The organism is Chromobacterium sp. S0633 (genome assembly GCF_024158805.1).
Taxonomy (GTDB): domain Bacteria; phylum Pseudomonadota; class Gammaproteobacteria; order Burkholderiales; family Chromobacteriaceae; genus Chromobacterium.
The window spans coordinates 110,828-166,287 of record NZ_JAMZGH010000001.1 but is presented as its reverse complement, the minus strand read 5'-3'; the positions used below and the strand labels follow the sequence as shown (position 1 = coordinate 166,287).

Below are 55,460 nucleotides of genomic sequence, written 5' to 3'. Positions count from 1 at the left end.
CTTGGCGCAGGCGCCCACCAGGATGTTGCCGAGAATGGAGGTGTTGGCGCCGATCAGCACGCCGTCGGCGATCTTGGGATGGCGGTCGCCGTGTTCCTTGCCGGTGCCGCCCAGGGTCACGCCCTGCAGCAGCGAGACGTTGTCGCCGATGACGGCGGTTTCGCCCACCACCACGCCGGTGCCGTGGTCAAGCATCACGCCCTGGCCGATGCGCGCGGCCGGGTGGATGTCGGCGCCGGTGACTTCGGAGATGCGGTTCTGCAGAAAGAGCGCCAGGGTTTTGCGCTCCTCCCGCCACAGCCAGTGGGTGATGCGCTGGCACTGGATGGCGTGGAAGCCCTTGAAGTAAAGCAGCGGGGTGGAGTAGTTGTCGCAGGCCGGGTCGCGGTCGAAACAGGCGCTGATGTCGGCGCGGGCGGCGGCGCTGATGGCCGGATCGGCGTCCAGCGCCTCGCGGAACAATTCCATCAGCGCGCGGGCGTCCATCACCGGGCTGGCGAGCTTGCTGGACAGGTGGAAGGCCAGCACGTCTTCCAGGGTGGTGTGGCGCAGCACGGTCATGTGCAGGAAACTGGCCAGCATGGGCTCGTCTTGCGCGGCTTGTTCGGCTTCCCGCCGGATGGCGGACCAGAGCGGGTCGCCGTTTGCTTCGTTCATTTTGCGAAACTCCCTTGCGCTGGGGCGGCGCGCCTCAGCGGTCTTTCAATTGCCAGAATAGTGCGCGGTCGAACGGGGACCACCAGGCGGTGCGCGCGCCGCTGGCGGCCAGCGCGTCGCGCACCCACTGGTTGCAGGTGGTCAACGGGCTGTAACGGCCGTTGGCCAGGTAAAACGCGTCCTGATCATGATAATGATAGCCCGGCATCCACAGGGCCTGGCCGGCCGCGTCGCGGGCGACGGCGGCCTGGATGAAGTCGGTCAGCCGCCGGTATTGTTCCGGCGCGAGCAGCAGGCGCCGGGTGGCGGCGCCTTCGCGCGGCGTCGGCAGGTATTCCACGTGCAACACGGCGCCGTCCAGCCCGGACAGCGCGTAGAGCGCCTTGCCTGGGGTGAGGTCGGACCAGTTCCGCGTTTCCAGGTAAAAGCTGCGGCTGCCCCAGCCTATGCCCACATAGGGCAGTTTGTCCAGATTGGCCCCGGTCCGCGGATGGCGCGGGGAAAAGGTCTCGTCCCAGTCCATGCCTGGGGCGCGGCGGGGCAGCAGCAGGCCGGCGTGCACGCCGTTGCTGTCCAGGTAGACCGGTATGCCGGACTCGGCCGGCCGCCAGTCCCGGTTGACCGGCAACAGGCCCAGGGTCAGCGCGGCGAGCAGATAGAGGGCGATCAGAGCCAGCAGGCCCAGCGCCGCGCGGGACAACAGGCGCGGCAGCCGGGCCGCCGGACGGAGCGGGCGGGATGGCATGCGCGGCTTACAACAGGACGACGTCGAATTGTTCCTGGGTGTAAGTGGCTTCCACCGACAGCGAGATCGGCTTGCCGATGAAGTCGATCAGCATCGCCAGGCTTTGCGATTCCTCGTCTATGAACATGTCGATCACCGATTGCGCGGCCAGGATGCGGTAGCCCTTGGCGTCGAACTGGCGCGCCTCGCGCACGATTTCGCGCTGGATCTCGTAGCACACGGTTTGCGCGGTCTTGATCTCGCCGCGGCCCTGGCAGGTGGGGCAGGGCTCGCACAACACGTGAGCCAGGCTTTCGCGGGTGCGCTTGCGGGTGATTTCCACCAGGCCCAGGCTGGTGAAGCCGTTGAGGGTGACGCGGGTGCGGTCGCGCGCCATCGCCTTGGCCAGCTCCGCCAGCACCGCGGACTGGTGCTCGTCGTTGTCCATGTCGATGAAGTCGACGATGATGATGCCGCCCAGATTGCGCAGCCGCAGTTGCCGGGCGATGGTCTGGGTGGCCTCCAGATTGGTCTTGAAGATGGTTTCGTCGAAATTGCGGTTGCCGACGAAGCCGCCGGTGTTGACGTCTATCGTGGTCATCGCTTCGGTCTGGTCGATGATCAGATAGCCGCCGAACTTGAGGTTGACGCGGCGCGCCAGCGCCTTGTCGATCTCGGCTTCGATGCCGTGCAGCTCGAACAGCGGGCGTTCGCCGCTGTAGCGCTCGATCTTGTCCACGGCGATCTGCACGTATTGCTCGGCGAACTCCACCATGCGGCTGTAGTTCTCGGTGGAATCCACCACCACCTTGTCGGTGAAGTCGCTGACCATGTCGCGCAGCACGCGCACCGCCAGCGGCAGGTCCTCGTAGAGCAGGCTTTGCGCCGGCAGGTGCTGGGACTTGTGGCGGATGTCGGACCACAGCTTGGACAGGTAGTCGATGTCGGCGGCCAGCTCGTCGTCGCGCGCGGTCTCGGCGCTGGTGCGGATGATGTAGCCGCGCGGGCTATTGGCCGGCAACAGCTTTTCCAGCCGGGACTTCAGATTGTGGCGCTCGCTTTCGCTGTCTATTTTCTGCGAGACGCCGATGTGCTCTTCCTGCGGCAGGTGAACCAGGAAGCGGCCGGCCAGAGAGATCTGAGTGGACAGGCGCGCGCCCTTGGTGCCGATCGGATCCTTGATCACCTGCACCAGCACGGTCTGGCCTTCGAACAGCATTTTTTCGATGCGTTGCGGCTCGGTCGGGTGCTGGCGTTGTTCCAGCACGTCGGCGATGTGCAGGAAGGCCGCGCGCTCCAGGCCGATTTCAATGAAGGCGCTCTGCATGCCGGGCAGCACGCGCTTGACCTGGCCCAGGTAGATGTTGCCGACGATGCCGCGGCTGGCGGCGCGCTCCACGTGCAGTTCCTGGACGACGGCGTCTTCCAACACCGCGACCCGGGTTTCCTGCGGGGTGATGTTGACCAGGATTTGTTCTTTGGGGCGCGGCAGATCGCGCGGCAGGGGTATCGATTGATGCAGCATGGTGGTTCCCCGCGCGCTCATGGAAACTGAAAGCCGAATTCGCTCAGCAGCGCCGCGGTTTCGAAGATAGGCAGGCCCATCACGCCGCTGTGGCTGCCGTGGATGCGCTCGACGAAGACGCCGGCCTTGCCCTGGATGCCGTAAGCGCCGGCCTTGTCGAAAGGCTCGCCGCTGTCCAGATAGCGCTCGATGTCCTGCTCGCTGAGCGGACGGAAGAAGACCTCGGTCACCGAGGTCTTGAGTCTGACTTGTTCGCCTTCGCGCACCGCCACGCTGGTGATGGCCTGATGGCCGCGGCCGGAGAAGGCGCGCAGCATGCGGCGGGCGTCGTCGGCGTTTTCCGGCTTGCCGAAGATTTCGCCGTCCATCGCCACCGTGGTGTCGGCGGCCAGCAAGGGCCGGGACGGCAGTCCGCAAGACTCCACCACCTGCCAGCCGGCCTCGGCCTTGGACAGCGCCAGCCGTTCGGTATAGGCGACGGCGGACTCGCCGGGCCGCACCGATTCGTCGATGTCGGCGTGGATGCGCTCCAGGTGCATGCCCAACTGTTCCAGAATTTCGCGGCGGCGCGGGCTGCCGGAAGACAGGTAAATCCGGGTGTCATTTGCGGTCATGATAGTCTGCTCATTTGTTCTTTCGGTCGTCGTCTAGGTTACCAGACGCGTGATGCCGCAACCATCGAATCCATCAGACGCCGGGCGTTTTCAGGCCGGCAAGCTCCCATTCAAATGGCGTCAATTTCCTGTTTTTAAAGGCGTGGAAGCGGCGCGCGGACGGGTTTTTTTCCGGCGGCCTGCTGCGGCGGAGCGCGCTGCCCGGTATCATGGCGGCTTGCTTCCCCATCTCCTGTCGTCATACCCCGATGCCCAAGTCCAGCGTTTCCCCGTTTGCCCGCGCCGCCACTTTGGCGGCTATTCTGTTGATCCTGTTCAATCCCTTGGGCATCGATCTTTACCTGTCGGCGATGCCGGCGATGCAGCGGCATTTCCAGGCCGACGTCGCGATCAGCCTCAGCGTGTTCATCTTCAGCCTGGGGCTGGGGCAGTTGCTGTTCGGCCCGCTGGCGGACCGGATCGGCCGCAAGCCGGTGGCCCTGGGCGGCCTGCTGCTGTATGCGGCGGCGGCCTATCTGGCCAGCCGCAGCGACAGCCTGGGCGGTTTCCTGGGCCTGCGCGCGCTGCAAGGCCTGGGCGCCAGCGCCAGCTCGGTGTGCGCGTTCACCCTGGTGCGCGATTGCTTCTCCGGCAACGCGGCGGCCCAGCGCTACAGCCTGCTCAACGCCGCGCTGAACGTGGTGCCGGCGATGGCGCCCTTGCTGGGCGGCTGGCTGACCGCGCGCTGGGGCTGGCAGTCCTGCTTTCTGGCGCTGGCCGGCAGCGCGGTGCTGGCGGCGGCGTGGCTGGCCTGGAAAATGCCGGAAACCCGGCCCGCGGCTTCCAGCGCCGCCGGCCCGGCGATGGGCATGCGCCAGGTGCTGGCGACGCCGGCGCTGCGCCGTTACGGCGCTTGCTGCTGCGCGGCGCTGGCCTTGATCGTCAGCTATGTGACGCTGGCGCCGGCGGTGCTGATCGAGCGCGGCGGGGTGGACAGCACCACCTTCGGCCTGCTGTTCGGCGGCAACGCTCTCTTGGTGATGGCGGCCAGCTTCCTGGGTCTGAAGCTGATCGGTCGCTTCGGCCAGAAGGCGATGTTGCGTTACGGCCTCAACATCATGTTGCTGGCCGGCGTATTGCTGCTGGCGCTGTCCGGCCAGCCGGGCGCTTGGCATTATATGTTGCCGATCGGCGTGCTGAGCGTGGGCTTCGCCTGGACGCTGGGGCCGGCCAGCGGCATGGCCATGGCGCCGTTTTCCCAGGGCGCCGGCCGCGCCGCCGCCTTGCTGGGCTGCGGTCAGATGCTGTTCGCCGCCGGCGTGTCGGCGGGGCTCGCGGCGCTGCCCTTGCCGGGCGAATGGGCGCTGGGCGCGACGGTCCTGCTGCTGGCCGGCCTGTGCCGCTGGCTGACCCGGCCCGCGGCGGCGATTCGGGAAAATCCTCACTGATTTTCAAGCGTTTGGCATGTATTGTGAGATTTGTGGCGCGGGTCCGGCTTTAGCTCTTGTCGGGCAGCCTACAATCGGCAGACAATTGGCCCAAATTTGAGAGTTGACTTCGACAATGAGGCGCGGCGGCAAATCACCCGGCGCTTCTCCGTTCTTTGCACTGATTAGCAGATTTCATGAACAAACATATTCCGCGCAAGCGTTTCGGCCAGAATTTCCTGCAAGACGCCAGCGTCATCGCCAACATCGTGCATGCGGTGAACCCGCAGCCGGACGACGTCGTCATTGAAATCGGTCCCGGCCTGGGCGCGATCACCAAGCCGCTGCTGGCGGCGCTCAAGCACTTGCACGTGGTGGAGATCGACCGCGACATCATCAGCCGCCTGCAAAAGGAGTTTCCGGCCGAGCGCCTGAGCATCCACGCCGGCGACGCGCTGGCCTTCGACTTCGCCTCCGTGGCGGAGGGCAAGCTGAAGATCGTCGGCAATCTGCCCTACAATATTTCCACGCCCTTGCTGTTCCATCTGGCCACTTACGGACAGAAAGTCACCGACATGCATTTCATGTTGCAAAAAGAGGTGATTGAACGCATGGTGGCGGAGCCGTCCACCGCCGATTACGGCCGGCTGACGGTGATGTTGCAGTACCGTTTTGAAATGGAGAATATCCTGCACGTGCCGCCGGAAGCGTTCTGGCCGCCGCCGAAGGTGGATTCCGCCGTGGTGCGGATGATTCCGGCGCCGGGCCGCTGCGGCGTGGCCAGCGACGAGCTTCTGCTGGAGCAGGTGGTGACCACGGCGTTCTCGCAGCGGCGCAAGACGCTGAAGAACAATCTGAAGGGCCTGCTGGACGCGGACGGCTTCGCCGCGCTGGAAATGGACCCCGGATTGCGGCCGGAGAATCTGCCGGTGGAGGATTACGTCCGACTGGCCAATTATCTGAGCGCGAAAGGCCACAAGGCCAAACGTCAGTAACGGGGCTTTGGCAACGTAAAAAAATACGAGCGGGCGTTCAGCGCCCGCCGCACTACAAAGAGTCGTCCGTCCCCGTCCTTGTCGGCGGGGGCTGTCTATCACAGGAAGTGAAAAAGGAGAAACTTCATGCGTATTCGCTCCACCCTGATCTGTGCCGCCACTCTGGGCGCCTTCTGCGCCGCTCCGGCCATGGCAGCCGAACTGACCGGCACCCTGAAGAAGATCAAGGATTCCGGCGTGATCGTCCTGGGCAACCGCGACGCGTCCATTCCGTTTTCCTACTACGACAACAACCAGAAGCCGGTGGGCTACTCGGTGGACTTGGCCAACAAAGTGGTCGAGCAGGTGAAAAAAGAGCTGAAAATGCCCAACCTGCAGGTCAAGTACAATCTGGTGACCTCGCAGACCCGCATCCCGCTGGTGCAGAACGGCACCGTGGACCTGGAGTGCGGCTCCACCACCAATAACGTGGAGCGTCAGAAGCAAGTGGCGTTCTCGGTGGGCATCTTCGAGATCGGCACCCGTTTGCTGACCGCCAAGACCTCGGGCATCAAGGACTTTCCGGATCTGAAGGGCAAGAACGTGGTGACCACCGCCGGCACCACCTCCGAGCGCCTGATCAAGGCGATGAACGCCGACAAGAAGCTGGGCATGAACATCATCTCGGCCAAGGATCACGGCGAATCCTTCCTGATGCTGGAGTCCGGCCGCGCCGCGGCGTTCATGATGGACGACGCGCTGCTCTACGGCGAGATGGCCAAGGCCAAGAGCCCGGCCAACTGGGTGGTGACCGGCAAGGCCCAGTCCTACGAGATCTACGGCTGCATGATGCGCAAGGAAGACCCCGCCTTCAAGAAGGTGGTGGACGCCGCGCTGAGCAACACCTTCAAGTCCGGCGAGGTCAACAAGATCTACGCCAAGTGGTTCACCAGCCCGGTGCCGCCCAAGGGCCTGAACCTGAACTTCCCGATGTCCGATGAATTCAAGGAGCTGATCGCCAAGCCGACCGACAAGTCTGCCGAGCAGATGTAAGTCGCGGTTGGCGCGCCGCCGCCCCGTCCTCCCCGCTGTCTGGCGCGGAGCCCGGGGCGCGCGGCCGTACCCGCTTTCTTTGTGTGTGGCCGGGCGTTTGCGCCGGCCGCGGCCCGCCTGCGCATGAGCGCGCCCGGCGGGCTGGCGTTGTGGGAGTGAAGCATGAATTACCACTGGGACTGGATGGTGTTTTTCAAGTCCACCGGGGTGGGTAGCGAGATCTATCTGAACTGGTTCGTCACCGGCCTGGGCTGGACCATCGCCGTGGCGCTGGCCGGCTGGGCGATCGCCCTGGCCTTGGGCTCGGTGCTGGGCGTGATGCGCACGGTGCCGAATCGCTGGGTGGCCGGCATCGCCGCCGCCTATGTCGAGTTGTTCCGCAATGTGCCCTTGCTGGTGCAATTATTCGTCTGGTACTTCCTGATCCCGGACCTGCTGCCCGAGGGCGCGCAGACCTGGTTCAAGCAGGACCTGGCGCCGGCCACATCCGCCTTCTTGTCGGTGGTGGTGTGTCTGGGGCTGTTCACCGCGGCGCGGGTGTGCGAACAGGTGCGCACCGGCATCGAAGCCTTGCCGCTGGGGCAGCGCAACGCTTCGCTGGCCATGGGTTTCTCCCTGGCGCAAACCTATCGCCACGTGTTGCTGCCGCAGGCTTTCCGCATCATCATTCCGCCGCTGACCAGCGAGTTTCTGAATATTTTCAAGAACTCCTCGGTGGCCTCGCTGATCGGCCTGATGGAACTGCTGGCGCAGACCAAGCAGACCGCGGAGTTCTCCGCCAACATCTTCGAGGCCTTTACCTTGGCCACCATCATCTATTTTGTGCTCAATATGAGCCTGATGACGCTGATGGCCTGGATTGAACAGCGGGTGCGCATTCCCGGCATGATGGGGGGCAAATGATGGATTTCGATTTCAGCCAGATCGGCCCGGCCTTGCCGGGACTGTGGCAGGGCATGCAGCTGACGCTGAAGCTGCTGGTGATGGCGGTGGTGGGCGGCGTGGTGCTGGGCACTCTGCTGGCGCTGGCCAGGCTGTCCGACAACCGGGTGCTGGCGCCGTTGGCCAAGTTCTACGTCAATTACTTCCGTTCGATTCCGCTATTGCTGGTGATCTCCTGGTTCTACCTGGTGGTGCCGCTGTTGCTGAACTGGATCACCGGCAATTTCGAGCCGGTGGGGGCGTTCACTTCCTGCCTGGTGGCCTTCGTGATGTTCGAGGCGGCGTATTTCTCCGAGATCGTCCGCGCCGGCATCCAGGCCATTCCCAAGGGACAGGCCGGTGCCGCCTACGCGCTGGGCATGAATTACGGCCAGGTGATGCGTCTGGTGATCCTGCCGCAGGCCTTTCGCAAGATGACGCCGCTCTTGCTGCAACAGTCCATCATCCTGTTCCAGGACACTTCGCTGGTGTACGCTGTCGGCTTGATGGATTTTCTCAACACCGCCCGCTCCAAGGGCGACGTCGTCGGCTTGCCGCATGAGTTCCTGCTGTTTGCCGGCGCAGTCTATTTCGTGATCAGTTTCGGCGCTTCGCGGCTGGTGAAGCGTATGCAAAAGAGGTTGGCTGTATGAGCGCAATGATTTCCCTGAAGCAAGTCAGCAAATGGTATGGCCAGTTCCAGGTCCTGACCGATTGCTCCACCCAGGTCGCCAAGGGTGAGGTGGTGGTGGTGTGCGGGCCGTCCGGCTCCGGCAAATCCACCCTGATCAAGTGCGTGAACGCGCTGGAGCCGTTCCAGAAGGGCGAGATCATCGTCGACGGCATTTCGGTGGGGGCGCCCAAGACCGATCTGCCCAAGCTGCGCAGCCGCGTGGGCATGGTGTTCCAGCACTTCGAACTGTTCCCGCATCTGTCCATTACCGAGAATCTGGCCATCGCCCAGGTCAAGGTGCTGGGCCGCAGCCAGGACGAGGCGCGCGACAAGGGCTTGAAATTGCTGGACCGGGTGGGACTGAAGGCGCATGCCGACAAGTTTCCCAGCCAGCTGTCCGGCGGCCAGCAGCAGCGGGTGGCGATTGCGCGCGCGCTGGCGATGGATCCGATCGCGATGCTGTTCGACGAGCCGACCAGTGCGCTGGACCCGGAGATGATCAACGAGGTGCTGGACGTGATGACCGAGCTGGCGCACGAGGGCATGACCATGATGTGCGTGACTCACGAGATGGGCTTTGCCCGCCGCGTGGCCAATCGCGTGATCTTCATGGACCAGGGCCATATCGTGGAGGATTGCGACAAGGACGAGTTCTTCGGCAATCTGGACGGCCGTTCCGAGCGCGCCCGTCACTTCCTGTCCAAGATCTTGCAGCACTAAGAACCTATTCACGATCCCGCGAGCTAAGGCGAGACAAGGCGAAAACGAGAGAAAAAGCGGAATGTACACGGGTACATGAGCATTTTGAGCTCGGTTTCAACGCCGTATCGCCGATGCGAAGCAGATCGTAAACAGGTTCTAAGTCAGGTTCTGGTCAAAGTAAAAGCCCGCCGTTTGGCGGGCTTTTCGTTTGGACGGCGCGATCAGTTGCCGTTCTTGATCTGTTGGCTGACCTGGTTCTCCTCCTGATTCAGCGTTTTTTGCTCCTGCTTGGTGATGTGGCCGTGATCGAGTTTGGCCATGTCCTGCTCCTGCTGGCGGATGTCGCGGTCTTCGCCGTGCAGCTTGCGCGCTTCGTCGCGGCTGATCTTGCCTTCCTTCAGTTCGCGGTGAATGCGGCGGTCCTGATGATGCAGGCGCTGATTGACTTCCTCGCGGCGCGGATGCTCCTTCTGCCATTCGGATTCGGCCCGGGCCTGGGCGGCGAGCAATAGGCTGGCGGCGAGCAGGCCGGTCAGCAGCAGGGGGCGAGCGTTCGTTTTCATCTTGATCTCCTGGGATGGCAATGATTGCCAGATGTCATCCTAGAAGGGGGCAGGGCAAGTGTTTGTTAAGGCTGTTTAATCTGTGTTGCCCGCGGCGGGCTTAGACATGAAAACTAAGAAATCTCCGTCCGCGGGCGCATGGCGGTTCAGAAAATCCAGTTTGGCGGCGCGGTCCAGCCGCTTGAACGCGTATTCGGCCTTCAGCGCCTCGGAGCGGCCTGCGCAGACCAGCACCAGGGCCAGCGCCTGCGGCGGGTTGAGCCGGGTGTAGCGCGCGCCCTTGCCGGCGGCGTGCTGGGCGTAGCGGCGCGCCACGTCGGTGGTGACGCCGGTGTAGAGCGCGCCGTCGCGGCAGCGCAGCACATATAAAAACCAGGGCCGGGGGGAAGCCCGGCCCTGCGTGTCCCGCGCGTCGGCGGATTTAGATGCTGGCATCCAGATTGGCCAGCGGGCTGATCAGCACCCGTTCGGTGCGGTTGCCCTTTTGCACGGTGACGCGCAGCTTCCATTCGCCGACGGTGATTTCATCGCCTTCGCGCGGAATGCGCTCCAGGCAGTCCATCAGCAGGCCGGCCACGGTGTGGAAGTCTTCGTCTTCGAAGTCGCCCAGCACGATGTGCTGCTCCAGCGTCACCAGTTCCAGGCTGCCTTCCACGTCGAAGCTGCCGTCGGCCTGCGGCACGATGGCCGGCAGTTCGTGACGCTCGTGTTCCTCCGGAAACTCGCCGGCGATCGCCTCCATCAAGTCCTTCTGGGTGACGATGCCTTCCAGGCTGCCGAACTCGTTGACCACGAAGGCCATGTCCGCCGAGTGCTGGCGGAAGCTCTCCAGCGCCTTGAGCACGGTGACGGTTTCCGGCAGCACCAGCGGCTGGCGCAGCGCGGCGTCGATATTCATGTCGCCGCCGTCCAGCAACTGGGTCAGCAAGTCCTTGCGCGCGACGATGCCTTGAGGCTCGTCGATGCTGCCGTCCTTGATCACCACCAGTCGAGAGTAAGGACTGTCGCGCAGCACTTTGCGCTGCGCGTCCTGGCTCTGGCTCAGGTCCAGGCGGTGCACGTCGGCGCGCGGCGTGGCGATCACGCGGATCGGCCGCTCGGCCAGGGTCAGCACGCTGTGTATCATCGCGCGTTCGTTCTGGGCGAAAGCTTCCTGCGGCTCGGCGTCCTTGCTGTCCTCCACCTTGCCTTCGTCGGCGCTGGGGCTGGTCAGCTTGCTGCCCATCAGGCTGAGCACCGCGTTGGCGGTGCGTTCACGCAAGGACTGGTTGCGGTTCAGGTAGCGGATGCGATTGGCCTGCGACACCTGGTTGAAGGCTTCAATCAGCACCGAGAAGCCGATGGCCGCGTACAGATAGCCCTTGGGAATATGGAAGCCGAAGCCTTCCGCCACCAGGCTGAAGCCGATCATCAGCAGGAAGCCCAGACACAGCATCACCACGGTGGGGTGGGCGTTGACGAAGGCGGTCAGCGGTTTGCTGGCGGCGATCATCATCAGCATGGCGACGATGACGGCCAGCATCATCACCGGCAGGTGTTCGGCCATGCCGATGGCGGTGACTACCGAGTCGATGGAGAATACCGCGTCCAGCACCAGAATCTGGGCGACGACGGTGCCGAAGGCGGCGTAAGCCTTCTGGCCGTTGCTCTTCACTTCATCCACGCCTTCCAGGCGTTCGTGCAGTTCCGTGGTGGCTTTGAACAACAGGAATACACCGCCGCCCAGCATGATGAGATCGCGCCCGGAGAAGGGCTGGCTGAGCACATGGAACAGCGGCGAGGTCAGCGTCACCAGCCAGGAGATGCTGGCCAGCAGCACGAGACGCATAATCAGGGCGAGCGACAGGCCGGTGATGCGGGCGCGGTCGCGTTGGTGCGGGGGGAGCTTTTCCGCCAGGATGGCGACGAAGATCAGGTTGTCAACGCCCAGCACCACCTCCAGGATGATCAGCGTGAGGAGGCCAAGCCAGGCGGAAGGGTCAGACAGCCACGAAACGTCCATGATGAAAACGAAGATTCCTTATAGATAAAAACGGGGTAAAAATAGCACAGTCGGGGCGCGATTAACAAAAATCCATTGCGCCCGGCCGCGGCGGCAAGAAAAAACCCCGCCGAGGCGGGGTGGCTCGGGAGGCGGTTTACAAGCCGCCGTAGGAATGCAGGCCGGCCAGGAACATATTGACGCCGAGGAAGGCGAAGCTGGTGACGAACAAGCCCACCACCGCCCACCATGCCAGCGGCGCGCCGCGCCAGCCCTTGACCAGGCGGATATGCAGCCAGGCGGCGTAGTTCAGCCACACGATCAAGGCCCAGGTTTCCTTCGGGTCCCAGCTCCAGTAACCGCCCCAGGCGTCGGCGGCCCACATCGCGCCCAGAATGGTGGCGATGGTGAAGAACAGGAAGCCGACGGCGATGGCCTTGTACATCACCTCGTCCAGCACTTCGGCCGGCGGCAGCTTGTCCTTGAGCCAGCCCTTCAGCGCCAGCAGTTCGGCGATGCCGAGCATGGCTGCGATGGCGAAGGCGCCGTAGCCGACGAAGTTGGCCGGCACGTGTATCTTCATCCACCAGGATTGCAGCGCCGGGATCAGCGGCTGGATCTCATGGGCCTGGCGGTCGAAGGTGTACCACAGGATGAAGCCGACCGAGGCGCAGATCACCAGCAGCACGAAGGCGCCCATCTGGCGCGCCGCGTACTTGGCCTCGTAGTACAGATACATCAGCGCGGTGATCAGCGTGAACAGCACGAAGACTTCGTAGAGGTTGGAGACCGGGATGTGGCCGATGTCCGGGCTGATCAGATAGCTTTCGTACCAGCGGGTGAACAGGCCGGCGAGACCCATGACCGACGCGGCCCAGGTCAGGCCGCTGCCCATGCGGTTCAGCGTGTCGGAGCGGGTCAGCAAGCCGGCCCAATACGAGAAGGCGGCCAGGAAGAACAGCGTGCACATCCACATGATGGAGGATTGGCTGGACAGCATGTATTTGAGCAGGAAGGCGGTCTGGCCGCGCGCCAGCTCGTGCTGATACACCTGGATCGCCAGCAGCGAGATACAGCCGGCCAGCGGGAAGAACCAGCGCCAGGCTTTCCAGAACCAGCCCAGGCCGATCAGTCCCAGCGCGGAGCCGGCCAGGATGGCCTGTTCGTAGCCGTCCATGTAATGGTTGTACAGCGCGTAGCTGTAGCCGGCGGCGGCCAGCACCAGCAGCGCGTAGAGCCAGTCGGCCGGGGTCAGCCGTTTCAGTAGCGGCTGCCGCGAGAAAGAAGCGTGGGCCAGTTCCATCATGCACCTCGTACCAGCTGTTTGATAAGTTGAGTATGGCGCGCAAAGTCGCCGTCCAGATCGCGATTATGCCGGTTTGACGTCATCGCGACCCGTACTTTGGAACCGTTGACGCGCACCCACAGGCGCAGCTCGCGCACATAGAACATCAGGATGATGCCGAAAACCAGCAGCACCGAGCCCAGATAGACCAAGGTCTTGCCGGGCGAGCGGGTCAGTTGCAGTCCGGAGGCCTGCACCTGCTCGAAGCCTTCCAGCTGCAGGAAGACCGGCGCGCCGTAGTCGTGCAGCGAGCTGGCCGCCACCAGGCTGTCCAGCAAGAAGCGGTAATGCTCGCTGTCCAGCTTCATCGGCGGCAGGCCGGCTTTTTCGTCGGCCACCGACATCACGTCCACCACCGCGCCTTGCAGGATCTTGATATAGGTTTGCGCCACCGCCTGGCGCTTGTCCTGCGGCACGCGGTCGTCCAGGAATTTCTCCAGGCCGACGAAGCCGCTGTCGCCAAAGCGCGCCAGCACCCATTTGACGCTGTCGGTGAACTGCTGCTGCATCGCCGGGCTGATGGCGTCGCCTTTCAGCGCCTTGTGCGCGGCGCGGCGGGCGATCTCATCGTAACGCGCCGGGTCCAGCAAGGCGGCGCGCAGGCGCATGAAGCGCTCCACGCTCATCTCCTCGTCCAAGGGGATGCGCACGTACTGGAACGGTTCGGCCACGGTCTTGCGCACGCCGGCCATCATATAGCTGGCGCCGTCCTGCTGGATGGGCGCCATATAATGCATGAACTCCACCGCCTGGCCCTGGGCGTCGCGCAGCTTGAAGCTGATCGACGGGCCCTGGTTTTTCAGCTGCTTGTCCTGTTTGACCTCGCGCGCGTCGTGCATGCGCTGCGACAGCGTGCGCTGGCCTTCCTGCGGCTTGCCGATGTTTTCGATATTGAAGACGCGCAGCTCGCCCACTTCCAGCGTGTAGTCCTTGCCGTTGGCTTTCAGCGGCTGGCTGGACATCGACACCGCCGGAATCTCGGTCGGACGCGCTTGCGGCGCGGCCAGATTCCAGGCCTTGAACTTGAGCGGGGACGCGCCGTCGCCGAAGCTGGACTGGTAGATGGCGATGCCGTCGACGATCAGCGGGTGGTTGACCTTGACCGTGGCCTCGGTGGTTTTGCCGCTGGCCTTGTCGGTGACCACGATGTCGCTGGCGAACAGCTTGGGCATGCCGTTGCTGTAGTAATCGACGTGGAACTTCTTCAGGGTGATGATGAAGGGCAGTTCCTGCACCAGATAGCCGTTGCCGGCGTTGAGGAAGGTGACGTCGGCGCTCTTGTTCTCCGCGATGGTGACGTTGCCGCGGAAGGACAGATTGTTCGAGCCCAGCCGGCTGGCCGCCGGAATCTGGTTTTGCGGCACGTCGCGGGTCTCCGGCACCACGCGGCCGGTGAGCTCGCCGATTTTCAGCGGCAGGTTGCCGTCCAGCAGGCCGCCGATGCAGATCACCACCAGCGCGATGTGGGCGAAGAAATAACCGAGCTTGCCGGCCGCGCCCTTCTTGGCCGCCAGCACCAGGCCGCCGTCGGCGCGAGGCTGCTCCTTGAGGCGGAAGCCTTGCGCCTGCAAATAGGCGCGCGCGGCGTCGGCGTCGAAGCCTTCGGCCTGGAAGCTGACGCTGTGCTTCATCGCCGCCAGGGAGTTGTCGGAGGCTTTTTCGCGGTAGGCGCGCATGTCCTTGATGAAGCCGGGACCGTTGCGCAGAATGCACAAGCTGGTGGACAGCACCAGGAAGGTGAGGATGGTGAGGAACCACGCCGAATGGTAGACGTCGTACAAGCCTAGCCATTCAAACGCTTGAAACCAGAATTGCCCGAACTCGAAAGCGTAGTTGGGATAGGGTTCGTTCTGTTTCAGAACCGTCCCGATCACCGAGGCGATGGCCAAGATGGTCAGCAGGCCGATGGCGAATCGCATCGAACTGAGCAACTCATACCAGGCGTGAGCCAGGCTGTTGCGGCTAGTTTTTTTCATAGTGGCGTAAAGTGCAAAAAGGAAAGCCCGTGGACGGGTCTTCCCTTTTGAGCCGGCGTGCCGGGCAAAGTTGCCGGCGCGCCCCGGAGCGCGGGCGGCGGAGCCCCCGCAGGGGCGGCCCCTGAGGGGCCGTCAGGCTCGGCCGGTGCGGCCGGGCTGCTCAACGCTTAGCGCAAGCCGGAAATGTATTCGGCCACCGCTTTCATTTCGGCGTCGCTCATGCGATTGGCGATGTCCTGCATCGGGCCGTTCTTGCGGTTCGCTCCGCCCTTGAATTCGTTCAGCTGCTTGACGATGTAGCCGGCGTGCTGGCTGCCCAGACGCGGATACTGGTCGGGCAGGCCCTTGCCGGCGGGACCGTGGCAGGACATACAGGCGGGAACCTGAGTGCCGGCGTTGCCGACGCGGTAAATCTTGGCGCCCAGCGGCATTTGCGCCTTGTCGGAGGCTTCGCGGTCCTTCGGCTTTTGCTCGCTGTAGTAGGCGGCGACATTGCGCATATCGTCCTCGGACAACATGGAGGCCATACCCAGCATGGTCGGGTCCTTGCGCACGCCGGCCTTGAACGCCTTCAACTGGGTGTACAGATAGTGCGCGTTCTGACCCGCCAGCGTGGGGTTGGCCGCGGCTACGCTGTTGCCGTCAGTGCCGTGGCAAGCCGCGCAAACCGTTTCTACGATCTGTTTGGCCTTCACCGGGTCCGCCTTGACGGCTACCGGCGCAGCCGCCAACGCGTTTCCGGCCAGGGTTGCAGCCGCCATCGCCAACAGCATCATACGTTTCATGGTCGCTCCTTTAGGGGCTATCCCTAAATATCTGTAAAAGTGGCAATTTCAAACCTGCTATTCTATACCAACTGATTTCACCCTTACTACTATGTCGACTTTTCAAAACGCCCGATTTTATACCACCGTCAACCACATGAAGGACTTGCCGCCTACCCGAGCGGAGGTCGCTTTCGTGGGGCGCTCCAATGCCGGCAAGTCCAGCGCCATCAACACATTGGCCAATCACGGCCGCCTGGCGCGGGTGTCCAAGACGCCGGGCCGCACCCAGCACATCAATTTTTTTGAGCTGGGTAACGAATGTTTTCTAGTCGATTTGCCCGGTTATGGCTATGCCGAGGTGCCTGAAGCAGTTCGCGCGCACTGGGTGGAACTGCTGGGACGCTATCTGCAGTCGCGCCAGAGCCTGATCGGTCTGCTGTTGATCATGGACGCGCGCCATCCTTTGAAAGAGCTGGACCGCAAGATGCTGGAGTTCTTCCGGGTGAACCGGCGACCGGTGCATATCCTGTTGTCCAAAGCCGACAAACTGTCGCGCCAGGAGCAATCCAAGGTGCTGGCCCTGGTCAAGAGCGAGCTGAAAGACTATCCGGACGTCAGCGTGCAGATGTTCTCCAGCCTGAAGAAAAGCGGGGTAGAGGACGTGGAGCGGGTGGTGAACGGCTGGTTCGAGCAGTACATGGGACAGCCGGCCGCGGACGAGGCCGCGCCGCCGGAACTTTAGGAACAGGCCCGCACCTAAACAAGCAGGTGGCCAACACCTCCCGCTTGCCTCCCTGAGCGGGGCCTGGATTGATCAGGCTTACCCCGGCAGCAGCTTGCCGGGGTTTTTTATCGGCGGCGGAAACGAAAAAGGCGAAGGAGATTTCTCCTTCGCCTTTGTCATGAACCCGGCTTGATGGCTTACAAGCTGGTGACTACGGTCTCTACGTGCAGGTTCTCGGCGGCGTTGCGCACCGCGTCGCTGGAGCGGAAAGGCCCCAGGCGCACTTTGTAGACGCCTTCCTGATTCACGATGCCAAGTTTGGACTCGTACTTGTCGTCCATCTCGCCCAGCATTTTCTGCACCATCGCCTCGGCGTTGGACAGTTTGGAGAAGCTGCCCAGTTGCAGATACTTGGGCGTGTCTTCTACGCGTCGCGCGGTGTTGACGGGACGGGTGCTGGCGATGTTCTCGCCGCCGGCGTCCGGCCATACGCGTTCGATGGCGATCTTGGCGCTGCCTTGCTTGATGAAGCCCAGGCGGTAGGCCGCCGCGTAGGACAGGTCCATCAGGCGGCTCTTGTGGAAGGGGCCGCGGTCATTGACGCGCACCACCACGGATTTGCCGTTGTTCAGATTGGTGACCCGGGCGTAGCTCGGGATCGGCAGCGTAGGATGGGCGGCGGTCATGGCGAACATATCGTATTTCTCGCCGGAGGACGTCTTGCGGCCGTGGAACTGCTTGCCGTACCAGGAGGCGCGGCCCGTGGCTTGATAGGGCTTTTCGCGCGTGTCGGGACGGAAGCTCATCCCCAGCGCCGTGTAGGGCAGATTGGCCGACTTGATCAGCGGCTCTTCCTGCGGCACGGCGTCCGGCACCAGGTTCAGGTTGACCGGGATATGGTCCGCGGGACCATCGTTCTGGAAATAAGCTCCATTCTTGGCAACGGTTTTCTTGTTGCCGGTCGACGAGGACGCCGACTGGTTGGTGGCGCTGGCCGTCTTCACGGTGGAACAGGCCACGAGTACGAGACTGACGAACACAAGCCACAGCCATCGGAGTACTGATTGCATAGATCTCCCTTATGCTGTCGGAACCACTGCAAAACCTTGGCGCGCCGTTTCAACGTCGGCGCTTCGCGCTTGCTTGCAAGCGCCAAGTCCAGGCTTTCCAGAGTCCCTTGTTGGGCCGATCTGCGAACCGCTTCAGCTTCCCCCTGCGAAATCGAGCTGTCGCCAAGCCTCGAACACCGTCACCGCGACCGCGTTCGAAAGATTGAGACTTCTTGATTCTGGACGCATCGGCAAACGAATCCTCTGCTGCGGAGGCAAAGACTCCAGCACTTCAGGCGGCAGACCGCGGGATTCGGGACCGAACAAAAAAACGTCCCCAGGTTGATAGGATATCCGGTCATGGCGCTCGGAGCCCTTGGTGGTGGCGGCGAAAATACGCCGTCCGCGCAAAGTCTCTTGACAAGCCGCCCAATCCTCATGAACCACTACGCGAGCGTACTCGTGGTAATCGAGTCCCGCGCGTCGCAGCTTGGCGTCCTCCAAAGGGAAGCCCATGGGTTTGACCAGATGCAGTTCACAGCCGGTGTTGGCACATAAACGAATCACATTGCCCGTGTTGGGCGGTATTTCCGGCTGAAAAAGAATTACAGTGAACATCGTTGGCAGCCTGGATTGTTCCAAAGAATCAAAATCTTGGTCAAGTTTTAGGAGAAAAGGCCCTGGCGAGCACCCAGCCATCGACCCGTTTTGCCCCCTGTTTTTTCAAAATTTCGGCCAGCGCCGACAGGGTGGCGCCGCTGGTGGCGACGTCATCGACAATGGCGATGGAAAGCCCGTCACAGCGGCAATTTACGCCGAAAGCATGGCGGAGGTTTTTCCGGCGTTCGGCGCGCCCGAGCGAGGCCTGGGACGGAGTGTTGTATTTTCGCCAACAAACCTCGGCGCTCAAACGGCTCGCCATTGTAGCAGCGAATGCTTTTGCCAACTCATGACTTTGATTGAAACCGCGCTCGGCAAGTCGTTCTTTTGCCAGTGGAACGGGAATGACAAGGTGATAGTCTTGGCGGCGCGGACGGGCGAAATCGGCGAGCAGGCCGCTAAGCGCCGCGCCCATCTGCAGCTGTTTTCCGTATTTGAAGGCGTGGATCAGCGCGACGAGCGGGTAGTCGAAGCAGTAGGGCGCGTACAGCGCGTCGAAGGCGGGCGGGCGGCGTTGGCATTGGCCGCACAGGCCGGAAACCGGCAGGGGTTCGGCGCAGCGCGCGCATTGCGCTGACGGCAGCGCCGGCAGCCGGCGGCGGCAGTCGGCGCAGAAACCCCGGCTTGCCCGCCAATCCCCGCAGAGCCAGCAGGGTTGATTAAATATTGTGCACTTGTCAATTATGAGGCTTGTCAGGTTTGACAGCATGGCGCCCTCCCCAGCAAGATGCGCTGATTCGCCCCACGCCCGGCCGGGCGTGGCACTCTGACGGTCCTGACGGCGCAAGCCGGAATTATCCTTGCCTGATCAAGGTCTTCCATCGCCGGACAGCGACCACAGCCAGGATAGACCATGCATTCTTCCGCTATCGAATTCAAGCCTTCCGCCACCCCGCACCCGGAGTCTCCCAGCTGGACTGTGGCGGAAATCGAAACCCTGCTGGCGCTGCCCTTCATGGAGCTGGTGTTTCGCGCGGCCGAGATTCATCGTCAGTTTTTCGACCCCGCCAAAGTGCAGCTGTCCACGCTGATTTCCATCAAGACCGGCGGCTGTCCGGAGGACTGTGGCTACTGTCCGCAATCGGCGCATCACGACACCCCGGTGCCCAATCAGCCGATGTTGACGGTTGATGAAGTTTTGAGCGCCGCGCGCGCGGCCAAGGCCAACGGCGCCAGCCGCTTTTGCATGGGCGCGGCCTGGCGCGGCCCCAAGGACGCGGACTTGGAGAAAACTTTGGAAATGGTCAAGGAAGTCAAAGCCTTGGGCCTGGAAACCTGCGCCACTTTCGGTTTGCTGAAGGGAGGCCAGGCGGAAAAACTGAAGGCGGCGGGCCTGGATTATTACAATCACAATCTGGACACCTCGCCGGACAAATATTCCGATATCATTGCCACGCGCGACTACGAAGACCGCCTCGACACTTTGGGAAAAGTACGCAGCGCCGGTCTGTCGGTGTGCTGCGGTGGTATTGTTGGCATGAATGAAACCCGCAACGATCGCGCAGGTCTGATTGCACAGCTAGCGAATCTTGAGCCGCAACCGGAATCGGTGCCTATCAACAAGCTGGTCAAGGTTGAGGGCACGCCGCTGGAAGGCGCCGCGCCGCTGGACTGGACCGAGTTTGTGCGCACCATCGCGGTGGCCCGCATCGTGATGCCCAAAACCTATGTGCGATTGTCCGCCGGACGCCGTGAAATGGATGAGTCCACGCAGGCTTTGTGCTTCCTGGCCGGGGCCAATTCCATCTTCTACGGGGACAAGCTGTTGACCACCGGCAACCCCGAGGTGGACGCCGACCGGCTCTTGCTGGAAAAGCTTGATCTGACGCCGCTTTGAGCGGTTTGGGCGGCGGATTCGCGGGCGATGTAAAAAATGTATATATAAGGAATAGCTTGGGCGGACGGCGAGGCCGGTTTCCACCAAGCCCTTTACACGGGATATTTCGAGCCGATATGCGCCTTCAAGACCTGCCTGCCGCCCTGATGGATCTTTCCGCCACCCACCGCCGCCGCCAACGCGCGGTCGTCGACAGCCCGCAGGGGGTTGAAGTGGTGGTGGACGGACGTTCCTATGTTTCTTTCGCCAGCAACGATTACCTCGGGCTGGCCGATCATCCGGCCCTGGTGCGCGCCGCGCAGCAGGGCCTAGAGCGTTGGGGAGTGGGCGGCGGTTCATCGCATCTGCTGGCCGGCCACTTCAGCGTGCAGCAAGAAGCCGAGGAGGCGCTGGCGGAATTCGTCGGCCAGCCGGCGGCATTATTGTTCGGCTCCGGCTACGCGGCCAATCTGGCGATTGTCAGCAGCTTGCTGGATCGCGGCGACGCGGTGTTCGCCGACCGGCTGAACCACGCCTCGCTGAACGACGCCTGTAGGCTGAGCCGCGCCGAGTTCAAACGCTTCCATCACAACGATTTGACGCAGCTGGAGCGCTTGCTGGCCGAGTCCGACGCCAAAACCAAGCTGATCGCGGTGGAGTCGGTGTACAGCATGGACGGCGACGAAGCGCCGCTGCCCGCGCTTTTGGCGCTGGCCGAGCGTTACGAGGCCTGGCTGTACGTGGACGACGCCCATGGTTTCGGCGTGCTGGGCGAGGGCCGCGGCGCGCTGGCCGAGCACGGCCTGTCTAGCCCGCGCCTGATTTACATGGCGACCCTGGGCAAAGCCGCCGGCGTGGCCGGCGCCTTCATCGCCGGCGGCGCTGATCTGGTGGAATGGCTGATCAATGCGGCCCGCAGCTATATCTACACCACTTCCCAGCCGCCGGCGCTGGCCTGTGCGATCTTGGCCAGCCTGCGCCTGATTGCCGAGGCCGACGAGCGGCGCGCGCGCTTGCGCGAATCGATAGCAATCATCAAATCCGGACTATCCGAGTCCAAATACTCCGCAGGGGCTTCCCGAACGCCGATTCAGCCACTTATCATAGGCGGCGATGAACAGGCGTTGGCCTTGGCCGCCCGTCTGCGCGACCAGGGTTTGTGGGTGCCGGCGATCCGCCCACCCACGGTGGCCGCAGGGACGGCGCGCTTGCGTCTGTCCTTGTCGGCCATGCACCAGCCGGAACACTTGCAGCGCCTGCTGTCCTGTATTCAGCACGCCGTGGCGTCCTGAGCCGACGCGCCCATGGGGAGGGGCGCGCCGGCATGGCCGGATTTTCCAGCTAACTCATACTACGATAATCACATGAAGAGCATGGCTGAATATCTGGCGACGCCAGAGCAGGCCGCCGCTATGGCGCTGTCTCTGCTGCAAGAGCAGGGAGGGGTGCGCGTTGCCGCGGTCTGGCGGCAGCTGGGGGCGGCTTGGCAGCTTTTGGCCGCGCTGGGCGACGCCGACGCCTTGCCCGGCGCGGAAGCGCTGGCGAGCGGGGACAGGCTGGATGCCGGCTGCGAGGCGATGCCTTTGCGCGCCGGCGAGCAAGTGCTGGGTTGGCTGGTGTGGCGCGGCGACGCCGGTCCGGCGTTGAATCCATCCGCCGCCTTGCTGTGCGCCCATCTGCTGTGCGCGCGACTGGGCGCGGAGCAGGTGGCCTCGCGCGAGGCCAACGAGGCCTTGTTCGATATTTCTCAGCTGGCCGAAGAGTGTGGCACCATCGATCAGGTATTGCCCGGCCTGCACCGGCAGATGATGCGGCTGATGGACGCCAGCAACTTCTACATCGCCCTGTACGACGATGAAGCCCAGGTCATCCACTTTCCCTTCTACATTGACCAGCGCGATCCCGCGCCGCCCGCCAGCGACGCCATTTTCCCGCTGAGCGGCCACGCCCAGTCCCTGACCGCCTGGTTGATACGCGGCGGCAAGCCAGTGGTGTTGAGCCGGGAGCGCCTGTTGGAAGTGTGCCAGCAGGAGGGCCTGAGCCGGCAGGGGCTGTTGCCGGCCAGCTGGATGGGCGCGCCGCTGGCCAATGCCGGCGGCCATGTCATCGGCGCGGTGGTGCTGCAGCTGTACGAGGATCAAACGCCGCTGACCTCGGCCGAGCAGCAGTTGTTTCTGTTCGCCGCCCGCCATGTCGGCTTCGTGCTGGAGCGAGTCTTGCACCGCAGCCAGCTGGAGCGTCAGGTCTGGCTGCGCACCAGCGAGCTGGAGGGCGCCAACGCGAGGCTGCGCGCCGAGGTGGCCGAGCGCAAGCGCGCCGAGCGTTTCCAGGGCGCCTTGTTCCGGATCGCGGAACTGTCCAATACCAGCTTGTCGCTGGAGGCCTTTCTCGGCGGCCTGCACCGCTTGCTGGCCGAGATGGTGCCGGCGCGCAATTGCCTGGTGGCCTTGTACGACCAGACCGAGGATTGCATCAGCTTCCCCTATTGCGCAGACGAATACGCGCCGCCGCTCAAGCCGCACCGGCCGGGCAAGGGTTTCGTCGAACAGGTGCTGCACAGCGGCCGGCCCTTGTTGATCGACCCCTATTCGCAACAGAATCGCCAGCCGGACGCCGACGAAGAACTGCCCCGGCCCAAGAGCTGGCTGGGCGTGCCCCTGTATTGCGGCACCGATCTTCTGGGCGTGCTGGCGGTGCAAAGCTATGAAGACGACGTGGTCTACAACTTCCGCGATCAAGAAGTGCTGGAGTTCGTCGCCAACCACATCGGCGCGGCGCTGACCCGGGTCAAGGCGCTGGAGAGCCTGCAAACCGCTTATGTGGAACTGGAACAGCGGGTGCGCGAGCGCACCAGCGAGCTGGACGCGGTCAACGCCCAGCTGGAGTTCGACAGCCTGCACGATCCGCTGACCAAGCTGCCCAACCGCAGCTATTTTTCCAAGGCTTTGCGCCGGGCCTGGGAGGCGTATGCGAATGGCGGCGGCGAACGCTTCGCGGTGCTGTTCATCGATCTGGACCGCTTCAAGCTGGTCAACGACACCCTGGGCCATCTGGCCGGCGACCACCTCTTGTTCGAGGCCGGCGCGCGCATCCGCTCCTGCCTGCGTCATTACGATTTCCTGGCGCGGCTGGGCGGCGACGAATTCGCGGTGCTGATGTTCGGCATGGACGGCGGCGGCGACTGCGAGCGCATCGCCCAGCGCATCGTTAGCGAGTTCGAACGGCCGGTGATCCTGGCGGGGCGGGAGGTGTTCTCCACCGCCAGCGTCGGCGTGGTGCTGGCGGACCATGAGCATTACCACAAGGCCGACGATCTGCTGCGCGACGCCGACCACGCGATGTATTGCACCAAACAGCAAGGGCGGCAGGGCTATACCCTGTTCAACCACGAGTTGCGCATCAATCAGGCGGACCAGCTGGCGATGGAGAGCGAACTGCGGCGCGCGCTGGAGGAGGAGGGGCAGCTGCAGCCGTATTTCCAGCCCTTCATCGACGGCGACAGTGGCGAGCTGGTGGGCTTCGAGGCCTTGGCCCGCTGGCAGCACCCGCAGCGCGGCCTGATTTCGCCCGGCCTGTTTTTACCCATCGCCGAGGAAAGCGGGCTGATCACCCGGCTGGACCGCTATATGCTGAACGCGGCCTGCGCCCAATTGAGCGCGTGGAGCGTTCAGGGCCGGGTGGGGCCGGAGGTGGCCTTGCACATCAATCTGTCCTCGGCCCATTTCCACGATCCGGAACTGGCGGCCTGGATAGGAGAGCGCATCCGGCATTACCGGCTGCCGCCGGCGACGCTGCACCTGGAAATCACCGAGAGCGCGCTGATCGATCAGCCGGAAATCGCCGCCACCGTGATGCACGCGCTGCATGAACTGGGCGTGAGGCTGGCGCTGGACGACTTCGGCACCGGCTATTCGGCGCTGTCCTATCTGCACCGCTATCGTTTCGACGTGCTGAAGATAGACCAGTCCTTCGTCTTCGATCTTGACCGCACCCAGGAGTCGGCGGCCATTGTGCGCGCCATCCTGGCGCTGGCCAAGGCGCTGGATCTGGAGGTGGTGGCCGAGGGCGTGGAGACCGCCGCCCAGCTGGCCATGCTCAAAAAAATGGGCTGCGGCAAGCTGCAGGGTTTCTACTTCGCCGCCCCGGCGCCGGCGGAGGGCGTGGACTGGGAGCGGCTGGCCCGCTTCCGGCAGGAGTTCCAGAGTGAGCGCTAGCGGATGGCGGCGTTGGCCGCTGGCGTTCAACCGCTGGCGCTACAATCTGTACGCGCCGGTCTACGACCGGGTGGCGCAGGCCTTCGCCGCGCGCCGGCGCCGCTCCATCGCCCTGCTCAACCCGCAGCCGGAGGAGCGCATCCTGCTGGTGGCGGCCGGCACCGGCCTGGATCTGGATTTCATGGTGCGTTGCCGACATGTGGCCGCCATCGACATCTCGGACGGCATGCTGGAGCGGCTGAGCGCCCATGCCGCGGCGTTGGGCATGGCGGTGGACGCCAGGGTGATGGACGCGCAGGCGCTGGATTTTCCCGACGCCAGCTTCGACGCGGTGGTCTTGCATCTGGCGCTGGCGGTGGTGCCGGACCCGCAAGCCTGCATCCGCGAAGTGGAGCGCGTGCTCAAGCCCGGCGGCCGGGCGGCGGTGTTCGACAAATTCCTGCCCGACGGCCGGCGGCCGTCCTTATTGCGCAGCGCCGGCAATCTGCTGTCGCGGGCGATCGCCACCGATATCAACCGCCGGCTGGAAGATATCCTGGCGGCTTGTCGTTTGAGCAAGGTTCATGACGAAGATGCCGGACTAGGTGGTTTCTTTCGCATCGCGATCTTGCGAAAATGAAGGTTTCACCCCATCTGGTCGTCCATGAGTCTGTTTGTTGAAACGCTGGGCCAAGGCCCGGACGTGGTCCTGTTGCACGGCTGGGGCCTGCATGGCGGCGTGTTCAGCCGCGTGGCGGCGCGCTTGGCCGCCAGTCATTGCGTGCATCTGGTCGACCTTCCCGGTCACGGCGCTTCCGCTCCGCTGGCCTCCTTCGACGCCGACGCGGTGGCCGATCTGCTGGACCAGGCCTTTCCATTGCCGCTGCAATTGGTGGGCTGGTCGCTGGGCGGTTTGATCGCCCAGCACTGGGCCGCTCGCCATCCGGACAAGATCAAGAGCCTGGCCTTGGTGGCGACCAGCCCGCGCTTCGTGCGCGACGACAGCTGGCCGCACGCGCAGGAGCGCAAGTCCATCGAAGCGGTGGCCGCCAGCCTGGACGGCGCCTTCGAACAGACGCTGGAGCGCTTTCTCGCCTTGCAGATGATGGGCGCGCCGTCGGCGCGCGACACGCTGAAGGCCTTGCGCGCGGACTTGTTCGCCCACGGCAGGCCGCAAGGCCTGTTGCCGGCGCTGGAACTGCTGCTGACGGCGGACGCGCGCGCGCTGGTCGGACGCATTCACTGCCCGGCGGGCCTGTTCTACGGCGCTCGCGACGCCATCACCCCGATAGGCGCCGGCCGTTGGCTGGCCGACGCGCTGGGCGACGCCCGGCTTTATGAATTTCCGCAAGCGTCGCACGCGCCGTTTCTGTCGCACGAAGCCGAATTCGTCGCCGCGCTTGCCCAGCATTTGGAAGCCCATGCATGACTGAAGCGTTTTACACCGACAAGGCGCGAGTGCGCGCCTCGTTCGAAAAGGCCGCCGCCAGTTACGACTCCGCCGCGGTCTTGCAGCGCGAAGTCTCCGACCGGATGTCCGAGCGGCTGGACTACATCAAGTTTCAGCCGCAAGTGGTGCTGGACGCCGGCGCCGGCACCGGCTACGGCTCGGCCCAGCTGCGCGCCCGCTACCCGGACGCGCGCGTGGTGGAGCTGGATCTGGCGCAGGCGATGCTGCAAGCCTCGCGCGCCAAGCAGCAAAGCGGCGACGGCCTGTTGAAGAAACTGTTCCGCCCCAGCCTGCCGTGGCAGGTGGTGGCCGACGTCGAGCGCCTGCCGCTGGCCGACGCCAGCGTGGACATGATTTGGTCCAGCCTCACCATCCAGTGGGTCAATGTGCCGGACAGCGTGTTCGCCGAATTCCGCCGCGTGTTGAAGCCCGAAGGCATGCTGATGTTTTCCACCCTGGGCCCGGACACCCTGCATGAGCTGCGCGGCGCTTTCGCCGGCGTGGACCGCGCCACCCACGTCAACCAGTTCATCGACATGCATGATCTGGGCGACGCGCTGATGCGGGCCGGTTTCGCCGAGCCGGTGATGGACATGGAAAAAATCGTGCTGACCTACGGCCGCGCCCGCGAGGTGATGGCGGACCTGAAAGCCATCGGCGCGCACAACGCCACCAGCGGCCGTGGCCGCGGCCTGATGGGCAAGCACGCCTGGCAGCGGGTGGAGGCGGCCTACGAGAGCCTGCGCCGCGACGGCAAGCTGCCGGCCACCTACGAGGTGGTGTACGGCCACGCCTGGAAGGGCGGCGACAAGAAGCTGGCCAAATTCAGCGAGGACGGCCGCCAGGTGATCGAGTTCGTCAAGAAGCGGCCGGACTAAGGCGATGCTGACCATCCGCCTGGCCGCGCCCAAGGATGCCGGCTGCCTGGCCGCCTTGTCGATTCAAGTGTGGCTGAGCACCTACGTCACCGACGGCGTCCGCCGGGACATGGCCGACTATGTGCTGAGCGAATTCACGCCGGCCAATTTCGAGGCGCTGATCGCCAGCCCCTCGCATCATCTGCTGGCGATGGAGCAAGACGGCTTTCTGCTCGGCTACGCGCTGATGAAGCTGGACAGCTCATGCCAAGGCTGCGACTTCCCCACCGTGGAAGTGTGCAGGATCTACCTGGTGGAAAGCCGCACCGGAGAGGGCCTGGGCCGGCGTTTGCTGGAAGCGGCGCGGCAATGGGCGCTCGCCCTTCCCGAACCCGCGCGTTTGTGGCTGACGGTGTGGCACCGCAACGAGCGCGCGATCGCCTTCTACCGCCGGCTGGGCATGACCGTCCACGGCGAATGCCATTTCGAATTGGAGGGCGCGCGGCATCTGAATTACGTGATGCTGGACTGCGCGCCCGTTGGGGCGGTTCCAACCACCGCCGATGCCTGAAAGCCCGATGAAATCATGATGAGCAAACACACACTCCGCCCCTGGCTGTTGGCGGGCATGGCCGCGCTGTTGTCGGCTTGTTCCACCTTGTCCTCCCCTCCCGCGGCGCTGCCGCCCAAGCCGGCGCTTAAGCCCAAGATCGGCTTGGCGCTGGGCGGCGGCGCGGCCAAGGGCTTTGCCCACGTCGGCGTGATCAAGGTGCTGGAAGCCGCCGGCCTCACGCCTGATCTGGTGACCGGTACCAGCGCCGGCAGCGTGGTCGGCAGTCTGTACGCCTCCGGCCTCAGCGGCATGCAGCTGCAAAGCAGGGCGATTCAACTGGACGAATCCAATCTGACCGATTGGACCTTGTCGAGCAAGGGCGTGATCAAGGGCGAGAAACTGCAGAACTGGATCAACGCTCAGGTGGCCAACAAGACCATGGAGCAATTGCCGCGGCCGTTCGGCGCGGTGGCCACCGAACTGGACAGCGGCCGCAAGGTGGTGTTCCGCCTGGGCAACACCGGCCAGGCCGTGCGCGCCTCGGCCAGCATTCCCAACGTCTTCCTGCCGGTGAAGATAGGAAACAAGAGCTATGTGGACGGCGGCCTGGTCAGCCCGGTGCCGGTCAGCGCCGCGCGCGAGATGGGCGCGGACTTCGTCATCGCCGTCGATATCTCGGCGCGGCCGCGCAAGGGCGCCGCCACCGGCTTTCTGTCCATGCTGGATCAGAGCCTGAACATCATGAACGGGCCGGCGCTGGCGCAAGAACTGAGGCAGGCCGACGTGGTGATCCGCCCGCAAGTGCAGAATATCGGATCCGCTCAATTCGACGCGCGTCATCAGGCTATTCTGGAAGGAGAGCGCGCCGCGCAGGCGGCGCTGCCGCAGATCAGGCAATTGCTGCAGCAAAAAGCCGTTGCCATGAATAAGTAATGGCATAATGCTGCCGGGCTGGCCCTGCATTGCAGCATGGCCGGCCGCCTTCCATCAGCAACCGCAGGCCCGGCCTGCCTGGAGACCTGAATGATCAAGCTTTACGGCGCTGCGCTGTCCCCTTATTACAACAAGGTCAAAATCGCCTTGCTGGAAAAGGGCGTCAACTTCCAAGAAATCCTCACCGCCCCTTCGCAGCAGGAAGAACTGCTGGCGAAGAGCCCGATGGGCAAGATTCCTTTTGTCGAAGTGGGCGGCCACGCCATGGCGGAGTCATCGGTGATCCTGGAATGGCTGGAGGACGCCTATCCCACCGCTTCCTTGCTGCCGCCGACGCCGAACGGCCGCGCCCACGCGCGCCAGCTGAGCGCGATGCTGGATTTGTACGTGTTGATGCCGGCGCTGCCCTTATACCGCCATTGGCTGTTCGGCAGCCCGCTGGAAGCGGGCGCGATCGACGCCGCGCGTCAGCAGATCGCCCGCGGCGTGGCCGCCTGCGCCCAGTTGCTGGATTACGGCCCTTGGGCCTGTGGCGAGGATTTCAGCAGCGCCGACATCGGCGCCGCCTGCGTCCTGCCGGCGCTGGAGCAGATGAGCAAGGCCTTGCTGGGCGAAGACCTGACCGCCGGCTTCCCCGATCGCGACGCCTATCTGCAGCGCCTGTCCGCCCGCAAGAGCGTGAGCCGGACCTGGAGCGAGCGTGAGGCGTCCTTGACCGCGTTCCGCGCGCGTCAGCAGCAATAGGGTAAACCGCAGGACAGGACCGACCCGCTTGCCGGCATTCGGCGTTTGAGTAATTATAGAGCTCAAACTCCAATCAAGTGTTTGCCCCTGACGCAAACGCCTTGCCCAAGCGGGAGGCCGTGATGAAGTTCGATATTCAGCTGCTGTTGTTGGCGATGGCGCCGGTGTTCCTGGCCTTCGTCGCCGGCGAGTTGTGGCATTTGCGCCGGCAGGGCCGGCTCAGTCTGTACGATTGGCGCGATTCAGTGTGCAGCGCCTGTCTGGGCTTGCTGCACCAGGGGGCGGACAAGCTGGCCTGGGTGCTAGTGCTGCCCTTGTACGCGTGGATTTTCCAAGAGCACCGGCTGTTTCAATTTTCCGACTCCTGGCTCAGCTTCTTGCTGTTGTTCATCGGCCAGGATTTCCTCTATTACTGGTTCCATCGCGTCAGCCACCGCGTGCGTTGGCTGTGGGCCGCCCACAGCGTGCACCACAGCTCCACCCGGATGAATTTCACCACCGCCTTCCGCCAGAGCCTGATGTATCCGCTGGCCGGCATGTGGGCGTTCTGGCTGCCGCTGGCCTGGCTGGGCTTTCCGCCGGAGCAGGTGGTCGGCGTGGTGTTGCTGAACCTGGCCTTCCAGTTCTTCGTGCATACCCAGGCCTGCCCCAAGCTGGGTTGGCTGGAATACGTTCTCAACACCCCGTCCATCCATCGCGGCCACCATGCCAAGAATCCGCGCTACATCGATCACAACTACGCCGGCGTGCTGGTGGTCTGGGACCGCCTGTTCGGCACCTATGTGGAGGAAAGCGCCGACGATCCCTGCGACTACGGCACGGTCAAGCCGGTGAACAGCTTCAATCCGCTATGGGTCAGCGTGGTGGAATGGCGCGATATGTTGCGGGAAGCCTGGCGCGCGCCCAACTGGAAGGACCGCTGGACGGTCTTGTTCGGCCCGCCGGAAGAGGCGGAGGCGGCCGCGGCGCGCTGGCGCTGAGGGCATGAAAAAAGCGGACCGGGAGGTCCGCTTTTGCGTGGCATGGTCTTGCCAGCCTGTGTGGCTAGCAAGCATCAGCGTCAGCGCTGAGCCAGTCGGCGCAACGCTACAGCAGGATGCTAAACCAGCACCTTGCCGTTCTTGGCCGGCAAGGTCTTGCCCTTGGGCTTGCGATCCATGCGCACGGTGCCGGTCTTGCCGTCCAGCGAGTACTTGACGTCGTAGCCGACCACCTTCTCGCTGCTTTCGTTCACTTCATTGCAAATGGTCTGGGTGCTGTTGACCTGATCGCGTTGCTGCATGCCTTCCTGCACCTTGTTGCCGGCCAGGCCTCCCGCCAGCGCGCCGATCACGGTGGCGGCCTTCTTGCCGTTGCCGCCGCCCACCTGATTGCCCAGCACGCCGCCGATCACGCCGCCTATCACCGAGCCGGCGATGCGGTTTTGATCCTGGACCGGCGCCTGATGGGTGACCTGCTCCTGATGGCAGACCTGCTTGGGCGCGTTAACGGTTTCCTTGATCGGCGTCACCGCCAGGATGCGGGCATGGGTGGCGTGGACCGGAGCGGCCGGCTTGGCCGGCGCGCTGGGTTCGGCGGTTTTCTCCGCCGGCTTGGCCGCTTGGGCGGCTGCGACGGGCGCGGCCGCGGCGACGACCGCCGGGGCGGAGGCCACGGCGGGCGGCAGCACCGCCACTGGGGCGGATGCGGCTGCCGGCGCGCTGGCGGTTTGCTGCGGCGCGGCCGCGGTCTGAGGATTGGATTTCACGGCTTGATAGCCGGCCACGCCCAGGCCGCCGAGTGCGATGCCGCCACCCAGCACACTGGCGATCAACAAGGATTGTTTCATGGTTCGTCTCCAAAAGCGGGCCGTCTATGCGGCCGTAATCATGATGAGTGAGATGAAATTCAGACACTTCATGGTGGCAGACAGTTGCAAATCAAATGTTTTCCATTTGTTACTAAAAGTGGCGAATCGTTAGCGTTTGCGGCGGCGGCTCCGGTGTTGCAGCGGCGCTAGCAATTTGATTTAAATCAATATATCAGCGAGTGAACGCTTGCTTATATGCAAAATGGCATGCTGGGCCCCGCGATGGGGGGCGTGGCAGAAATTTGCAGTAGTCTGCAGGTAATTGAGCAATTAGAGCAAAGTTTTTGTTTAAATAATCGAATTTAATTTCATTGTATCCAATATATGACGCTATTAAGGCATAAAAATCCAATGTCTTCATTTGACGCGAGGCGAGCATGAGTGCTTAATGTCCAGCTTGTTGATGTTTGCAACAGAAACGAAGCGGCTTGCCTGAATTGTCATGCTGTTGGTATTAATGTTGCTGGAAAATGATGATTTTAGGGGGCAGCCTTGACTGATATCTCCACCGAAGCCGGTTTGAAGCGCGGTTTGAAAAACCGCCACATCCAATTGATCGCCTTGGGCGGCGCGGTCGGCACCGGCCTGTTCTTGGGCTCGGCCAGCGTGCTGAAGGCCGCCGGTCCGTCCATGATTCTGGGCTATGCCGTCGCCGGCCTGATCGCCTTCATGATCATGCGCCAGTTGGGCGAAATGGTGGCCCAGGAGCCGGTGGCCGGCTCGTTCAGCCACTTCGCTTACCGTTACTGGGGCGATTTCGCCGGCTTCCTGTCCGGCTGGAACTACTGGGTGCTGTACATCCTGGTCAGCATGGCGGAACTCACCGCCGTCGGCGCCTATGTCCAGTACTGGTGGCCGCATGTCCCCGCCTGGGTGTCGGCGCTGGTGTTCTTCGTCTGTATCAACGGCATCAATCTGGCCAACGTCAAGGTTTACGGCGAGGCGGAGTTCTGGTTCGCGCTGATCAAGGTGGTGGCGGTGATTGCCATGATTCTGTTCGGCGGCTACCTGCTGCTGACCGGCACCGGCGGTCCGCAAGCCTCGTTCAGCAATCTGTGGAGCGATGGCGGCTTCTTCCCGCATGGTTTCAGCGGCCTGTTCATGATGATGGCGGTGATCATGTTCTCCTTCGGCGGCCTGGAACTGATTGGCCTGACCGCGGCCGAGGCGGATAACCCGCGCACCACCATTCCCAAGGCGGTGAACCAGGTGATCTACCGCATCCTGATCTTCTACATCGGTTCGCTGGTGGTGCTGCTGTCGCTGTACCCGTGGAGCAAGGTGGCGTCCGGCGGCAGCCCCTTCGTGATGATCTTCCAGCAAATCGGCTCCGGGCTGACCGCCAATCTGCTCAACTTCGTGGTGCTGACCGCGGCGCTGTCGGTGTACAACAGCAGCGTTTACGCCAATAGCCGCATGCTGTATGGCCTGGCCAGACAGGGCAACGCGCCCAAGGCCTTGATGCAGGTGGACCAGCGCGGCGTGCCGGTGCCGGCGATCCTGGTGTCGGCGTTGGCCACTTTCGCCTGCGTGATCCTGAACTATGTGTTGCCGGGCGAGGCCTTGGGCATTTTGATGTCGCTGGTGGTGGCCGCGCTGGTGACCAACTGGGCGATGATCAGCCTGACGCATTTGAAGTTCCGCCGCGCCAAGGTCGAAGCCGGCGAGCAACTGGTGTTCAAGTCCTTCTGGTTCCCGCTGACCAATTGGATCTGCCTGGCTTTCATGGCGATGATTCTGTTGATCCTGCTGCTGACCCCGGGCGCCGCGGTATCGGTCTATGTGTTGCCGATATGGCTGGGGCTGTTGTGGGTGGGCTATCGCGCCAAAGCCAAGGGCGCGCCGGCGGCGGAGCCCGTGCGCCAGACCTCCTGAGTGTTTTCACGACGCTCGCGCAGCGAGCGTATCGGCGGGCCGCCTCATCCGGGCGGCCCTGCTTTTTGCCCCGCGCGGTCCGCCTCCTCGATTTGCATTTAATTAGACCTATTGTCTAATTTGCTTGGTGTTGATGACGGTCTTATGAATCATCGCCAGATGGTTTGAAAAAGGTTTTTGACCTTTTGTCGTATTTTGTTTAGTCTGAACGTGGTTTGTTTGAAGTTGATGTATGTAATAAGGATGTCTTGCTTGCTTTTTAGACTTTTTGTCTGATTGACGGGTGGTGAGGGCCTTGCTGCATTGATGAAGCAATACCGTCCCATTCACAAGAGAGCCTGCTTACGATGGCGCGAGCTGGGGCGAGACAAGGTTTTGCGGCTGAGAAAGCGGAATGCGCGCATGGCGCACGAGCAATGCCAAGCCGGATTCAAAGCCGTATCGCCGCGCGCCGCTGATCGTAAACAGCTTTCCATCAGCAGGAGGCGCCAAGGTGAGCGTTACCCCCACTTCCACCGGTTTGAAGCGCGAGCTGAAAAACCGCCATATCCAATTGATCGCGCTGGGCGGCGCGATCGGCACCGGTCTGTTCCTGGGTTCGGCCAGCGTGTTGAAAGCGGCCGGACCGGCGATGATTCTCGGCTACGCCGTCGCCGGCTTCATCATTTTCCTGATCATGCGCCAATTGGGCGAGATGCTGGCCGAAGAGCCGGTGGTCGGCTCGCTCAGCCATTTCGCCGGCCGTTACTGGGGCAAGTTTCCGGCCTTCCTGTCCGGTTGGAATTACTGGGCGCTGTATGTGCTGGCCGGCATGGCCGAACTGACGGCCGCAGGCGAGTACGTGCGCTATTGGTGGCCGGATGTGCCCACCTGGGTCACCGCGCTGGTCTTCTTCACGGCGATCACCGGCGTCAATCTGAGCAGCGTCAAATACTATGGCGAGACGGAGTTCTGGTTCGCGCTGATCAAGGTGGGCGCGGTGATCGCGATGATCGTGTTCGGCGGCTATCTGCTCTTGTCCGGCAAGGGCGGCCCGCAGGCTTCGGTGAGCAATCTGTGGAGCGACGGCGGCTTCTTTCCGCACGGCGTAGGCGGCCTGTTCATGACGATGGCGGTGATCATGTTCTCCTTCGGCGGCTTGGAGCTGATCGGCATGGCGGCGGCGGAGACCCAGGATCCGCAGAAAACCATTCCCAGAGCGGTGAATCAGGTGATCTACCGCGTGTTGATTTTCTACATCGGCTCGCTGCTGGTGCTGCTGTCCCTGTATCCGTGGAGCAAGGTGGCCGCCGGCGGCAGCCCCTTCGTGATGATTTTCGAGCAGATCGGCGCCGGCTTCGCCGCTCACGGGCTTAATTTCGTGGTGTTGACCGCGGCCTTGTCGGTATACAACGGCGGCGTCTATGCCACCAGCCGCATGCTGTTCAGTCTGGCTCAGCAGGGCAATGCGCCCAAGAGCATGGCCAGGCTGGACAAGCGCGGGGTGCCGGTCAACGCCACCTTGCTGTCGGCGTTGGCGACCTTCGCCGGCGTGGTGCTCAATTACCTGCTGCCCAGCGGCGCGCTGGCCTTGTTGATGTCGCTGGTGGTCACCGCCCTGGTGATCAATTGGGCGCTGATCAGCCTGACTCACCTGAAGTTCCGCCGCGCCCAGGGCGGCCGCAAGCTGGTGTTCGCCTCGCTGTGGCATCCGTTCTCCAATTGGCTGTGCCTGGCCTTCATGTTGATGATCCTGGGAGTGATGCTGTTCACGCCGGGGGTGGCGGTGTCGGTGTACGTTTTGCCGGCCTGGCTGCTGGTCCTGTGGCTGGGTTTCCGGCTGAAGCGGCCGGGGGCGGACGCGGCCGGTCTGGCCGTCGACAAGGCGTGAATCCGCATGCCGGGCTTGACGTACTGGGGCGTAAACCGGCATGCTTCCACGCTTATGAAGCAAACGATCCCATTCCAGACCAAAACGTGGTGGTGGCGCAGCTAATCGGCGCGCCAGGGATGTTCGCATCTATTTTCCGGGCCGCCGTCATGGGCGGCCTTGTTGTATCCAGCGTTACCCCGTGCGGCGGCAAATTGTTCTGACTCAGGAGTTGTCATGTCTCGCACACAATGGGGTTCCCGCCTCGGTTTCATTCTGGCTTCGGCCGGCGCCACGGTCGGCCTGGGCTCCATCTGGAAGTTTCCCTACGTCACCGCGATGAACGGCGGCGGCGCGTTTCTGCTGATCTATCTATTGCTGACCTTCACGCTGGGCATCGCCTTGCTGCTGGCCGAGATCGCCATCGGCCGCGCGGCGGCCTGCGGCGCGGTGAGCGCCTTCGCGCGGCTGGGTTCGCGCCGCTGGAAGCTGGTGGGCTACGCCGGCGTGCTGTGCGGTTTCCTGGTGTTTTCCTTCTACAGCGTGGTGGGCGGCTGGACGCTGGGCTATCTGCTGCGCGCGGTGGACGGCCGGGTGATGAGCAACGACCCGGCGGCGCTGGCGCGCTTGTTCGGCGATTACGTGTCCGATCCCTTCGAATCCCTGCTGACTCACGCCCTGTTCACCGGCCTGACGCTGCTGGTGGTGATGTGCGGGGTGCAAAAGGGGATTGAGCGCGCCGGCAAGGTGTTGATGCCGCTGCTGTTCCTGCTGATGCTGGGCCTGATCGCCCGCTCGCTGACCTTGCCGGGCGCAGGGGCCGGCGTGGCGGCCTTGCTGACGCCGGATTTCACCAAGGTGACGCCGGGCATGCTGGTGGAAGCGCTGGGCCTGGCCTTCTTTTCCTTGTCGGTGGGCGCCGGTTGTATGATCGCCTACGGTTCCTATCTGGGCCGGGACGCGAAACTGGCGGGCGCCGCGCTGTGGGTGACCGGCCTGACCACGCTGACCTCGGTCTTGGCCGGCCTGATGATCTTTCCTGCGATCTACGCCTTTGGGCTGGACCCTCAGGCCGGACCGGGCCTGACCTATATGACCATGCCGGTGGTGTTCAACCACCTGCCTTTCGGCCAAGCCCTGGCGGCGGCCTTCTTTCTGCTGCTGCTGATGGCGGCGTTGACCTCCTCGGTGTCCCTGCTGGAATTGGTGGCGGTGTTTCCCATCGACGAGTGGGGTGTCAGCCGGCGCAAGGCGACGCTGCTGATCTGCCTGCTGGTGTTTTGCGCCGGCATTCCGGCGGCGCTGTCCTTCGGGCCCTTGGCGGACTGGAAGCTGTTCGGCCGCAATGTGTTCGAGCTGATGGACTACACCGCGTCCAACATCCTGCTGCCGCTGGGCGGCATCGGCACCGCCTGCTTCGCCGGCTGGGTGATCTGGCCGACCATGCGCGCCGAGCTGCAATTGCCCGCGGCGCTGAGCGCCGGCGTGCGCTTCATCTATTGCTGGGCGGCACCCATTCTGATCAGCCTGGTGCTGGTATACAATATCTGATTCGCTTTGCCGTTGGCATGGGCAAGAAAGGGGGCGGCCATGATTAAAACCGAGTCCGACATCCAGGGCATGATCTTGGCCGGTGCCCTGACCGCGCAAGTGCTGCAGGCGGTGGAGGAGAAGATCCGGCCCGGGGTCAGCACGCTGGAGATCGACGCCTTTTGCGAGCGTTACATCGTCGAGCGATTGGGCGCGCGGCCGGGCAGCAAGGGGCAGTACGGCTTCCCGTTCAGCGTCAACACCTCGGTCAATCAGGTGGTGTGCCACGGCTGGCCGTCCGAGCGGCAGTGCCTGAAGCGCGGCGACATCGTCAACGTCGATGTCACGGTGCTGAAGGACGGCTATTACGGCGACAGCAGCAAGACCTTCGCCGTCGGCGAGATCAGTCCGTACGCCCAGCGCCTGGTGGACGTCACCCAGCATTGCCTGTATCTGGCCATCGCCAAGGTCCGCCCGGGCGCGACGCTGGGCGACATCGGCCACGCAATCCAGCAGCACGCCGAGGCGCAGGGCTATAGCGTGGTGCGCGAGTATTGCGGCCACGGCATCGGCGCCGCCATGCACGAGGAGCCGCAAGTACTGCATTACGGCCGGCCCGGCCAAGGGCTCAAGATGGAGGCCGGCATGACCTTCACCATCGAGCCGATGATCAATCAGGGCAGCAAGGACGTGAAGGTGTTGCCGGACGGCTGGACGGTGGTGACGCGGGACCGCAGCCTGTCGGCTCAGTTCGAGCACACCCTCCTGGTCACCGCCGACGGCTGCCGCATCCTCACCTTGCGCGAAGAGGAAAAAGCGGGCCTGGCGGCGCTGGGTCTGCTGGCGGCTTAGACCCGCCAAACACACCCCTGATCCTGCTTGCGCCTCCTGGCCGCACCCCTTGTACGGCCTGCGCCAGCGCGCCTTGGCTCGGCTTCTCCGCGAGGCGTTGCGAGCGGCTCTTAAGCCCGTTCCATCCATCTCGCCGAAGCGCAGCAGATCGTAAACAGATTCTTAGAGCCAGCGCATCAAGCCGTAGACGATAAAGCTGACCACAATGGCGAGCAGGGTCTTGCCGTTCTTCCACGCCACCGCGATGGCGACCAGGGTGCCGATCAGATAGGCGTTGCCCAGCGACAGATCAATGCGCCCGGCCGGGGCCAGCGCCATCGGCACCACCAGCGCCGACAGCACCGCCGCCGGCACATAGTGCAGCGCGCGGTTCAGCCAGTCCGGGAAGGCCAGCCGCTGGCCGAACACCAGAAAGCTGGCGCGGATCAGCAAAGTGGCCGCCAGCATGCCGAAAATCATCCACCAATGGTTCATGCCGCCTCCTTGCGCTTGCCTTCCAGCAAGAGTCCGGCGCCGACGCCCAGCAGCGCCGCCAGCATCAGGTCCAGCTTGTAGGGCAGGCCGCGCGCCAGCAGCGCGGTCAGGCCGGCTACCGCCGCGGCCGCCAGCGTGGGCCGTTTTTTCAATTGCGGCGCGACGATGGCGGCGAAAGTGGCCACCATGGCGAAGTCCAGGCCCAGCTGCGCCAGCCCCGGCACCGAGCGCCCCAGCAGCACGCCGGCCAGCGTCCACGCCTGCCAATTGCCGTACATCGCCAGCGAGGAGCCCAGCCAATACCACTGGCCGCCGGCCGCGGCCTGGGTGCGGAAACGGTGTTCGACCACGGCGAAGGTTTCGTCGGTGAGCCAGAACGCCAGCGGCCAGCGCCAGGCCAGCGGCCATTGCCGCGCATAGGGCAGCAGGGTGGCGCTGTACAGCGCGTGGCGCAGATTGACCACGAAAGTGGTCAGCCAGATCACCGGCAGCGCGGCGCCGGCGGCCACCAGGCTGACGGCGATGAATTGCGAGGAGCCGGCGAACACCAGCAAGGACATGGCTTGGGTGCTCAGCGGGCTGAGCCCGGCGGCGATGGCCAAGGTGCCGAAAATCACGCCGAAGGGCGCGGCGCCTATCAGCATGGGCAGGCTGTCGCGCGCGCCTTGCAAGGCCCAGGCGGCGGGGGTGGGGCGGGTCATCGGGGCGTATCCTTGCGGCAATGAGATGGATTCATCATGCCGCCGAAACCGGCTGCCGTCTTGAACGATTTTGCGGGGGATGGCCGCGTGGCTTTGAGCGGCTTCTCAGGGCCTGTTCAAAGTCTCGCGAGCAAGGGCGAGACAAGGCGAAAACGAGCGAAAAAGCGGAATGTACAGCTGGTACATGAGCATTTTGAGCTTGTTTTTAACGCCGTATCGCTGAAGCGCAGCAGACTTTGAACAGGTTCTCAGCGGCGCAGGCCCAGCGCGCGTTGATAGGCGGCCGGCGCCAGGCCCACGGTGTGGCGGAAGGCGCGGGTCAGATGGGCCTGGTCGGCGAAGCCCAGGCTGAGCGCCACCGCGCCGGGCGTTTGTCCCTGCGCCAGCAATTGGCGCGCGCGATTGACGCGCAGCTGATTGCGCCAAGCCACCGGCGGCAGGCCGAAGTGCTGGCGAAACTGGCGGCACAGCTGCCAGGGAGAGAGCTGGGCCGCTTCCGCCAGCGTCTGCAGCGACAGATTGTCGCTGACGGCGTCGGCCAGCATCTGCCGCGCCAGCTCCACCGCGCGGGGGGCGGCCGCCTGCGTCTGGCCGCGCACCTGCATATGGCGTTGCAGCACCGCGCCGAACATGCGCTGCAACGCAGATTCGCGCAGCAGCCGGTCCCGGCTGTCGCGCAACAGGCGATGCAGTTGGTCCATGCCGGTGGCCAGCGGCGCGTCCAGCACCACGGTGTCGCGAAAGTAAGGCCGGGCGTGGGCGTCGCCGCTGATGTCGGCGGCCAGCTTTTGGAGGAAGTCCGCGGACGGATAGAAGCCGCGATAGGCCCAGCCGCGCGCGTCGGCGGTTTCGCCGGTATGCACTTCGCCGGGATTGATCAGCACCAGCGCGCCGACGCCGGCGCGGTGGGTGCCGCCGCGGTGGCGGTAGGACTGCGCGCCCAGAGTCAGCGCGTTGACCACGTATTCTTCATGAAAATGCGGCGGAAACACCCTTTGGGCGTAGCTGGCGTCCAGGCATTCCAAGGCGCCGATGTCGTCGGCGCGGAAGAAATCGGAACGATCGGACGCCGGGCGGGACATGGCGGGGCGTCGCGGCCGGCCTTAGGAGCCGGCCATGAAGGTGCGGATGCCGGAACCGACGAACTGCACGCCGATGCAGATCAGCAAAAAGCCCATCAGCCGCGTCATCACTTCGCGGCCGCCGCGGCCCAGACGCTGGGCGATCAGCTGCGAGGATTTCAGCGTCAGCCACATGCCGAAGCAGGTGCCGCCGATGGCGGCGAAGGTCATTGCGAAGGCCAGCGCCTTGGCCGGCAGCGTGGTCAGTTCGGCGATCTCGGTGGAAATGCCGATGACCACGGCGATGGTGCCGGGGCCGCTGATGCCGGGCATGGCCAGCGGGAAGAAGGCGTAGTCCTCGCGTTCGCCGGTCTTGGGCGCGTTGCCCGGATCCTGAGACAGGAACAGCATGCGGTAGCCGAGCACGGCGACGACGAAGCCGCCGGAAATGCGCAGCGCGCCGTAGGAAATGCCGAAGGCGGACATGATCACGTTGCCGGCCAGCAGGCTGACCACCATGATGGCGGCTGCGAACACGCAGGCCCGGCGCGCCTGATTGTCGCGCGCAGAGTCGCTCATCTCGCGGGTCAGGGTGATGAACAGCGGAATCTTGGATAGCGGGTTGGTGATGGTGATCAGGCTGAGCAGCCCGCCGAACAGGAATTGGAGCGACAACGTCTTGAGCATGGCACTACGCTGATGAAGCGAACATTACATGGAATGGACGCAGTCTGCCTGAGGCCGCGGGCCGGTGACAAGGGAAATTCTGCGGCCGGCGGCGCGAAGCGCGCGCGGCATGACATTGGCTGTGGCATTATGCCGCACAGCTGCCTGCGGCGGCTGTGCTAGAGTGCGGAAAACCCGAGGAATCCATTATGCAAAAGACATTGAGCGCCCTGTTGGGCCTGTGCCTGCTGAGCGCCGGCGCGATGGCGCACGAATTCAAGCTGGGCGATATGAAGATCGGCCATCCATGGAGCCGGGCGATGCCGGAAAGCAGCCCCACCGGCGGCGTTTACCTGTCGCTGAGCAATCGCGGCAAGGCCGCGGACAAACTGTTGTCCGCCAGCACGCCGCGCGCGGACAAGGCCGAACTGCACACCCACATCAACGACAAGGGCGTGATGCGCATGCGCGAAGTGGCCGGCGGCGTGGCCGTGGCCGCAGGCCAGGAAGTCAAGTTCGCGCCCGGCAGCTATCACGTGATGCTGATGGGCCTGAAGCAGCCGCTGCGCGTGGGCGACCGCTTTCCGCTGACATTGCGATTCGAGAAAGCGGGCAGCGTGACTGTGGAAGTGGTGGTGGAAGACGGTGTGGCCGCCGCCGCGCCGGCCGAGCACGCGCATTGAACGGCAAGGCGCGATGCTACCGGTAACGTTGCGCCGAAGTTACATCGTGCAGTGCAGCAATCGGCGCGGGCTGGAGTAAATGCTTTACCCCGCGCCGGCGACTGGGCAGACTTGGCCTCGGGAATGTGTTGAGAACAAGACGTCATTGCCACTGCCGGCGCCCTGAACAAGGTCAAAACGCCAAGTCTGCACAAAGAGAGAAACGATGGAGGAGCGAGCGCTTGCGCCCGCACACAACAAAATCCAGGGACGCCGGCAGTTCCTTTCCCCTCCCATGATGTATGCTGTCAGCCATCTTCTTGCCGACCGCGTTTTCCCGCATGACACCCTCTATCCCCCCCGCCAAATCTCCGCGCCTGAGCATTGAATACTGCACCGGCTGCCGCTGGCTGCTGCGCGCCGCCTGGATGGCGCAGGAGTTGCTGACCACCTTCGAGAAGGAGTTGGCGGAAGTGGCCTTGCAGCCCGGCAGCGGCGGCGTGTTCCGCGTCGAACTGGACGGCGAGCTGCTGTGGGACCGCAAGGCCGACGGCGGTTTCCCCGACATCAAGCTGCTGAAGCAGCGGGTGCGCGACCGGGTGGCGCCGCAGCGTTCGCTGGGCCATAGCGACGGCGCCGTTTCCTGACCCGGCCGTCGCCATGAGCGAGCCGCTGCGCAAAATCATCCACGTCGATTGCGATTGTTTCTATGCCGCCATCGAGATGCGCGACGATCCCGCCTTGCGGCCCTTGCCGCTGGCGGTGGGCGGGCGGCCGGAAAGCCGCGGCGTGATCGCCACCTGCAATTACATCGCGCGCCGCTACGGCGTGCGCTCGGCGATGTCGTCGGCGCGCGCGCTGCGCCTGTGCCCCGATCTGCTGATTCTGCCGCCCGATATGGCGCGCTACCGCGAAGCCAGCCAGAAGATCATGCGCATCTACGAGCGCTACACGCCCTTGATCGAGCCCTTGTCGCTGGACGAGGCCTATCTGGATGTGACGGGTCAGCCGCATGAGCAGGGCAGCGCCACGCGGATGGCGGAGGCGATACGCCGCCAGATCCGCGAGGAGGTGGGCATCACCGCCTCGGCCGGCATCGCGCCCAACAAATTCCTGGCCAAGGTGGCCAGCGACTGGAACAAGCCGGACGGGCAATTCCTGATCCGGCCTCAAGACGTGGCCGGCTTCGTCGCCGCGCTGCCGGTGGAGAAGATACACGGCGTGGGCCGGGTCACCGCGCAGCGGCTGAACGAGCTGGGCATTCGGCGCTGCGGCGATATGCTGGCCTGGGAGCTGGCCGATCTGCTGCGTCACTTCGGCCGTTTCGGCGAGCGTCTCCACGAGCTGGCGCGCGGCGTGGATCCGCGGCCGGTGTCCACTGACCGCAGCCGCAAATCGATCAGCGTCGAGGAGACCTACGCGGTGGACCTGCCCGACGTCGCCGCCTGTCTGTCCAAGCTGCCGGAGCTGATAGACCGCTTGAGCGCGCGCATCGCGCGCAGCGGCAATCCCGCGTTCAAGGGCTTGTCGGTCAAGCTCAAGTTCGACGATTTCAACCAGACCACGGTGGAACACGCCGGCGGACAACTGTCGTCGGCGCGTTTCGGGGAACTGCTGCGAGTGGGATTCGAGCGCGGACGGCGGCCGGTGCGTCTGGTCGGCGTCGGCGTCAAGCTGGCGGACGAGCACGACCTGCCGCGTCAGTTGCGCCTGTTCGGCCGGGATGGCCGCCCCTTGCCGGACCTGCCGGCGGCGGACGCCGCCGCGGGCGAGCCGGAGCCGCCAGCGCGAGACGCCGACCCGCCCCCGAACGGCTGAGGCGGGTCGGCGCAAGGCTGGATCAGGGGGTTTTGAAGTCGCCGGCGTAGACCTGGAACAACTGGGCCGGGTCTATATGCTTGCGCAGCGCGGCGTTGACTTGCTCCACCGTCAGCGCGGCGATGGCGGCGTCCACCTTGGCGTTGAAGTCCATGCCGCGGCCGATCTGCAACTGGCCGTCCAGAGCGCCGCTCAGCGCGCCGTCCTGGGCGCGGGCGATCTCCCTTTCCTGCTGCAGCGCTTTCTTGGCGTCGGCCAGTTCGGTGGCGTTGACGCCGTCGCGGATGAAGTGGGTCAATTCCTCGGCCACCCCCTGTTTCAGCTTGTCCAGATTCTGCGGCGCGTAAATGGCCACCAGGCTCAGGCTGGCCACCGGCTCGAAGCTGCCGGCCTTGAACTGGCTGCCGGCGTAGTAGCTGATGCCGTCTTTCTGGCGCAGGCGGTCCAACAGCCGCGATTTGACGCCGCCGCCCAGAATCTTGTTGGCGACCAGCATCGCCGGGTAGTCCGCGTCGCTGTCACGCATCGCCAGCGGCGCGGTGGCCAGGTAGAAGGCGTTGGCCTTGTCCTTGGCCAGCAATTGGCGCTGGCCCGGTTTGGCCGGCGGCAGCTGGCTGGGCGCGCGGCTGTACGCCACGGGGCTGTTCCAGCCGCCGAACAGCTTTTGCAGCTGGCTTTGCGCCGCCTTGGCGTCGAAGTCGCCGACCAGGGCGAAGCGGGCGTGGTTGGCGCCGTAGAACTGGTGGTGGAAGCGCTTCAGATCGTCCAGCTTGGCGGCTTTCAATTCGGCGGCGGCCTCGTCCAGCGTCGGACGGTAGCGCAGATCGCCCTTGCGATAGATATTGAGCGCCTGGCCCACGGCCTGGGTGGCCATGGCCTGCGGCTCGTTGCGCTGGGCGTCGATGGCGGTCAGTTCCTCCTTGCGCAGCAGTTCGAACTCCCGTTCCGGGAAGCTGGGCTGCTTGAGCAGGCCGGCGATCAGGTCCAGCAAGGCCGGCAGATGCGTGCGGGTGGTTTCAAAGTCCACGCTGACTTCTTGGCCGGAGCCGGAGATGCTGAGCTTGGCTTTCAATTGGTCCAGGCGATTGCTGATTTCGGCGCGGCTGAGTTTGCCGCTGCCGCGCTCCAGCATGTCGGCGGCGAGGCCGGGAACGGCGCCGCGGCCGAACAGGCTTTTCTCGTCGCCGAAGGCGAGGCTGAAGCTGCCGTTGACGGTTTCGCCGCGGGTCTTCTTGGCCAGCAAGGCCAGCTTGGCGCCGTTGGCGAGCGTGGTTTTCTCGGTGCGGGCGTCGATATTGGCCGGGCTGGGGTCGAAGGCTTCGCCCTGGCTGATCGCGGCGCGGCCCTTGTAGCCGTCCACCAGCTTGGCCACGTCCGGCGTGGCCGGTATCACGCTGCGTTCCGGTTTGGCGGTGGGCACGAACTGGCCGTAGGTGCGGTTGGACGGCTTGAAGTAGTTCTCGGCCGCCCGTTCCACGTCCTTGACGCTCAGCGCCTCGATGCGGTCGCGGGTCAGGAAGAACAATCGCCAGTCGCCCTTGGCGATGGCTTCGGACATTTCCACCGCCAACTGCTGCGGATCGTTCAAGGTCTTGTCGATCTCATTGAGCAGGCTGGCCTTGGCGCGCTTGAGTTCGGCCTCGGTCACCGGCTTGCTCTTGAAGCCTTCGATGGCGGCGAGCAGGGCCTGGCGCGCGTCGGCCAGCTTCTGTCCCTTGTTCAACTCCGCCCAGAAAATGATGTAGCCGGGTTCGGCCAGCGCAAAGGGCCAGGCCTCGACGCCTACGGCTTTCTTGCCGCCCACCAGCGCCTGGTACAGCCGGCCGTTGGGCGTGCTGGCCAGGATGTCGGCCAGCGCGAGGACGGCGGCCGCGTCCGGGTGGCTGCCGGCGGAGATCGGATAGAGCACCGCAGCCAGCTGGGTGTCGCCGACGCGCTCCACGGTCAGCTCGCGCGCGCCGTCGCGCTGCGGTTCTTCGGTCCAGGTCGGCGTCAGCTGGCGCTGCGGCTTGGCGATCTTGCCGAAGGCCTGCTGGACGACGGCCAGCGTCGCCGTCGGGTCGAACTTGCCGCTGATCATCAGCACCGCGTTGTCCGGCTGGTAGTACTTGCGGTAGAAGGCCTGCAGATTGTCGATGCGGACCTTTTCCACGTCCGAGCGCGCGCCTATGGTGTTGTGGCCGTAGTTGTGCCAGTCGTAACTGACTGCGGTCATCTGCTTCCACAGCACGCGGCGGGGATTGTTCTCCCCCATCTCCATTTCATTGCGCACCACCGAGAACTCGGTGTCCAGATCGCTCCTGGCGATCTTGCTGTTGACCATGCGGTCCGCTTCCATCTCCAGCGCCCAGCGTAGATTGGCGTCGCTGGCGGGGAAGGTTTCGTAGTAGTTGGTGCGGTCAAGGAAGGTGGTGCCGTTGAACTGCATGCCGCGCTTGCCCAGCTCCTGCATCAGATTGCCGCTGCTGGGCGTACCTTTGAACAACATGTGCTCCAGCAAGTGGGCCATGCCGGTTTCGCCGTAGCTTTCGTGGCGGCTGCCCACCAGATAGGTGATGTTGACGGTGGTGGTGGGCTTGGAGGCGTCCGGCGCCAGCAGGACGCGCAGGCCGTTGGGCAGCCGGTATTCGGTGACGCCTTCCACGCTGGTGTAGGCTTGCAGCTGGCTTTGGCTGGCGGCGGCGGGTTCGGCGGCGATGGCCGGCAAGGTGTGGCCCAGGGACAGGGCGAGCAGCAGGCTCAGGGTCTTGATGCGCATGCGGTGGCGTTTCCTCTGGCATGAATGCGGGATGGCGGCGCGCGATGGCGCCGGAATGCTATAGGCTTGCGATTTTGCTTGCCTTCGTCAAGTCGGAAACCTTCCGGGCATGACGTAAGTCTGGGGCAAACAGGGGTAGGCCGCCGCGGCGGGGCATTGGTTCCCGCCATGGAACTTAGAGCCTGTTTACGATCTCGCGAGCAAGAGCGAGACAAGGCGGAAATGACCGAAGAAGCGGAATGTACATACGGTACATGAGCATTCTGAGGTCATTTCCAACGCCGTATCGCCGAAGCGTAGCAGATCGTAAACAGGCTCTCAGCGTTTTAGATTGCTGATGCTCATCAGCATGCCCATGCCGACGAACAGGGTGACGGTGGCGGTGCCGCCGTAGGACATGAAGGGCAGCGGCACGCCCACTACCGGCAGGATGCCGGACACCATGCCCATATTGACGAAGGCGTAGACGAAGAAGGACAGGGTGATGGAGCCGGCCATCAGCCGGCCGTACAGCGTTTGCGCGCTGGCGGTGATCATCATCGCGCGGCTGAGCACCAGCAGGTAGAGCGTCAGCAGCAGCACATTGCCGGCCAGGCCGAATTCCTCTGAATACACGGCGAAGATGAAGTCGGTGGTGCGTTCCGGGATGTAATCGAGGTGGGTCTGGGTGCCGTTGAGCCAGCCCTTGCCCCAGGGGCCGCCGGAGCCGATGGCGATCATGGACTGGATGATGTGGTAGCCGTCGCCCAGCGGGTCGGTGGTGGGGTCTATCATGGTCAGCACCCGGCGGCGCTGGTAGTCGTGCAGCAGGTTCCAGACGATGGGCAGGCTGGCCGCGCCCAGGCCGATGCCGGCGAAGATCACTTTCCACGGCAGGCCGGCGAAGAACAGCACGAAGAGGCCGGCGGCGGCGATCAGCAGGGTGGTGCCCAGGTCCGGCTGCTTCAGCACCAGCGCGCTGGGCACGGCCATCAGCAAGGCGGCCACCAGATAGTGCCACCAGCGCATCGACAGCTCGTATTTCTGGAAGAACCAGGCCAGCATCATCGGCAGCGCGATCTTCATGATCTCGGACGGCTGGATGCGGGTAATGCCCAGTTCCAGCCAGCGGGTGGAGCCGTTGACGGTGACGCCCTTGAAGTGGACGGCCAGCAGCAGGAGCACGCCCAGGCCGTAGATGGGCGGCGCGAAGTTCATGATGCTTTGCGGCCGCATGCGGGCGATGATCCACATGATGATCAGCGACAGGCTGGTGTAGATCAGCTTATTGTCTATCTTGTCGAAGGACTGATTGTTGGCCGAGTACAGCAGCACCATGCTGACTACGAAGATCATGCCCAGGAACAGCATCAGCCAGCCGTCCAGCGGCTCTTTGACCTGTTCCCAGACGCGTTTAATTAGAGAGGTCTGCATTGTCGTTGGCGGTGTCGGTGGGCATGGTCTTCAGCGTGCCTTCGATGTCTTTCGGCACTTTGCCCAGCAAGTAGTAATCGAACAGCGCGCGCACGATGGGCGCGGCGGCGGCGGCGCCGAAGCCGGCGTTCTCCACGATCACCGCCACGGCGATGCGAGGCTTGTCCACCGGGGCGAAGGCGATGAACCAACTGTGGTCGCGGTATTGCTCGGCCAGCGCGGAGGCGTTGTACTTGGCGCCCTGTTTGATCTGCACCACTTGGGCGGTGCCGGTTTTGCCCGCCATCGAGTACTGCAGGCCCACGCCCAGCCGCGCGCCGGTGCCGCGCGTCATCACGCCTTCCATGCCGCGCTTCACGTATTCGAAGTTTTCCGGTTTGAACGGGATCTGGCGGGTGGGCATCGGTTCAATGATGCGCGCCTTGCCGCTGCGGGTGTCCACCACTTGCTGGACCAGGTGCGGTTTGAACACTTGGCCGTCGTTGGCCATGATGGCGGTGGCGTTGGCCATTTGCAGCGGGGTGTAGGCGTTGAAGCCCTGTCCGATGCCGATGCTGACCACGTCGGCTGGATACCAGCGGCGGAACTCTTCCTTGTAGCGGGAAAAGCGGCGGGCCTTCCACTCCTTGGACGGCAGCACGCCGATGGATTCGCCGTCCAGGTCGATGCCGCTCTTGCTGCCCAGGCCGAACTGCGCCAGCGCCGGGTGGATCTTGTCTATGCCCATGTCCCAGGCCAGCTTGTAGAAGAAGGTGTCGCTGGAGACTTCGATCGCGCGCTGCAGATTGATCATGCCGTTGCCGGCCTTCTTGCTGTCGCGGAACTGGTGGCTGGAGCCGGGCAGGGTGAAGTAGCCGGGCGCCGGACGGATGTCGCGCATGCCGATGGCGTGGTTTTCCAATGCGGCCATCGCCATGAAGGGCTTGAAGGTGGAGCCGGGTGGGTAGGTGCCGCGCAGCGCGCGGTTGATCATCGGCTTCTGCCAGTCGCTGTTCAGATTGGTCCAGGTCTGGGTGTCGATGCCGTCGATGAACAGATTGGGGTCGAAGCCCGGCTTGGACAGGAAGGCGAGCACGCCGCCGGTGGACGGTTCTATCGCCACCAGCGCGCCGCGGCGGCTGCCGAACAGTTTGTCCGCCATTTCCTGCAGCCGGATGTCCAGCGCCAGCTTCAAGGTGTTGCCGTTGACCGGCGGCGTGCGTCGCAGCGAGCGCACCGCGCGGCCGCCGGAGTCGGTTTCCACTTCCTCGAAGCCGACCTTGCCGTGCAGATCGTCCTCGTACACCGCCTCCAGGCCGGTCTTGCCTATGTAGTTGGAGCCCTTGTAATTGGCGGTTTTCTCTTCTTCTTCCAGCCTTTCCTTATCGCGCTGGTTGATGCGGCCGATATAGCCGAGCACATGGCTGGTCATTTCCTTGAACGGATAGTCGCGGAACAGCCGCGCCTTGACCTCCACGCCGGGAAAGCGCCAGGACTGGGCGGCGACGCGCGCGGCCTCTTCCTCGCTGAGCTTGGTCTTCAGCGGGATGGATTCGAAGTTCTTGCTCTCGATCAGCAGGCGCTTGAACTGGCGCTCGTCGCGCGGGGTGATGTCCACCAGCTTGCGCAGTTCGGCCTCGGTGGCGGCCAGGTCCGCGATCTTGCTGGGCGTCAGCTCCAGCGTGTAGGCGGAGTAGTTTTGCGCCAGCACCACGCCGTTGCGGTCCAGGATCAGGCCGCGGTTGGGCAGGATGGGGACCAGCGAGATGCGGTTGTTCTGGGCCAGCGTGGAAAAGTGTTCGTGCTGCAGCACTTGCAGCCAGATGAAGCGCGTGAGCAGCACGAGGAACATCAGCACGATCAGCGCGTAAGCGACGATCAGGCGCAGCTGGAACTGGCTGTCTTCGGCCTGCGGGTTCTTGAAGCGGGTGGGTTGAGGCATGGACGGTCCGCGGCGCTAGACCGCGTTATGGCGGTAGGGCATCAGCATCAGCTTGGTCAGCAGCGGCCATAGCAGGGCGCCGATCAAGGGCGGCAGGAAATAGCCCCAGCCGACGAAGGCGGAGCCGGTGAGCATGCGCACCACCACCATGATCAGCTGGTTGGTCAGCAGCAGGCCCAGCACCACCAGCGTCTGCTGGCCCAGGTTGAACATCACCACCTGGCGCTGGCGCGCCAAGGCCAGATAGGCGGTGATCGAATAGGCCAGCGCGTGCTGGCCGAACAATCCCGCGGTGGAGATGTCGGCCACCAGGCCCAGCAAGAAGGCGGTGCCGATATTGACCCGGCGCGGCTGGTTGATCACCCAGTACAGGATCAGCATGCCGATGAAATCCGGCAGCCAGCGCGTGCTGCCGTGCGGCAGCGGGATCAGTTCGATCAGGACGGCGAAGATGAAGGTGAACAGGATGAAGCGGCGCTTCACCGGTTTGAGCAGTTCCTTGGGGCGCTCGAACGTCATCGGGGCTTACTCCTCGGCGGCGGCTTTCTTGCCGCCCCTGCTCTTTTTGACGATGGGGGCCGGTTCCGGCGGACGCGGCGGCGCCTGCTTGTCGCCCAGCACCAGCATGTAGCGGGTTTGCTGCACGCCGGCCAAGGGCGCGGTGGCGATGCGGGCGAAGGTGGCGCCCTGGTTGCGCTCCACCCGGGTTACGCGGGCCACGGGGATGCCGGCCGGATAAACGCCGTCCACGCCGGAGGTGACGATGTGGTCGCCGTCCTTGATGTCCGCGCTTTGCGGCAGGTAGCGGATTTCCACGCCGCCGCCGTAGCCGTACAGGATGGCGCGTTGGCCGGTGCGGGCCACCATCACCGGCACCATCTGGTTCTTGTCTATGACCAGGGTCACTTCCGCGGTCAGCGGCTGCACCCGGGTGACCTGGCCCAAGAGGCCGCTGGCGTCCACCACCGGCTGGCCGGCTTTCAGATTGGCGTCGCTGCCCTTGTCGATGATGATTTTGTAGGAAAACGGATCGCGGCCGGTGTACAGGGTTTCCGCCATCTGCGCCTGCTGGTGGTAGCTGGACTTGATACCGTTGAGCTTGCGCACTTCGTCCAGCTCGCGCTGCAGGGTTTGCAGCCGCGACAGCTGCGCCGACATTTCCAGCTGGCGCACGCGCAAGGCGGTGTTTTCCTGTTTCAGTTCGGTTTGGGAGCTGAGAAAATCGCTGACGTGGCGCATCGCCTGCGCCGGCATGTTCACCGCGCGCTGCACCGGGTACAGCGCCAGCGAGGTGGCTTCGCGCGCCTGTTCCATTAGGCCGAAATAGCTGTCGCCGACCAGGAGCGCCACCGAGGCGGCCACGGCCATGGCCAAGCGCGCGCCGGGCGGCGGCCCGGAGCGGAAAAAGCTGGGGGTGTTGGCAAAGTCCATCGGCTCAGACCTCGCCCCTTGACACGGGGCGCTGTGCTTCAAAAACGGGCGCGCTTGTCGCACGCCCGCCATCATCGCTTGCTTTACGAGCGGCCGCCGCCGCCGGAGCCGGGCTCAGGCGGTCGTCGGTCGTTCCGGTTTAGGGGACGTTGGTGAAAATGGTGCCAATCTTGTCCATCTTCTCCAGCGCCTTGCCGGAGCCGCGCACTACGCAGGTCAGCGGTTCTTCGGCCACGAACACCGGCAGGCCGGTTTCTTCGGCCAGCAGGCGGTCGATGTCTTTCAGCAGCGCGCCGCCGCCGGTCAGCACCATGCCCTTGTCGGCGATGTCGGCGCCCAGTTCCGGCGGGGTCTGTTCCAGCGCGATCTTCACCGCGGATACGATCTGGTTCAAGGGCTCGGTCAGCGCTTCCAGGATTTCGTTGGAGGACACGGTGAAGGCGCGCGGAATGCCTTCGGCCAGATTGCGGCCCTTGACTTCCATTTCACGCACTTCGGCGCCCGGGAAGGCGGAGCCTATGGTCTTCTTGATTTCCTCGGCGGTGGTTTCGCCGATCAGCATGCCGTAGTTGCGGCGGATGTAGTTGATGATGGCTTCGTCGAACTTGTCGCCGCCGACGCGGACGGAGTTGGAGTACACCACGCCGCCCAGCGAGATCACGCCGACTTCGGTGGTGCCGCCGCCGATGTCCACCACCATGGAGCCGGTGGGCTCCTCAACCGGCAGGCCAGCGCCGATGGCGGCCGCCATCGGCTCTTCGATCAGTTCCACGCGGCGCGCGCCGGCGGCCAGCGCCGAATCGCGGATCGCCTTGCGTTCCACCTGGGTGGAGCCGCAGGGCACGCAGATCACGATGCGCGGGCTGGCGGCGAAGAAGCGGTTGGGGTTCACCTTCTTGATGAACTGCTTGAGCATCTGTTCGGTGACGGTGAAGTCGGCGATCACGCCGTCCTTCATCGGGCGGATCGCCTGGATGCTGCCCGGGGTGCGGCCCAGCATGCGCTTGGCTTCCAGGCCCACGGCCAGGATGGATTTCTTGTTGGTGGGCGCGTCGCTGTGAATGGCGACGACCGAGGGCTCGTCCAGCACGATGCCTTTGGCGCGCATGTAGATGAGGGTGTTGGCTGTGCCAAGGTCAATGGCGAGGTCGTTGGAGAAGTATCCGGTCAGCGAACGAAACATTGGGCGATCCTGGTCAGTTTTCGTCATGTGGCGGACGCGCCGTCGCGTCCGCGCTTAATCTGTTGTTTGTTGTCTACTCGTACGACCCGAGTCTAACCGCCGCGTGGCAAAACGACGCTTGGCGCCCACTGGGCGACGCCGGCTAAGCGGCTTCGCCCGCTGGCCTTGCGCATCATTTTCCGACGCCGTGTCGGTTCGATAAGGCCTGCACGATCCGGCCCCGGCGCGGCGGCTTGCCGCCTGTCGGCCGCGCGGTGAAAGCGTTGCCGAAATTACGCCGTGGCGTGATGTCGATCTTGGGAGAATCAAGCGGGCTATGATACCCTATAACGCTTGAAATATTAAAGGTTTTGAACGAGGACACCATGTCGCTGACGCATCAGGATGTCGCACGAATTGCCAAGCTTGCCCGCATCAATGTCAATGAAGCGGAAATTGCCGCGACAAGCAAGCAACTCAATAATATTTTCGGCCTGATCGAACAGATGCAGGCGGTGAACACCGACGGCATCGAGCCGATGGCCCATCCGCAGGATGTCTCTTTGCGTTTGCGCGAAGATATCGTTACCGAAACCAATCAGCGCGAAGCTTTCCAGGCCGTGGCCCCGCAAGTGGAAAAGGGCTTGTTCCTGGTCCCCAAGGTCATCGAGTGATGCTCTGATTGCCTGCGCCGGTTTAGGTTCCCGCCCGAGCGGGAGGCCGGCGCCGGTCGCTGTCTGAAAGGACGGCGACGCCATTCCCGGATAGCTAAAGATTCCATTTGAAATGACACAGTCTACTTTAAAGCAACTGTCGCGGCAGCTGGCGGCCAAGGAAGTCTCCAGCCTTGAGCTGGCCACCCAATATCTGGACCGCATCGAGGCGCTGAACCCGGCGCTCAACGCGCTGGTCACCGTCGACCGCGCCAAGACCCTGGCCGAAGCAGCGGCCGCCGACGCGCGCATCGCCGCCGGCAACGCCCATGCGCTGACCGGCGTGCCCATCATCCACAAGGATCTGTTCTGCCAGCAGGGCTGGAAAACCAGCTGCGGCTCCAAAATGCTGGACAACTTCGTGTCGCCGTACAGCGCCCACGTGGTGGAGCAGTGCCAGGCCGCCGGCATGGTGACGCTGGGCCGCGCCAATATGGACGAGTTCGCGATGGGTTCGTCCAATGAGAACTCCTTCTACGGCGCGGTGAAAAATCCCTGGGATCAGAACGCGGTGCCGGGCGGCAGCTCCGGCGGCTCCGCCGCCGCCGTGGCCGCGCGGCTGACGCCGGTGGCCACCGCCACCGACACCGGCGGTTCCATCCGCCAGCCTGCGTCCCACTGCGGCGTCACCGGCATCAAGCCGACCTACGGCGTGGTGTCGCGCTACGGCATGGTGGCCTTTGCCTCCTCGCTGGATCAGGGCGGCCCGATCGCGCAGACCGCCGAGGACTGCGCGCTGATGCTGAACGTGATGGCCGGCTTCGATCAGCGCGACTCCACCTGCTTGGAGCGCGCCCGCGAAGATTACGCCCGCGACCTGAATCAGCCGTTGGCCGGCCTCAAGGTGGGCCTGCCGCGCGAATACTTCGCCGCCGGCCTGAGCGCCGACGTGGCGCGCGCGGTGGACGAGGCGGTGGCGGTGCTGAAACAGCAGGGCGCGCAGGTGGTGGACATCAGCCTGCCCAATACCGAGTTGTCCATCCCGGCCTACTACGTGATTGCGCCGGCCGAGGCCTCCACCAATCTGTCGCGTTACGACGGCGTGCGCTACGGCCATCGCGCCGCCGAGTACAAGGATTTGGTGGACATGTACGAGAAGACCCGCGCCGAAGGCTTCGGCAGCGAGGTCAAGCGCCGCATCCTGGTGGGCAGCTATGTGCTGTCGCACGGCTATTACGACGCCTATTACCTGAAGGCCCAGAAAATCCGCCGCCTGATCGCCAACGATTTCAAAGCCGCTTTCGAGCAGTGCGACGTGATCCTGGGGCCGGTGGCGCCGACCGCGGCCTTCGACATCGGCGCGATGAACGACGATCCGGTGCAGATGTATCTGTCCGACATCTACACGTTGTCGGTGAACCTGGCCGGCTTGCCGGGCATGAGCGTGCCGGCCGGCTTTAGCGCGAATGGCCGCCCTATCGGCTTGCAGATCATCGGCAACTACTTCGGCGAAGCCAAGATGCTGAACGTCGCGCATCAGTTCCAACTTGCGACTGATTGGCATAGCCGCGCGCCGGTTTTGTAATTGAATGAATTAGCCGCGGAAGCGCAGGGAAGGATATGGACAAACCCCGGCTCCCAAGAAGTGGGTGAGCTAGGGGCAACCGTTTTGCTTCCGTGTTTTCCGTGTGCTTCCGTGGCAAAAAATAATAGAAGGATTTTCCAACCATGAAATGGGAAGTCGTCATCGGTATCGAGGTGCATGTGCAGCTCAATACCGTCTCCAAGATTTTCTCCGGCGCCAGCACCGCCTTCGGCGCCGAGCCGAACACCCAGGCCTCCGCGGTGGAGCTGGCCTTTCCCGGCGTGCTGCCGGTATTGAACAAGGCGGTGGTGGACAAGGCCATCCGCCTGGGACTGGCGCTGGACGCCAAGATCAACCAGAAGAATGTGTTCGCGCGCAAGAACTACTTCTATCCCGATCTCCCCAAGGGCTACCAGATCAGTCAGATGGATCTGCCCATCGTCGAAGGCGGTCAGCTGAAGATCCTGGTGGGCGAGCAGGATAAGGTCATCGGCGTGACCCGCGCCCATATGGAAGAGGACGCCGGCAAGAGCCTGCATGAAGACTTCCACGGCCTGTCCGGCATCGACCTCAACCGCGCCGGCACGCCCTTGCTGGAAGTGGTGTCCGAACCGGACATGCGCTCGGTGGACGAGGCGCTGGCCTATGTGAAGGCCTTGTACGCGCTGGTGACCTGGCTGGGCATCTGCGACGGCAATATGCAGGAAGGCAGCTTCCGCATGGACGTCAACGTGTCGGTGCGCCCGGAAGGTCAGCAGGCCTTCGGCACCCGCCGCGAGATCAAGAACCTCAACTCCTTCCGCTTCCTGGAGCAGGCCGCCAAGTACGAAATCCAGTGGCAGATCGACACCCTGGAGGATGGCGGCAAGGTGCAGCAGGCCACCGTGTTGTTCGACCCGGACACCGGTGAGACAGAGGTGATGCGCAGCAAGGAAGACGCGCACGACTATCGCTATTTCCCGGATCCGGACCTGCTGCCGGTGCGCATTTCCGATGAGCAGATCGCCCGCATCCGCGGCGAGATGCCGGAGCTGCCGGCGGCGATGCAAGTCCGTCTGGCCGAGGCCTACGGCGTGTCCGCCTACGACGCGGCGCTGCTGACGTCCAGCCTGGCGCAGGCGCAGTACTTCGAAGCCGCGGCCAAGGCCTCCGGCCAGGGCAAGCTGGCCGCCAACTGGATCAACGGCGAGATCGCCGCGCGGCTGAATCGCGACGGCAAGGAGATCGCCGATTGCCCGATCTCGGCCGAGCGCCTGGTTGGCCTGATCGCGCGCATCGCCGACGGCACGCTGTCCAGCAAGCTGGCCAAACAGGTGTTCGACGCCTTGTGGGACAGCGAACTGTCCGCCGACGACATCATCGAGCGCGACGGCCTGAAGCAAGTGTCCGACGTCGGCGCCATCGAGAAAATGGTGGAAGAAGCGATCGCCGCCAATCCCAAGGCGGTGGAAGAATTCCGCGCCGGCAAGGAGAAGGCGCTCAACGCCTTGGCCGGCCAGGTGATGAAGGCTTCCAAGGGCAAGGCCAATCCGGCTCAGGTGCAGGATATCCTGCGACAGAAGCTGGCCTGAGAACCTATTCCAAAGTCTGCTGCGCGTCGGCGGGATAGTTAGACAAGGGCGTTGAAACCGTCTTCGAAATGCTCATGTACCGTGTGTACATTCCGCTTTCTCAGTCGTTTTCGCCTTGTCTCGCCCTAGCTCGCGAGACTTGGAACAGGTTCTGAGCCAACGGAACTTCAGGGCGGCGGCGCCGATCGTGGCGCCGCCGCCCTGTTTTTGTGTTGCGGCGCGACAAGTGGTCTTGCTCTGGACTGTCCTTGGAAATATTCCCAGGCCCGGGGTGTGGTGTTTCGGAAATGGTTCGAGTGTTAACAGCTCACTTTGACTGATGTTTTTAAGCCTCTGATTTGACAAGGAATCCGCTTTTTGCCTGGTCCGCTAAGTCATTGTCTCAAAAGGTGAATTAGAACTTCTCGATGTTGACCGTGGGGAAGTTCTTTCTTATAGTGGCGGAAAGTGGGGCGAAGTGGGTGAAAGTGGGGCATTTGTCCCAGGGGGCGACGGCCCCTTAGGTTTATTCGGTCAGCGGGCTCGAAATCATGATTGGTGGCGTCAGCATCTTGTCTCTCGATAGCAAGGGGCGTTTGGCTATTCCGGCTAAACACCGCGAGACACTGCTGTCCGCTTTCGGGCACAAATTGATCGTCACCCTCGAGTCCCAAGACCACTTGCTGATCTACCCCGAACCCAACTGGCGTCCGGTCGAAGCCCGCCTGCTAGCCCTTCCCACCGGCAATCCCACTCTGAAACGTTATCAGCGCCTCGTGCTCGGCCACGC

At 63.9% G+C, this 55,460-nt stretch carries 53 protein-coding genes (2 of these 53 running past the window's edge); 28 read left to right on the top strand and 25 right to left on the bottom strand.

Annotated elements, in window-relative coordinates; translation table 11 throughout:
* The 5 genes from cysE to NK214_RS00805 form a co-directional block, all read right to left on the bottom strand.
* Positions 1-657, bottom strand: partial view of a serine O-acetyltransferase gene (cysE, locus tag NK214_RS00825; protein WP_107797772.1) — the 5' portion only. Its footprint begins 123 nt before the window's first position; 657 of the gene's 780 nt are visible here — the first part of the coding sequence; the start codon lies at positions 655-657; its stop codon lies beyond the left edge, outside the window.
* A gap of 34 nt (positions 658-691) precedes the next feature.
* Entirely contained in the window at positions 692-1,402 is a 711-nt protein-coding gene (locus NK214_RS00820) for a TIGR02117 family protein (protein WP_253313541.1), read from the bottom strand.
* 7 nt (positions 1,403-1,409) lie between these two features.
* The gene (gene rng, locus NK214_RS00815) at positions 1,410-2,906 is read right to left on the bottom strand and encodes a ribonuclease G (RefSeq protein ID WP_048413615.1); all 1,497 of its coding nucleotides are present in this window, start codon (positions 2,904-2,906) and stop codon (positions 1,410-1,412) included.
* 17 nt (positions 2,907-2,923) lie between these two features.
* Positions 2,924-3,520, bottom strand: a complete 597-nt coding sequence (locus NK214_RS00810; protein WP_107797774.1) for a nucleoside triphosphate pyrophosphatase — start codon at positions 3,518-3,520, stop codon at positions 2,924-2,926.
* A gap of 73 nt (positions 3,521-3,593) precedes the next feature.
* A complete protein-coding gene (locus NK214_RS00805; protein ID WP_158274200.1) occupies positions 3,594-3,749 on the bottom strand; it encodes a hypothetical protein in 156 nt (51 codons plus the stop codon).
* A 19-nt stretch (positions 3,750-3,768) separates the two neighbouring features.
* Here NK214_RS00805 and NK214_RS00800 point away from each other — a divergent pair, with 19 nt between their 5' ends.
* The 6 genes from NK214_RS00800 (at position 3,769) to NK214_RS00775 (ending at position 9,267) form a co-directional block, all read left to right on the top strand.
* Positions 3,769-4,947, top strand: a complete 1,179-nt coding sequence (locus NK214_RS00800; RefSeq protein WP_253313540.1) for a multidrug effflux MFS transporter — start codon at positions 3,769-3,771, stop codon at positions 4,945-4,947.
* Positions 4,948-5,123: 176 nt separating this feature from the next.
* Positions 5,124-5,921 carry a 16S rRNA (adenine(1518)-N(6)/adenine(1519)-N(6))-dimethyltransferase RsmA gene (gene rsmA / locus NK214_RS00795; RefSeq protein WP_227106436.1) on the top strand — a complete coding sequence of 266 codons (798 nt, stop codon included), beginning with the start codon at positions 5,124-5,126 and terminating at the stop codon, positions 5,919-5,921.
* Between the two features lie 126 nt (positions 5,922-6,047).
* The gene (locus tag NK214_RS00790) at positions 6,048-6,953 is read left to right on the top strand and encodes a glutamate/aspartate ABC transporter substrate-binding protein (RefSeq protein ID WP_019102383.1); all 906 of its coding nucleotides are present in this window, start codon (positions 6,048-6,050) and stop codon (positions 6,951-6,953) included.
* A gap of 162 nt (positions 6,954-7,115) precedes the next feature.
* Positions 7,116-7,856: an amino acid ABC transporter permease gene (locus NK214_RS00785; RefSeq protein WP_227106438.1), complete on the top strand. Its 741-nt coding sequence runs from the start codon at positions 7,116-7,118 to the stop codon at positions 7,854-7,856.
* A complete protein-coding gene (locus NK214_RS00780; protein WP_107797779.1) occupies positions 7,853-8,527 on the top strand; it encodes an amino acid ABC transporter permease in 675 nt (224 codons plus the stop codon). The genes NK214_RS00785 and NK214_RS00780 overlap by 4 nt, the downstream gene beginning before the upstream one ends.
* A gap of 5 nt (positions 8,528-8,532) precedes the next feature.
* A complete protein-coding gene (locus NK214_RS00775) occupies positions 8,533-9,267 on the top strand; it encodes an amino acid ABC transporter ATP-binding protein (protein ID WP_253313579.1) in 735 nt (244 codons plus the stop codon).
* A gap of 203 nt (positions 9,268-9,470) precedes the next feature.
* Here NK214_RS00775 and NK214_RS00770 read toward each other — a convergent pair whose 3' ends face one another.
* From NK214_RS00770 to NK214_RS00745, 6 genes are all read right to left on the bottom strand, one after another.
* Positions 9,471-9,812 carry a hypothetical protein gene (locus NK214_RS00770; protein WP_199225780.1) on the bottom strand — a complete coding sequence of 114 codons (342 nt, stop codon included), beginning with the start codon at positions 9,810-9,812 and terminating at the stop codon, positions 9,471-9,473.
* Between the two features lie 75 nt (positions 9,813-9,887).
* On the bottom strand, positions 9,888-10,247 hold the full coding sequence (locus NK214_RS00765; RefSeq protein ID WP_227106440.1) for a GIY-YIG nuclease family protein: 360 nt from the start codon (positions 10,245-10,247) through the stop codon (positions 9,888-9,890).
* Positions 10,234-11,814, bottom strand: a complete 1,581-nt coding sequence (locus NK214_RS00760) for a TerC family protein (protein WP_107797782.1) — start codon at positions 11,812-11,814, stop codon at positions 10,234-10,236. The genes NK214_RS00765 and NK214_RS00760 overlap by 14 nt, the downstream gene beginning before the upstream one ends.
* Positions 11,815-11,950: 136 nt before the next feature.
* Complete coding sequence (gene ccsB, locus NK214_RS00755) at positions 11,951-13,096, bottom strand: c-type cytochrome biogenesis protein CcsB (RefSeq protein WP_107801571.1); 1,146 nt, start codon at positions 13,094-13,096, stop codon at positions 11,951-11,953.
* Positions 13,096-15,114 (bottom strand): cytochrome c biogenesis protein ResB, encoded by a 2,019-nt coding sequence (locus NK214_RS00750; protein WP_107797783.1) that lies wholly within the window; start codon positions 15,112-15,114, stop codon positions 13,096-13,098. The genes ccsB and NK214_RS00750 overlap by 1 nt, the downstream gene beginning before the upstream one ends.
* Before the next feature lie 167 nt (positions 15,115-15,281).
* A complete protein-coding gene (locus tag NK214_RS00745) occupies positions 15,282-15,899 on the bottom strand; it encodes a cytochrome c (protein ID WP_107797784.1) in 618 nt (205 codons plus the stop codon).
* 91 nt (positions 15,900-15,990) lie between these two features.
* Between NK214_RS00745 and yihA the strand changes: the two genes are divergently transcribed.
* Positions 15,991-16,623 (top strand): ribosome biogenesis GTP-binding protein YihA/YsxC, encoded by a 633-nt coding sequence (yihA, locus tag NK214_RS00740; protein WP_107797785.1) that lies wholly within the window; start codon positions 15,991-15,993, stop codon positions 16,621-16,623.
* Positions 16,624-16,802: 179 nt separating this feature from the next.
* Here the strand turns inward: yihA and NK214_RS00735 are convergent, their stop codons facing one another.
* The 3 genes from NK214_RS00735 to NK214_RS00725 form a co-directional block, all read right to left on the bottom strand.
* Positions 16,803-17,675 carry a septal ring lytic transglycosylase RlpA family protein gene (locus NK214_RS00735; RefSeq protein WP_107797786.1) on the bottom strand — a complete coding sequence of 291 codons (873 nt, stop codon included), beginning with the start codon at positions 17,673-17,675 and terminating at the stop codon, positions 16,803-16,805.
* Between the two features lie 132 nt (positions 17,676-17,807).
* A complete protein-coding gene (locus tag NK214_RS00730) occupies positions 17,808-18,272 on the bottom strand; it encodes a tRNA (cytidine(34)-2'-O)-methyltransferase (RefSeq protein WP_081555202.1) in 465 nt (154 codons plus the stop codon).
* A gap of 40 nt (positions 18,273-18,312) precedes the next feature.
* On the bottom strand, positions 18,313-19,023 hold the full coding sequence (locus NK214_RS00725; RefSeq protein ID WP_253313539.1) for a ComF family protein: 711 nt from the start codon (positions 19,021-19,023) through the stop codon (positions 18,313-18,315).
* Positions 19,024-19,167: 144 nt separating this feature from the next.
* Here NK214_RS00725 and bioB point away from each other — a divergent pair, with 144 nt between their 5' ends.
* The 10 genes from bioB to NK214_RS00675 all read left to right on the top strand — a co-directional run bounded on the left by bioB (position 19,168) and on the right by NK214_RS00675 (position 29,840).
* Entirely contained in the window at positions 19,168-20,151 is a 984-nt protein-coding gene (gene bioB, locus NK214_RS00720) for a biotin synthase BioB (RefSeq protein ID WP_107797787.1), read from the top strand.
* Between the two features lie 116 nt (positions 20,152-20,267).
* Positions 20,268-21,422, top strand: a complete 1,155-nt coding sequence (gene bioF, locus NK214_RS00715) for an 8-amino-7-oxononanoate synthase (RefSeq protein WP_253313538.1) — start codon at positions 20,268-20,270, stop codon at positions 21,420-21,422.
* A 72-nt stretch (positions 21,423-21,494) separates the two neighbouring features.
* Positions 21,495-24,344 (top strand): EAL domain-containing protein, encoded by a 2,850-nt coding sequence (locus tag NK214_RS00710; protein WP_253313537.1) that lies wholly within the window; start codon positions 21,495-21,497, stop codon positions 24,342-24,344.
* Entirely contained in the window at positions 24,334-24,963 is a 630-nt protein-coding gene (locus NK214_RS00705; protein ID WP_107797790.1) for a class I SAM-dependent methyltransferase, read from the top strand. The genes NK214_RS00710 and NK214_RS00705 overlap by 11 nt, the downstream gene beginning before the upstream one ends.
* Positions 24,964-24,987: 24 nt before the next feature.
* Positions 24,988-25,752, top strand: coding sequence for a pimeloyl-ACP methyl ester esterase BioH (bioH, locus tag NK214_RS00700; RefSeq protein ID WP_253313536.1), 765 nt, complete (start codon positions 24,988-24,990; stop codon positions 25,750-25,752).
* A complete protein-coding gene (gene bioC, locus NK214_RS00695; protein WP_107797792.1) occupies positions 25,749-26,651 on the top strand; it encodes a malonyl-ACP O-methyltransferase BioC in 903 nt (300 codons plus the stop codon). Before bioH ends, bioC begins: the two co-directional genes overlap by 4 nt.
* A 4-nt stretch (positions 26,652-26,655) precedes the next feature.
* Complete coding sequence (locus NK214_RS00690; RefSeq protein ID WP_253313535.1) at positions 26,656-27,201, top strand: GNAT family N-acetyltransferase; 546 nt, start codon at positions 26,656-26,658, stop codon at positions 27,199-27,201.
* 15 nt (positions 27,202-27,216) lie between these two features.
* A complete protein-coding gene (locus NK214_RS00685) occupies positions 27,217-28,116 on the top strand; it encodes a patatin-like phospholipase family protein (protein ID WP_253313534.1) in 900 nt (299 codons plus the stop codon).
* A 90-nt stretch (positions 28,117-28,206) separates the two neighbouring features.
* Positions 28,207-28,860 carry a glutathione S-transferase family protein gene (locus NK214_RS00680; protein ID WP_107797795.1) on the top strand — a complete coding sequence of 218 codons (654 nt, stop codon included), beginning with the start codon at positions 28,207-28,209 and terminating at the stop codon, positions 28,858-28,860.
* Positions 28,861-28,982: 122 nt separating this feature from the next.
* Positions 28,983-29,840 carry a sterol desaturase family protein gene (locus NK214_RS00675; protein ID WP_253313533.1) on the top strand — a complete coding sequence of 286 codons (858 nt, stop codon included), beginning with the start codon at positions 28,983-28,985 and terminating at the stop codon, positions 29,838-29,840.
* A 119-nt stretch (positions 29,841-29,959) separates the two neighbouring features.
* Here NK214_RS00675 and NK214_RS00670 read toward each other — a convergent pair whose 3' ends face one another.
* Entirely contained in the window at positions 29,960-30,688 is a 729-nt protein-coding gene (locus NK214_RS00670) for a glycine zipper 2TM domain-containing protein (protein WP_227106455.1), read from the bottom strand.
* 513 nt (positions 30,689-31,201) lie between these two features.
* Between NK214_RS00670 and NK214_RS00665 the strand changes: the two genes are divergently transcribed.
* From NK214_RS00665 to map, 4 genes are all read left to right on the top strand, one after another.
* A complete protein-coding gene (locus NK214_RS00665; protein WP_235084993.1) occupies positions 31,202-32,584 on the top strand; it encodes an amino acid permease in 1,383 nt (460 codons plus the stop codon).
* A gap of 493 nt (positions 32,585-33,077) precedes the next feature.
* The gene (locus tag NK214_RS00660; protein ID WP_253313532.1) at positions 33,078-34,454 is read left to right on the top strand and encodes an amino acid permease; all 1,377 of its coding nucleotides are present in this window, start codon (positions 33,078-33,080) and stop codon (positions 34,452-34,454) included.
* Positions 34,455-34,670: 216 nt separating this feature from the next.
* The gene (locus NK214_RS00655) at positions 34,671-35,984 is read left to right on the top strand and encodes a sodium-dependent transporter (RefSeq protein WP_253313531.1); all 1,314 of its coding nucleotides are present in this window, start codon (positions 34,671-34,673) and stop codon (positions 35,982-35,984) included.
* 39 nt (positions 35,985-36,023) lie between these two features.
* Positions 36,024-36,815 (top strand): type I methionyl aminopeptidase, encoded by a 792-nt coding sequence (map, locus tag NK214_RS00650; protein WP_253313530.1) that lies wholly within the window; start codon positions 36,024-36,026, stop codon positions 36,813-36,815.
* A gap of 162 nt (positions 36,816-36,977) precedes the next feature.
* Here the strand turns inward: map and NK214_RS00645 are convergent, their stop codons facing one another.
* The 4 genes from NK214_RS00645 to NK214_RS00630 all read right to left on the bottom strand — a co-directional run bounded on the left by NK214_RS00645 (position 36,978) and on the right by NK214_RS00630 (position 39,738).
* Positions 36,978-37,289, bottom strand: coding sequence for an AzlD domain-containing protein (locus tag NK214_RS00645; RefSeq protein WP_235084989.1), 312 nt, complete (start codon positions 37,287-37,289; stop codon positions 36,978-36,980).
* Complete coding sequence (locus tag NK214_RS00640) at positions 37,286-37,990, bottom strand: AzlC family ABC transporter permease (RefSeq protein ID WP_107797801.1); 705 nt, start codon at positions 37,988-37,990, stop codon at positions 37,286-37,288. The genes NK214_RS00645 and NK214_RS00640 overlap by 4 nt, the downstream gene beginning before the upstream one ends.
* A 248-nt stretch (positions 37,991-38,238) precedes the next feature.
* Positions 38,239-39,072: an AraC family transcriptional regulator gene (locus NK214_RS00635; protein WP_253313529.1), complete on the bottom strand. Its 834-nt coding sequence runs from the start codon at positions 39,070-39,072 to the stop codon at positions 38,239-38,241.
* A gap of 21 nt (positions 39,073-39,093) precedes the next feature.
* Positions 39,094-39,738 (bottom strand): MarC family NAAT transporter, encoded by a 645-nt coding sequence (locus NK214_RS00630; protein WP_048408368.1) that lies wholly within the window; start codon positions 39,736-39,738, stop codon positions 39,094-39,096.
* A 188-nt stretch (positions 39,739-39,926) separates the two neighbouring features.
* Between NK214_RS00630 and NK214_RS00625 the strand changes: the two genes are divergently transcribed.
* The 3 genes from NK214_RS00625 (at position 39,927) to dinB (ending at position 42,197) form a co-directional block, all read left to right on the top strand.
* Complete coding sequence (locus NK214_RS00625) at positions 39,927-40,400, top strand: copper chaperone PCu(A)C (protein WP_107797803.1); 474 nt, start codon at positions 39,927-39,929, stop codon at positions 40,398-40,400.
* Positions 40,401-40,720: 320 nt separating this feature from the next.
* Positions 40,721-41,026 carry a SelT/SelW/SelH family protein gene (locus NK214_RS00620; RefSeq protein ID WP_107801578.1) on the top strand — a complete coding sequence of 102 codons (306 nt, stop codon included), beginning with the start codon at positions 40,721-40,723 and terminating at the stop codon, positions 41,024-41,026.
* Between the two features lie 13 nt (positions 41,027-41,039).
* Complete coding sequence (gene dinB, locus NK214_RS00615) at positions 41,040-42,197, top strand: DNA polymerase IV (RefSeq protein WP_253313528.1); 1,158 nt, start codon at positions 41,040-41,042, stop codon at positions 42,195-42,197.
* Between the two features lie 22 nt (positions 42,198-42,219).
* Here the strand turns inward: dinB and NK214_RS00610 are convergent, their stop codons facing one another.
* The 6 genes from NK214_RS00610 to NK214_RS00585 all read right to left on the bottom strand — a co-directional run bounded on the left by NK214_RS00610 (position 42,220) and on the right by NK214_RS00585 (position 50,903).
* Positions 42,220-44,955 (bottom strand): pitrilysin family protein, encoded by a 2,736-nt coding sequence (locus NK214_RS00610; RefSeq protein WP_253313527.1) that lies wholly within the window; start codon positions 44,953-44,955, stop codon positions 42,220-42,222.
* Between the two features lie 318 nt (positions 44,956-45,273).
* Positions 45,274-46,368, bottom strand: a complete 1,095-nt coding sequence (gene rodA / locus NK214_RS00605) for a rod shape-determining protein RodA (RefSeq protein ID WP_107797806.1) — start codon at positions 46,366-46,368, stop codon at positions 45,274-45,276.
* The gene (gene mrdA, locus NK214_RS00600; protein ID WP_107797807.1) at positions 46,349-48,289 is read right to left on the bottom strand and encodes a penicillin-binding protein 2; all 1,941 of its coding nucleotides are present in this window, start codon (positions 48,287-48,289) and stop codon (positions 46,349-46,351) included. The genes rodA and mrdA overlap by 20 nt, the downstream gene beginning before the upstream one ends.
* Before the next feature lie 15 nt (positions 48,290-48,304).
* A complete protein-coding gene (gene mreD / locus NK214_RS00595) occupies positions 48,305-48,808 on the bottom strand; it encodes a rod shape-determining protein MreD (RefSeq protein ID WP_107797808.1) in 504 nt (167 codons plus the stop codon).
* A 6-nt stretch (positions 48,809-48,814) separates the two neighbouring features.
* The gene (mreC, locus tag NK214_RS00590) at positions 48,815-49,720 is read right to left on the bottom strand and encodes a rod shape-determining protein MreC (protein ID WP_107797809.1); all 906 of its coding nucleotides are present in this window, start codon (positions 49,718-49,720) and stop codon (positions 48,815-48,817) included.
* 139 nt (positions 49,721-49,859) lie between these two features.
* Entirely contained in the window at positions 49,860-50,903 is a 1,044-nt protein-coding gene (locus NK214_RS00585) for a rod shape-determining protein (RefSeq protein WP_043592385.1), read from the bottom strand.
* 365 nt (positions 50,904-51,268) lie between these two features.
* Here NK214_RS00585 and gatC point away from each other — a divergent pair, with 365 nt between their 5' ends.
* The 4 genes from gatC to mraZ form a co-directional block, all read left to right on the top strand.
* Positions 51,269-51,556, top strand: a complete 288-nt coding sequence (gene gatC, locus NK214_RS00580; protein ID WP_043592439.1) for an Asp-tRNA(Asn)/Glu-tRNA(Gln) amidotransferase subunit GatC — start codon at positions 51,269-51,271, stop codon at positions 51,554-51,556.
* Between the two features lie 112 nt (positions 51,557-51,668).
* Positions 51,669-53,120 carry an Asp-tRNA(Asn)/Glu-tRNA(Gln) amidotransferase subunit GatA gene (gene gatA, locus NK214_RS00575; protein ID WP_253313526.1) on the top strand — a complete coding sequence of 484 codons (1,452 nt, stop codon included), beginning with the start codon at positions 51,669-51,671 and terminating at the stop codon, positions 53,118-53,120.
* Positions 53,121-53,263: 143 nt separating this feature from the next.
* Positions 53,264-54,691 (top strand): Asp-tRNA(Asn)/Glu-tRNA(Gln) amidotransferase subunit GatB, encoded by a 1,428-nt coding sequence (gene gatB, locus NK214_RS00570; protein ID WP_253313525.1) that lies wholly within the window; start codon positions 53,264-53,266, stop codon positions 54,689-54,691.
* 530 nt (positions 54,692-55,221) lie between these two features.
* A protein-coding gene (gene mraZ, locus NK214_RS00565; protein ID WP_107797812.1) for a division/cell wall cluster transcriptional repressor MraZ crosses the window boundary here: on the top strand, positions 55,222-55,460 show its 5' portion. It continues 208 nt past the right edge of the window; the window shows 239 of its 447 coding nt (coding positions 1-239); it begins with the start codon at positions 55,222-55,224; its stop codon lies beyond the right edge, outside the window.

Coding starts and splice junctions, on each gene's coding strand:
- NK214_RS00820 (WP_253313541.1), bottom strand. CDS start 1,402: ATGCCATCCCGCCCGCTCCGTCCGGCGGCCCGGCTGCCGCGCCTGTTG.
- rng (WP_048413615.1), bottom strand. CDS start 2,906: ATGCTGCATCAATCGATACCCCTGCCGCGCGATCTGCCGCGCCCCAAA.
- NK214_RS00810 (WP_107797774.1), bottom strand. CDS start 3,520: ATGACCGCAAATGACACCCGGATTTACCTGTCTTCCGGCAGCCCGCGC.
- NK214_RS00805 (WP_158274200.1), bottom strand. CDS start 3,749: ATGGGGAAGCAAGCCGCCATGATACCGGGCAGCGCGCTCCGCCGCAGC.
- NK214_RS00800 (WP_253313540.1), top strand. CDS start 3,769: ATGCCCAAGTCCAGCGTTTCCCCGTTTGCCCGCGCCGCCACTTTGGCG.
- rsmA (WP_227106436.1), top strand. CDS start 5,124: ATGAACAAACATATTCCGCGCAAGCGTTTCGGCCAGAATTTCCTGCAA.
- NK214_RS00790 (WP_019102383.1), top strand. CDS start 6,048: ATGCGTATTCGCTCCACCCTGATCTGTGCCGCCACTCTGGGCGCCTTC.
- NK214_RS00785 (WP_227106438.1), top strand. CDS start 7,116: ATGAATTACCACTGGGACTGGATGGTGTTTTTCAAGTCCACCGGGGTG.
- NK214_RS00780 (WP_107797779.1), top strand. CDS start 7,853: ATGATGGATTTCGATTTCAGCCAGATCGGCCCGGCCTTGCCGGGACTG.
- NK214_RS00775 (WP_253313579.1), top strand. CDS start 8,533: ATGATTTCCCTGAAGCAAGTCAGCAAATGGTATGGCCAGTTCCAGGTC.
- NK214_RS00770 (WP_199225780.1), bottom strand. CDS start 9,812: ATGAAAACGAACGCTCGCCCCCTGCTGCTGACCGGCCTGCTCGCCGCC.
- NK214_RS00765 (WP_227106440.1), bottom strand. CDS start 10,247: ATGCCAGCATCTAAATCCGCCGACGCGCGGGACACGCAGGGCCGGGCT.
- NK214_RS00760 (WP_107797782.1), bottom strand. CDS start 11,814: ATGGACGTTTCGTGGCTGTCTGACCCTTCCGCCTGGCTTGGCCTCCTC.
- ccsB (WP_107801571.1), bottom strand. CDS start 13,096: ATGGAACTGGCCCACGCTTCTTTCTCGCGGCAGCCGCTACTGAAACGG.
- NK214_RS00750 (WP_107797783.1), bottom strand. CDS start 15,114: ATGAAAAAAACTAGCCGCAACAGCCTGGCTCACGCCTGGTATGAGTTG.
- NK214_RS00745 (WP_107797784.1), bottom strand. CDS start 15,899: ATGAAACGTATGATGCTGTTGGCGATGGCGGCTGCAACCCTGGCCGGA.
- yihA (WP_107797785.1), top strand. CDS start 15,991: ATGTCGACTTTTCAAAACGCCCGATTTTATACCACCGTCAACCACATG.
- NK214_RS00735 (WP_107797786.1), bottom strand. CDS start 17,675: ATGCAATCAGTACTCCGATGGCTGTGGCTTGTGTTCGTCAGTCTCGTA.
- NK214_RS00730 (WP_081555202.1), bottom strand. CDS start 18,272: ATGTTCACTGTAATTCTTTTTCAGCCGGAAATACCGCCCAACACGGGC.
- NK214_RS00725 (WP_253313539.1), bottom strand. CDS start 19,023: ATGCTGTCAAACCTGACAAGCCTCATAATTGACAAGTGCACAATATTT.
- bioB (WP_107797787.1), top strand. CDS start 19,168: ATGCATTCTTCCGCTATCGAATTCAAGCCTTCCGCCACCCCGCACCCG.
- bioF (WP_253313538.1), top strand. CDS start 20,268: ATGCGCCTTCAAGACCTGCCTGCCGCCCTGATGGATCTTTCCGCCACC.
- NK214_RS00710 (WP_253313537.1), top strand. CDS start 21,495: ATGAAGAGCATGGCTGAATATCTGGCGACGCCAGAGCAGGCCGCCGCT.
- bioH (WP_253313536.1), top strand. CDS start 24,988: ATGAGTCTGTTTGTTGAAACGCTGGGCCAAGGCCCGGACGTGGTCCTG.
- bioC (WP_107797792.1), top strand. CDS start 25,749: ATGACTGAAGCGTTTTACACCGACAAGGCGCGAGTGCGCGCCTCGTTC.
- NK214_RS00690 (WP_253313535.1), top strand. CDS start 26,656: ATGCTGACCATCCGCCTGGCCGCGCCCAAGGATGCCGGCTGCCTGGCC.
- NK214_RS00685 (WP_253313534.1), top strand. CDS start 27,217: ATGATGAGCAAACACACACTCCGCCCCTGGCTGTTGGCGGGCATGGCC.
- NK214_RS00680 (WP_107797795.1), top strand. CDS start 28,207: ATGATCAAGCTTTACGGCGCTGCGCTGTCCCCTTATTACAACAAGGTC.
- NK214_RS00675 (WP_253313533.1), top strand. CDS start 28,983: ATGAAGTTCGATATTCAGCTGCTGTTGTTGGCGATGGCGCCGGTGTTC.
- NK214_RS00670 (WP_227106455.1), bottom strand. CDS start 30,688: ATGAAACAATCCTTGTTGATCGCCAGTGTGCTGGGTGGCGGCATCGCA.
- NK214_RS00655 (WP_253313531.1), top strand. CDS start 34,671: ATGTCTCGCACACAATGGGGTTCCCGCCTCGGTTTCATTCTGGCTTCG.
- map (WP_253313530.1), top strand. CDS start 36,024: ATGATTAAAACCGAGTCCGACATCCAGGGCATGATCTTGGCCGGTGCC.
- NK214_RS00645 (WP_235084989.1), bottom strand. CDS start 37,289: ATGAACCATTGGTGGATGATTTTCGGCATGCTGGCGGCCACTTTGCTG.
- NK214_RS00640 (WP_107797801.1), bottom strand. CDS start 37,990: ATGACCCGCCCCACCCCCGCCGCCTGGGCCTTGCAAGGCGCGCGCGAC.
- NK214_RS00635 (WP_253313529.1), bottom strand. CDS start 39,072: ATGTCCCGCCCGGCGTCCGATCGTTCCGATTTCTTCCGCGCCGACGAC.
- NK214_RS00630 (WP_048408368.1), bottom strand. CDS start 39,738: ATGCTCAAGACGTTGTCGCTCCAATTCCTGTTCGGCGGGCTGCTCAGC.
- NK214_RS00625 (WP_107797803.1), top strand. CDS start 39,927: ATGCAAAAGACATTGAGCGCCCTGTTGGGCCTGTGCCTGCTGAGCGCC.
- NK214_RS00620 (WP_107801578.1), top strand. CDS start 40,721: ATGACACCCTCTATCCCCCCCGCCAAATCTCCGCGCCTGAGCATTGAA.
- dinB (WP_253313528.1), top strand. CDS start 41,040: ATGAGCGAGCCGCTGCGCAAAATCATCCACGTCGATTGCGATTGTTTC.
- NK214_RS00610 (WP_253313527.1), bottom strand. CDS start 44,955: ATGCGCATCAAGACCCTGAGCCTGCTGCTCGCCCTGTCCCTGGGCCAC.
- rodA (WP_107797806.1), bottom strand. CDS start 46,368: ATGCAGACCTCTCTAATTAAACGCGTCTGGGAACAGGTCAAAGAGCCG.
- mrdA (WP_107797807.1), bottom strand. CDS start 48,289: ATGCCTCAACCCACCCGCTTCAAGAACCCGCAGGCCGAAGACAGCCAG.
- mreD (WP_107797808.1), bottom strand. CDS start 48,808: ATGACGTTCGAGCGCCCCAAGGAACTGCTCAAACCGGTGAAGCGCCGC.
- mreC (WP_107797809.1), bottom strand. CDS start 49,720: ATGGACTTTGCCAACACCCCCAGCTTTTTCCGCTCCGGGCCGCCGCCC.
- NK214_RS00585 (WP_043592385.1), bottom strand. CDS start 50,903: ATGTTTCGTTCGCTGACCGGATACTTCTCCAACGACCTCGCCATTGAC.
- gatC (WP_043592439.1), top strand. CDS start 51,269: ATGTCGCTGACGCATCAGGATGTCGCACGAATTGCCAAGCTTGCCCGC.
- gatA (WP_253313526.1), top strand. CDS start 51,669: ATGACACAGTCTACTTTAAAGCAACTGTCGCGGCAGCTGGCGGCCAAG.
- gatB (WP_253313525.1), top strand. CDS start 53,264: ATGAAATGGGAAGTCGTCATCGGTATCGAGGTGCATGTGCAGCTCAAT.